The sequence below is a fragment of the Fructobacillus cardui genome, from assembly GCF_963580785.1.
Lineage (GTDB): Bacteria > Bacillota > Bacilli > Lactobacillales > Lactobacillaceae > Fructobacillus > Fructobacillus cardui.
Genome location: NZ_CAUZLS010000002.1, coordinates 112,416 through 170,086, shown reverse-complemented (window position 1 = coordinate 170,086; position 57,671 = coordinate 112,416). Strand labels below are relative to the sequence as shown.

The window sequence follows — 57,671 nt, the reverse complement described above, 5'->3', positions numbered from 1 at the left end:
GGTTCCACCAGCAACAAATCGATACCTTCCAAACTAATTTGGAAGCGACCCTCGTCCTGGCGGATACCGGTGTTCGCGGTCAAACCGTTCGAGCCGTTAACATTGTTAAGGACCAGCTCAAGAAAAATTATGAACCAACTTGGGGGGCCATTAACCACCTCGGCCAGCTAGCCTTCTTAGTGAAGGAAGCCCTAGCCAATAACGATCCCAAAACGCTGGGCCAGCTCTTTACTGATGCCCACAAGGATCTGCAAATCCTTCAAGTTTCGCACCCAAAGCTAGACACCCTTGTTAATGCCGCTTTACAAGCAGACGCACTGGGCGCCAAGTTAACCGGGTCTGGCATTGGCGGTGCGATGTTTGCCCTGGCAGAAAATGACGACCAGGCGCAAAAAATTGCTGCCGCCCTCAAACAGTCCGGAGCCAAGGAAACTTGGATTCAGCCGCTCTCAGCAGCACATTAAAAATCAGCTTAGATTTTCCACCTGGCCCAACTTTGTTTTTTAAAAACAAAATACTGCAGGTGGTCCTCAAACTGATTAATCACCCAAAAATTTAAAATACTTTCACCGAGGAAAGCACTGTGACTGATAAAACAACAACTGCCAAAGCGCATACTAATATTGCCTTCATCAAATACTGGGGTAAAAAAGATAAGACGCTCAACCTCCCAACCACTTCGTCATTGTCTCTGACGCTAAATGAATTTTATACCGAGACCATGGTAACGGCAGGTACGGAAGATACCCTGTTGATTAACAACATGATGCAGGACCCAACGCGAATCCATAATTTCCTCGATTTTTTACGTGAAGAAATTGAAGACTTTGGTCCCCTCACAGTTGTTTCCAAAAATACGGTTCCGACCGCTGCAGGTCTCGCCTCTTCGGCTTCATCCTTTGCTGCCTTGACGGCCGCCGTTGCCCGTCATCAAAACTGGGATTTGTCCTTAACGGATCTATCTCGCCTAGCACGCCGGGGTTCTGGATCAGCAACTCGGTCATTTTTCCCTGGTTTTGCCGTTTGGCACGAAGGAACCGATAATCAATCCTCTTTTGCCGAAGCATTGCCAGCCACTGATTTGCCAATCGCCCTCGTGGTTTGCGAAATCACTGGAACCGTTAAAAAAGTTTCGTCTTCTGATGGGATGATGCGGGCGATGACCTCACCCAAGTACTCAGAATGGGTTGAAAAATCACATGCCCAATTTACGGCTATGCAAGAAGCCATCGCCAACCAAAACCTACAAAAAATTGGCGAACTAGCCGAAGAAAACGCCTTGGCCATGCATGAATTAAACATTACGGCCACTGACCGGCGCTTTACTTACTTTAACCAAATGACTCTCGATGTTTTGGCCTTTGTTAAGGAACTCCGTGCCGAAGGCTTCCTGGCCTACGCCACGATTGATGCCGGTCCAAACGTTAAGATTATTACTAGCCAAGACCAGGCTGAAACCATCAAAGATAAGCTTCAAGAAAAGTTCCGCAAGTTGTGCCTCCAAATCGCAACACCAGGTCCCGGTATTAGCTTTGAAGACTAAAGGACATCTGCAATGAAAACAACCACCGTCAAAGTCCCCGGCAAACTCTTTTTAGCCGGCGAATATGCTGTCACAAAACCCGGGCAACCGGCTCTTTTGGCTGCTGTTGACCGTGGTTTGACCATTCGTGTTGCAGCAACCAACCGCCTCATGCCAGGATCTTTGGTCGTTAAATCAGACACCATGCCAGAACCACTTGTTTTAACCTGGTCGGCCTTGGCCGAGTTAAACCAAGAAACAAGCGACTCCTTCTTAGGGCCCTGGTCCTTTGTCAAGGCGGCTTTGGTACTCTTCTACCAAGAACACCTAGACCTTAATCTAACGCAACACCCCGGCTTATCGTTGACGATTTCCTCGCAAATGGCGGTTGACCACAATAAGCTCGGCTTAGGATCATCGGCTGCCGTTTCGGTTGCCATCATCAAGGGTTTGGTCACATACTTTAATCAAAAAGACTACCTGCCAGCTATTTTCCGCCAAGCGGCCTTCGCCCACTACTTTATTCAGGGTTCTGGTTCCCTTGGTGATTTAGCCTCGGCTACTTTTACCGGTGTGATTTTTTATCAAGCACCCGACTGGCTAAACCAAGTAGATTCCAAAACGCTCACTCTGTCTGATTTTTCAAAGCTCGACTGGTCGAACCTCGCCATCAAACCCCTTCCTTGGCCAAAAAATTGGCAAATTGGTATCGTCGCCACTTTCCAACCTGCCTCAACAAAAAAGGCGCTCGCCAAGGGCTTTTGGCAAACTGATTTTGCCCGTCAATCAAAAGAAGCTGTGACAAAGGCGGCCTTAGCGATTGAAAACCATGATTACCATGGCTTGATGCAAGGACTCAAGAACAACCAGGACCTTTTGAAAAAGGCCCTGCCAACCGGTTACCTGACCCCCGCCCTCAGTCAATTTTTGACGCTCTTAGGGCAAAGAGGCCTCGCCGGTAAGGTTTCTGGTGCCGGCTATGGTGATAACGGCTTTGTTGTCTTTGAAAACCAAACCCAAGGGCACGGCTTTCATCAAGCTAGCCAAGGAACAGCCCTCCACCTTCTCTTACCAGGACTCTGGCAAGATTCCGTGTTACTGTGAAAGAATTTTAAGATGGCCACTACTCATTCAAACCGTAAAAACGAACACCTTTCGCTGGCAACCAAGTTTTGGCGTGACAAGGAAAACCCAGTGATTGGGCCGGGCTTTGATGCTGTCCGTTGGGTCCCGGGACCACTGAAAGACATGGCGGTTGCTGACGTCCAAACGACCACCCACATCCTTGGCGCAGACTTTGCCTGGCCCTTTTACATTGAGGCCATGACTGGCGGCTCCGTTGCTAGTACCAAGGTCAACGCTGATTTGGCCACCGTTGCTCAAAAGACAGGCTTAGCGATGGCGGTTGGTTCACAATCCGTTGCCTTAAAAGATAGCAGTCAGGTCGAATCCTACCGTGTTGTGCGGCAAAATCACCCTGAGGGATTTTTAATTGCCAACCTCGGCGCTGACCATCCCATCCAAAATGTTCAAGCAGCGATCGACATGATTGATGCCAATGCCATCGAACTTCATGTCAATTTAGGCCAAGAACTGGCCATGGCGGAAGGCGATCGGCGCTTTTACTGGCTCGATAACTTAGCCACCGTCATTGCTAAATCGCCCGTACCGGTCATCATCAAGGAAGTTGGTTTTGGCATGGGCCCCGATTTGCTCAAGCAACTGTCAGCACTCAAACCAGCAGCCATTAACGTTGGTGGTGGTAATGGAACGAGCTTTGCCCAAATTGAGCAGCGCCGTGACCGGCAAAATAAGAACCCCTTGGACTTAAGTCCCTTTGGGCTCAGCACGGTTGAATCGCTCTTAGCAGGACAAAAGGCCGCTATTGATTCACCGTTAATTGCCACAGGCGGGATTCAATCCATCAACAATGTTGTGACTGCCTTAATTTTGGGAGCGAAAACAACCTCGTCCGCTGGTCACTTCCTGCAAGTCTTAATGACAAAGAGCCCCTCAGCCCTGCAACAAGAAATCGAGAACTGGCAACAGGCCCTGCCTGAATTAATGACCCTTTTGGGCGCTACGACCGTTTTCGACCTTAGCCAAGTTCCAAGGCTGTACCGGGCAGACCTCCAAAATTTTTCTGACCAGCTTTAACAACGCTGGTCCTCTTAATTTCAATCAACAAACAAAAGAAGTTAGCCGAAAAATACTTTTCGACTAACTTCTTTTTAATTTAATCAATTGTTATGAAAAGTCTGCGTGATTAATCTTAGCTGCCAAATCAGCTAAGCTGATTTTTTCGATTTTGGGTTGGCCGATAGCGGTTAGGTAAACGACATTCAAATAACCATGACGGTTTTTCTTGTCGTTTTTAATTTTGTCCATTAAACCATCATCAGTTAATATGGACGATGTCACGGGTAAGTCGACAGCTTCTAAGCGGTTTCGTAGCTTATCCAATACCTCATGGGTTTCGTCTTGATCAGCAAAGATTGTGCTAATCGCAATCAGCCCTAAGCTAACCGCCTCCCCATGGCGAAGGTCACCGTTTGCCAGTGACTCAACCCCATGACCGATTGTATGACCAAAATTCAATAGTTGCCGTTGGCCGCCCTCACGTTCATCCTGGCTAGTCACTTCAACCTTAAAGTTAAGCGCAAAATGAATTAACTTAGCCGCTTCTTGCAAAATGGTTGCCGGCGAATTAATTTGTAAAATCAGGGACCAAAAGTCGCCCCCAACTAAGGCTCCAGCCTTGACTATCTCACCATAACCCTCGACCAAGTCTCGCTGTGGTAACGTTTTTAGCATTTGCGGATCAATCAGAACCAAGTCTGGCTGGTAAAAAGTTCCCAGTAAATTTTTCACTTGAGCCACGTCGACTGCCGTCTTACCACCCACCGAACTATCTACCTGGGCGAGCAAGGAGGTCGGGACCTGAATAAAATCAATGCCCCGCATATAAACCGAGGCCAACAGACCGGTCAAATCGCCAACTACGCCTCCGCCGAGGGCTAACAGACTATCGGTCCGATTAAAGGACGCTGCTGCCAACTGTTGGGCCAATTTTTCTAACTGGGCTAATGACTTTGAATGTTCCCCATGAGGAACCACGGCAGTAACCACCGTAAAGCTGGCTTCCGTCAATGAATGTGTAACTTGGTCGAGGTACAGGGGACCAACATTGTCGTCCGTGATAATGGCGACTTTGCGCGGTGACCAGACTTGACGGACACGGTCGCCAAGTGTCTTTAGCAAGCCATTTTCAATTACGACATCGTAAGACTGATTTGGCATTTTTACCGGAATCATACTCATGGCTTTACCCCCGAATAATACTGTGAATGGCACGGGACTGGTTTGCCAGTTCTTCTAATTGCTTTGGCAACAATGCCTGAGGGCCATCGGAAAAAGCCTGATTTGGATGATCGTGAATTTCAATAATCAAGCCAGCTGCACCCGCTGCCACCCCGGCCAAGGCCTCAGGACCGACTAAGCTCTCGTAGCCAGCCGCATGGCTTGGGTCAACCATGACTGGGTATGGCGATAACGCCCGCAAGACGGGAACTGCGCCAACATCGAGCGTGTTGCGGGTGTATTTATTATCAAAAGTCCGGATGCCACGCTCAACCAAAATAATTTGCTGGTTGCCACCTGCTGCAATATATTCTGCAGCGTTTAAAATATCATCAATCGTGGCGGACATGCCGCGCTTCAACATCACGGGAATCTGTGTCTGACCGACCGCCTTTAGCAGTGAAAAGTTCTGCATATTACGTGCACCAATTTGGAAAATATCGGTATACTGGCCCACTAAGTCAACATGGCTTTCATCCATTACTTCAGTGACCACGTCCAAATCGAAAGCATCCGCTGCTTCGCGAAGGTATTTCAGCCCCTCTTCGCCAAGCCCCTGGAAAGAGTATGGTGACGTCCGTGGTTTAAAAGCGCCACCACGCAAAACAGTTGCCCCAGTCTTCTTAGCCGCCTCTGCCATTAAAAAGACGTGTTCCTTCGATTCAACTGAACAAGGTCCAGCCATTAACGTTAGACTCTGATGGTCAATTTGACTATGGGTTGTCTTGACGACAATGTCCTCGGGATGTAACGCCCGACTACTTTGGACAGCCTTTGGATGGTCGAGAATAATGTCTGTGACTGCTGCCCGTTCAGCCTCTGTTAAATCAGCGGTCGTTAAGCCCGTCAAAGCAATTCGTCTCCCATGAATAAAGACATCCGTTTTTTCAGCAAAACGCTCCTTTAAAGATTGAATCTTTGGGTCGGTACTTGATGCAAATTCGATAATCATCCTATTCTCCTTTAACCATACAAAAAGCCAATAAAAAAACTCTCGTGCTGGTCCCTTACCACCACGAGAGTTTGTACCGAATCCTGGTCTCGGTCCGCCATGGTAAGTAACCGTGTGCGTGACCGAGGAACATGTTGAAGCTATTGGCCACACAAAATGGAGTATCTGCTCCATTCTGTGCGAATCAAGCAGACGCTTTACCAATAGCTATAAAATCGAACCGTCGTCCGTGCTTTCAACATGTTTTTGTCCTCCGTAAATTAATTTATGCCTTTATTAAAGCACGGTATCAAATAAAAATCAAATCAATCCCTCATCTTTTTATCATTTTATACACATAAATTAGTAAATGTTCTTTTTCTGAGCATTAGCCCTGGTTGCTCACCGTGAAGACGATATGATTGACGGCCACTTGATTCATGAGTTGAACCCATGTATCGCATCACTTATTCAACTCGAGCAAAAAAGCTCCACCATTCACGGCGGAGCTACTCGATTATTGTTTTTGTGTCACTAAATCCAGCAAGCGCAAGACATCCGCTTGGTTCACCAGGCGATGTTCGGCCACGTTATAAAACATTGGTTGATAACGCGCAATTTGCTGTAAATCGTGTTGGTTCGTCGTGCTGTGCTGAACGTCACAGGCATCCTCAATTCCGGCTAACGCTGGAAAATCAGTCGCACTCATAATCGATCCCATCACGGTATCGGCTGATTCGTATTGCAAGGCCTCCAGATACTTTAAAACTTCCATTGAACCTCCTTCAGCCGTTATGCTTATTGAACGGGCTTATTCATATATTCTTCGACGTCATCCCAGTGAGAAACTTCGTCCTTCACTCCAGTGGTCTCGCTACCCTTGTGCCAGGCAAAGCTTGGGTACCAGATACTGTGCTTTTCTTGGTTAAGTGCCTTAATTTCAGCCACTTCATCGGGTGACAAAACAAAGTCATCAATTTGACTGTTGGCAATAATGCGCTCTTCGTGGGCTGACTTTGGAATCGTGATAGCCCCCATTTGGTAATCAAAACGCAAAATCACTTGAGCAACTGATTTATCATGGGCTTGCGCAATCTTTTCAACGGCTGGGTTTGAGAGTGCTTCGCCACCGCCCAATGGTCCCCAGGCTTCCATTGCCATCCCAATCCCGTTCATATAAGTGAAGAGTGATTCTTCTTGAACCAATGGATTAAATTCCATTTGGTTTACTTGTGGCATCACGGTACCAGCTTCCAGCAATTCCTGGATTTTTTCTTCGTTAAAGTTTGAAATTCCAATAGCACGAACTTTGCCTTCACGGTACAATTTTTCAACAGCGTGCCAAGTGTCGACATACTTGCCATCAACTGGCCAGTGAATCAACAATAAGTCCAAGTAAGTCAAACGCAATTGCTTCAATTGCTCCTCAAAGGCTTTCAAAGTTGTTTCATAACCTTGGTCACCGTTAAAAACCTTAGTCGTAATAAACAAGTCCTTCCGGTTCAAGCGGTTATCCTTCAAGGCCTGTTGAATTCCATAACCAACACCGGGCTGATTACCATACTGCTTAGCTGTATCAATCAATCGATAACCATTTTTAATGGCTACCTGGACGGAATCGGCGGCCTCCTTATTGGAAGACTTCCAAACGCCGAGACCGAAAACCGGCATTTCAACGCCGTTAGCGAGCTTCGTTGTTTCTTGCAAAATTGACTTTTCCATTGAACAAATCCCCTCTTTTTTACTTTTGTGACTACCTCTAGTGTAAATCAAAAGCCCCTCCAGTTTCAAACCAAAGTCAGTAATCATTACTTTATTATGCTCATATAGAATATTTTCAACCCAGTTTGGCTGTTATAATCAATGAAAAAGAAGCAGTTGCTTCAACAACTGCTTCTCTAGCAAGCCTGTAAACCGGTCGCTATCAATATTTGATTCATTTTATTTTTAATTTTCCCATGCTATAATAAAGGTATAAAAAGAAGCTGTTGCTTCAACAACCGCTTCCCTAGCAAACCCGTAAAACGGTAGCTACCTAATTTATTATTTGAAAAATAACTGTCAGGCTGCCTAAGCGAAGACAGTTATTTTTTATTGCTAATTTTTTCGATTAGCTCAATCACAATACTAATCAACTTTAGAATAAACAGTCCAAAGGCCAATAGTATCATGATGATGTCCGTAACGGGCATCTGGCCACTCCTTTCCAAGAATGTGCGTCTACAGTTATTTCACCATAAGCACCACCCCCTTTATCAGAGTAGCCACCATCTTCACTAGTTTGCTATACAAAATTATATCATAAACACTAATTTAAAGGCATTTATAGATTTTTTATTAAAAAATGTTCATTATTTTAATGGCCGAGTGTCCAACCACCATCAAGAGTCACAACCGTTCCATTCACGTAACTAGCTTGTGGGCTAGTTAAATATAAGGTCAAATCAGCGACTTCCTGTGGATTGGCCCAGCGTTGTGCCGGCGTCTGTTTGGCGACCTCTTGTGCCATCTTTCCCTCACCCGCAAAATCAGCTGCATTCATCGGCGTTTTAATCGCACCTGGGGCAATCGCGTTCGCCCTTATGCCATCTTTGGCATAATCAAAGGCCACCTGCTTCGTTAGACCAATCAGAGCATGTTTAGCCATAGTATAAGCCGCACCGCCACCACCAGCCTGCAGACCGGCAATGGATGCCATGTAAACCAGAGTACCATGTCCTTGTCGGATCATCTTTGGTAAGACGGCTTGTGTCAGGGCAATGGCCGGTTGCAGGTTGATTGACAAGACGCGATTAATGCTTGCTTGGTCCTGATTTAGTAGTGGCTGAAAGCCATCCAAAACCCCAGCAGTGTTCAAGAAGATATCAAAGGCTTCTGTTGCTGACCTGAACTGCTCTACCAGTGCATCAAGTTCCTCTTTTCGGCCCAAATCAGCCTGAATTTTAGTTAACCGAGCGTCCTCATAGTCAATTTCTTGCACATCAACCGCCACAACTTCGGCACCAGCAGCTAAATAGGTCTTCATTTGGCAAAAACCGATGCCAGAAGCGGCACCGGTTAATAATACTTTTTGATTGTGATAGTTTTGTTCAATCATTATTTTTTTAAATTAACGACCTTTGACAAGGCATAGATAACGATTCCACCAACGACCAAGGAAACCAACTCACCTGGCACTAATGAAACATAGTAAGAAAGCCAGTTAGCCAGCAATGAGGAAGATGAGTAGTCGGGAGCAAAGGCCCCGTGCGCGTGAATAGCAAAGGCAAAAGTAAATTCTGCTGCCAAAATCGCCATTCCAATCGTCAAAACAACCACCGTTGAGATGATAATCTTGATTAGTGGCTTTTCCACCTTACGAGTTAGCAGGTAAGTCAAACCAGTCATGATTACTGTACCCAATGTTCCAAAAACCCAGTCAATCCAGCCCAGGGGTGAAACCATATTGGCAATCAAGACCCCTAAGCCAAGGGCGACAACATAGCGCTTATTCCAAGCAGCTAGATGGTTCAGCCCTTCGGATAGACGCAATTGGACAGGACCAAAGCCAATGGGGGCCACTAACATCGTAATTGCCGCATAAAGGGCAGCCACGACGGCTGTTAACGTCAGGCCCAACGCCTTGGAAGTTGTTTTTTGGTTAAAATCGTTCATATTGTACTCCTAGTTTTGTTTAAGCGGGATGGTTGATGAACCGCTAATTGTTTAATTAGTGCCAACTTGCCAGCCGGTTAGCTGGTGCTTGACATGAAAAAGATTCGGTAAAATACCGAATCTAATAAAAAGTATTCTAACTGATTTATGGTAACTAAAAGCTTAGTTTTCGTCCATGAAATCCTTTAAGTGCTTTGACCGTGATGGGTGGCGCAACTTACGCAACGCCTTAGCTTCAATTTGACGAATTCGTTCACGGGTAACCCCGAAGACACGGCCAACTTCTTCCAAAGTACGTGTCCGACCGTCTTCCAAACCGAAACGCAAACGCAAAACATTTTCCTCACGGTCAGTTAACGTATCCAAGACAGACTCCAATTGATCACGAAGCATTTCATAAGCAGCAGAATCCGCTGGTGAAACGGCTTCGTTATCTTCGATGAAGTCACCCAAGTGCGAGTCGTCCTCTTCACCAATTGGCGTTTCCAATGAAACCGGTTCTTGAGCAATCTTCAAGATTTCGCGAATCTTGTCAGCAGTCAAGTCCATTTCGGCCCCAATTTCTTCAGGAAGTGGTTCACGACCCAAATCTTGTAGCAATTGACGTTGAATTCGAATTAACTTGTTAATGGTTTCAACCATGTGAACAGGCACACGGATTGTCCGGGCCTGATCGGCAATGGCACGTGTAATGGCCTGACGAATCCACCAGGTTGCATAAGTTGAAAACTTAAATCCCTTAGTGTAATCAAACTTGTCAACGGCCTTCATCAAGCCCATGTTACCTTCTTGGATCAAGTCCAAGAATTGCATACCACGACCGACATAACGCTTAGCGATTGAGACAACCAAACGCAAGTTCGCTTCTGCTAATTCTTGCTTTGCTTCTTCATCCCCAGCTTCGATTCGCTTAGACAATTCAATTTCTTCATCACCCTGCAAAAGGTTAACACGACCGATTTCCTTCAAATACATCCGGACAGGGTCGTTAATCTTAATGCCGGAAGTATCCTCAGCGTTATTCAATTCATCCTTCGATGGCTTGTTTTGCTTTGCCTGGAGAACTTCTGGTGCGGGTTCACCCTTTTCGTCAACAATGGCGATACCGGCATCTTCAACCTTTTCCATCAAACGTTCGATGTTTTCAGTATCCAGGTGGAAAGGTTCCGCAATCTTTTCAGACAATTCACGGTATTGAATTTGCTTAGCCGGCTTGTATTCCTTCAACAATTCACGAACAGCCTTATCATAGGCAGCCGACTTGATTGGGCCAGACTTCTTAGCCGGCTTTTTAACAGGTTGCTTGGCAATTTCAGCCGCCTCTTCGGGCGTCTTACCTTCAGCTAAGGCCAACAGTTCCGCTTTACGAGCCCGACCATGGTAAGCAATGTGTTGCTCATCAAGGTAAGCTTTAATTTCGGAAATTTTACTTGAACTTGAAATTTTTGCCATTATATCTCCTATTGCTGGGAATACTTTCTTCTTAGGTTAATTAACTCGGTCCCGAGTTGAATCAGGGCCATTTCATCATGCTGATTTTTAGCCAAGGCAATCTTCTTATTTAGAGCCTCAACTTGGCTTTCATAAGGAGCCTCTTTCATAATTACACGAATGTAGTCATTAACCGCATCCCGCTGAACTTCTAGTGTACCAAATTCTCGGTCGATTGCCATCATTTTTTGGTTTAAATCAGGCTTTTGAACAAAGTCCAAAAAGCCAGCTAAATCAAAACTTTGCTGTCCCTGTTTGGTATATGCTTCATAAAGCATCATTAACAGTTGGTATTCTGGATGGACAAAGGCAAAGTCGGGCAATCCCTTAACCATATTCATGGCTGCAGGTGACTTAATCATTGCCATTAAGAGCCCCTGCTCAGCTCGCTCAGTCCGTGTTAAACCGGCATTTAAATGTCCGGCTAACTCATCGGCAGAAGCCGTTGGACTAGTAGGTTCACCAAGAGCAGCTAATGATTCAAAGCCATCCGAATAATCCGGTTGCCATGAGTCATCCGACCAGCCATTCTGGTCGGTCTGGACCTTTCGCCACTGCTTCTTTGATGGCGCCTTTTGAACCACCTGTGCCGGTCGATTAGCAAGAAACTCCTGAAACTCTCGCTGGAGAGCCGTAAAGTCAGACCCATATTCTTCACTAAACTGCCGCAAAAAATAATCCTGCTCAACCGGACTTGCCACAGCCAAAATCGGCCATGCTTCCTTTAAAAAGTCGAGGTACTGGGCCTGATTTTCCAGATTTTTACCGTTTTTAGCCGCTTGAATCAAAAATTCAGTCGGTGTCAAAACGCCGTGGTCAAGGTCTTGCTTTAAAACCTCTAACCCCTGTTCACGCCGGACCTCATCAGGATCACGACCATCTGGTAAGGAAACAACCCCAATTTCAACTTGGGGGGCAACCTGACGAATTAACGGTATCGAACGCTTAGCTGCTTTTTGCCCAGCCGCATCGCCATCATAGACCAAGAGGATTTTATCTGTGATTTTACTTAAATCAGTCACATGATGTTCAGTCAAGGCCGTCCCCATTGTGGCAACGGCACCGGTCGCTCCTGCTATAGCGGCCGAAATCACATCCATAAAACCTTCAAAAATCATGGCCGGTTGACCAGCCCGAATAGCCGGTTTTGCCTGATCAAAGTTATACAGCAAGTTTCCCTTATTAAAGAAAGGCGACTCTGGTGAGTTCATATATTTAGCTGGATTGTTTGGATCAAGCGAGCGACCAGAAAAGCCCCGAACCTGACCCCTGACATCTTTAATTGGCCAGACAATTCGGTTGTTAAAGCGGTCACGGCTAATTTCACCATCCTGGTCAATAAATAATTGACTTTCTAGGAGGAGCTTGTCAGCCAAATTGTGCTCCCTGGCATAAGCCAATAACACATTGTTCGATGGAACAAACCCCAAGCCATAACGTTTGATGGTCTCGTCATCGAGCTTACGGTCATCATGCAGGTAGGCCAAAGCTTGTTCACCCGCTGTTGTATTCAACAAAATATGCGTATACAACCGCTCAGCATTTTGATATAAATCAAAAATCGCGGCAAATTGTTCCTGTCGCGCCGAAGGCCGCCCCTGGTACTTATCTAAACCAGATAAGTTGAGATTCTTAGCCAGGGATAGGACAGCTTCCGGATAGGTATAACCTTCTTTTTCCATTAAAAACGAAAAAACGGTCCCCGAGCGCCCACAGGAGAAACAATGAAAAACCTGCTTTTTATCATCAACAAAGAGTGAAGGACGGCGATCCTCATGAAATGGGCAAGACCCGTTCCATTCGCGACCGCGCTTCACTAACTGGGTATAATTTTGAATCACATCGACGATGTTGGTTTGCGACCGAACTTCATCGACTACACTTTGTGGAATCCGTTCTGCCATAAGCCTCCTTCAAACTGGTAACTACGCCAGTCCGCACTTCTACCCAATACAATGTTGTCTACTATTATAGGAAGATTTTGAGTATTTGTCAAAGTTTTTTGTTCACAAAAAGACCGGTTTAGCTACCGGCCTTCCTATCTATGACACATGGTTTACTTTATCACTTCAGCGTTTAATTTTCTTCATTAAATCAGTGCTTACGATTAAAAATTTTCATACTTGCAAAACCAGCACCAATTAAGGCTAATAAATCTAAGAAAACTAATCGGAAAGTCTGCTGTTTGCCGGTTGCGGGCAAAACTGACTGAGGCCTTGTTGTTGTAGATGAGCCCGATTGCGAAGTTTGCGCAGTAGTCGTTGATGCGCTTGTTTGCTGACTTGGCTGCACTGTTTGTGAGATCGCATTCGACAAATCATTAACCTGATTTTTTTGAGTTGTCACAGCAGAAATCGCTATGCTAGCGCCAGTAGTGACTGATTCAGACGAAACTGCCGCAATTATTGTTCCAGAATTTGATTGATTATTATCCAATTGAGTTGCAGTCATTGACGCCGCTGTGGCTGTTGATGCATTATTGAGCGACGTTGTATTCCCAGCATTCGGTTTGTTGACCGATCCAGTAATTTCCCCTTGCTGAACATCATCAGCGCTTGCACGGTTGGCTATCATAACTGGTACCATAAACGTTATCGTGCCAAAGACTACCGTTTCGATCAGTAACAACCGCCAACTATTTTTACTAAAAAGCCCTCTAGTATCTAAACCCGAAGACATTTTCAACGAGATAAATTGATCAAACAACAACATAATAGAAAGAAATATGGTCGTTTCAATCAGGCTAATTTCTGAACTCATTACCTTTTCCCTATTTTATGGCAATCGAGACTGATTTATCTTAGCTAAGTATTCCCTCCTTTTGTTATACAATCTAGTCTGATCACAACAAAAAAACCGTCTGCACATTACGTGAAGACGGTTAACAAAGCGTTTTTGCAAATTAATGCAAAACCGTAATCAAGAGGCCACCTAAGATCAAGATGATAGCACCACCGATTCGGTTACCCATTTGAGCAAAGGCAATCAAGCCCATCCGGTCAGAAGCTGACAACACAGCAACGTTTCCAGTTCCACCCATTGAGTTGTTAATCATACCGGCTGAAATCGCTGATTCAACTGGGTACAAGCCGAAGAGCTTACCCAAAAGACCACCTGCAATTCCAATCGTCACGACTGAAACTAAAGCACAAACAACCAACTGCCATGACAAAGTGGCAAGTAACTTGTTCATATCGACCAAAGCTAATCCGATACCAGCCAACAAAGCTTGTGTTGTTGTAGAAACGATCAGATTTCCAAACATCACGGCTGAATCTTCGTAGAACTTAGGAACTAAGTTCAAAGCCTTGGCTACAATAACTGCTAAGATCAAAAATGCGAAAGCGTTGATACTTGGTACCAAAGCGTGCAACAAAGTACCAACCATGTAGAATGACAAAGCCACCATCATTCCGACTAACATCTGTGAGTAGTTGAGGGCTGGGGCATCATCTTTCTTGTCGGTGGCCATGTCATCTGCTGATTTCAACAATTGACCTTGACCATTCATCTTTGACTTGGCAGTAAACTTAACCAACAATGATGAACCAATAATGGCCATCAAGTTTGCCAAAACAACAGCTGGGAACAATTGGTTCAAGATTGTACCGGCTGAAACATGAAGGGCTGACCCATAAATGTTTGACAATGGCACAATACCGGCTCCAATTCCACCGGCCATCATTGGGAAGGCAACGTACAATGCAGTGTGATTGAAGCCAAGGCCGAGCAACTGCCCAACAAAGCTAACCACAAAGAATGAAATAATCATTGCCCCAAAAGCTACTGGTAAGAAACGCACAGCTGATTTCAACAATAACTTACGGTCCATCTTCAAAATGGCTGATGTAATCAAAGCCACGATGTAGAACTCCAAGAAGTTGACATCAGAAACAAAGGTATGAATACTTGTTACGGCTTCCTTAGGCACAATCCCTGTACCGGCTAAAATCGAACCGGCAACAACGGCGAAGGCTGACCCTCCACCAAGGTATGAGCGCATGATTGGCAGGTTGTTTCCAACGTAGAAGAAAACGCCACCAAGCATAACTAAGGCAAACATCGCACCAGCGATGTTATTTGGCAACAAACGTAGGCTCAAGACAGCCACCAATAAAATGGCCATCAGGATAAAGGCAACACCGCCCATACCCGCTACTTGAAACTTGCTTTCGATTTTTGAAAAGATTCCGGTGCCTTGCGACGCCTGTGATTCTTTAGACATTATAATCTCCTTTAGCAAAGCAACTTTTTAATAATACCACTCTTTAATTCAGATTTAAATAAAAAATGCAAGTTTTTTTGACAAAAAAAGCAAACACAGTGTTTGCTTAGATTTATTGTAAATTATCAGGCGAAAACTGTGACAAAGAAGCCAGCAATCACCAGAACGATGGCACCACCGATTCGGTTTCCCATCTGCGCAAAAGCAATTAAGTTCATCCGGTTAGCGGCCGAGAGGACTGCTACGTTTCCGGTTCCACCCATCGAATTATTAACCAAACCAGCAGTGACAGCCGACTCGACTGGGTAGAGGCCAAAAACTTTGCCCAAATAACCTGCCACCAAGGCAATCGTCACGACCGAAACAATTACACAGATAGCTAACTGCCAAGTCACTGTCTCTAGTAAGGCCGACAAATCAAGCAAAGCCAAACCAACCCCAGCTAATAGAGCCTTAGTCATCGTTTGCACAATCAATTGACCAAAAAGGACGGCGGACTGTTCATAGTAAGTCGGTACCAAGTTACTGGCCTTAGCAGCAATTGCCACCAAAATCAGAAAGGCAAAAGCATTAACGCTTGGCAACAAGTGATGAAGCATCAAGCCAATCAAGTAGAAAGCCATGGCGACCATCATCCCTACTAATAACCGCTCAAATTCAATTTTAACGGGCTGTGCCTTAGTTGCCTTCATCTCACCAGTTGTCTTCAATAAATCCCCATGGCCGTTCCAGGCGGATTGCTCAGTATTTTTAACCAAGAGTCCCGCACCGATAATCGCGAGTAGATTGGATAACACAAGGGCTGGGAACAGCTGCGACAAGATTGGCCCTGCCGGCACCCCAAGAGCAGAACCATAGATAGTTGATAGTGGCACAATGCCGGCGCCTACGCCACCAGCCATAACTGGAAAGGAGATGTAGAGTGACGTATGCACGAAGCCCAATCCTAACAACTGCCCCACCAAGCCAACAACGAAAAAATTAGCAACCATGGTCAAGAAAGCAACTGGTAAAAACCGTACCGCTGATTTTAATAACAATTGTCGGTCCATCTTTAAGATGGCCGAAATAATCAACGACACAATATAAAATTCCAAAAATTAGAGGTTGAAATAAAATTGCGCACCGTGCCAATCGCACCACTTGGTACCAGGCCTAGTCCAGCAATAATGGCTGCGCCCACTGTAGCAAAAACCGATCCACCGCCCAAATAAGACTTAAAAATTGGCAAATGGCTACCAAGATAATACAGTGCCCCACCGAAAATAACGAGTGTAAACAACGCTCCACCCATGTTATCGGGTAAGATATCCATCCAGAGGACCACAAACAACAAAAGGGTCATCAAAAGGAAGGCCGTTCCCCCTAAACCAACAATTTTCAGCTTGGCTTCGAAATTCGAAAAGAAGCTGATAGCACCTGACGGTTGTCTATCTTTCTTCATCTACATTCTCCTGCATCAATTATATTTGTTATCGTATCTATGGTCATCTTATCACAAATTTTATAAAATTAATCGATAAATTCAAAAAATACTCGATTAAATTCTTCTGGAATTTCTAAATGAGGCAAATGACCAGCATTTTGTATAACTTTTAAAGAAGAACCTTGGTTCAATAAATTTTCAAACTCATGGTAATAGCCGATTCTGCATAATGGTGAAGCGCCGCCGGCAACAAACAGCGTTTTCAACGTACAATCTGCTAGATTCTGGCGCCAATCCTCCAGTAAGTGATTTTGCATCAACGGATAAACTAAATCAAAATCGAATGGATTTTTGACCTTATCTTCCTTTAGCAATTCTTTGAATTCCGGCGCGACCGGTACGGCAGTCAAACGTTGCTTAATAAAGGTTTTTGACACAGTGCCAAACGTCGACCAAGTGAGGTTGCGGATGCCAGCCGTCCAGTTCCCTTCGTTTAAGAGCTTGGGGCTTTCGTCAACGATAACCAATTGTTTCAATTTCTCTTGGCTAAATAACGACAAGTAAGCCCAAATAACCGACCCGCCCATCGAATGGCCAACAAGGGTAATTTCGTCAATTTTCAGTAATTCAAAGAGTTCATGTAAATCAGCCGCCAGGCGGGAAACCCGCAAGTTCTTAGTTGTCCGTTCCGACTGTCCGTGTGCACGCCAATCCATCGTCACGACCCGGTAACCGCGTGCCTCTAGTCCTGGAATTTGGTAAAACCATTCAGCTTGGATGCCAGAAAATCCCGACAGTAGAACCGCCACGGGACCCTCCCCCGCTCGATCTGTATAGTTAATTCGAACACCATCACTCGTTGTAAAAAAAGCCATCCCCATGTCCCTCTTCTTTTTTGATTATGATAACAAACCTGATAAGCGACCGATAAAAATAGTCAAAATCAGGTAATCCGCCGCCCCACCAATACTCAAATTTTGCTCAATCATGGTTTGATTCAACGTCGTTAAGTATTTTTGACCAGTTACTGTCTCAGCGCCGCCAAGGTCGAAAAATTCATCCACCCAGTCTTGCATTTGCTGAACAATTGCCGGCGTTTTCGCGCGTTTAATTAGCGTTGAATCTTGAATCGCCCCAGCTAGTGCCATCAAGGTATCCAAAAGGCGGTTTGTCACGGATCCTGGCCGGTCACGGAATGTTGGCAGGCCAACCTGCGCTAATGCTGGTAGACCAGCGGCAACCTCACCCCGAACACCTGTCAACTGGTAGGTCCGGTACTGGTAATGGCCAGCAGTTTCTTCTTGCTGGTCAATGCAAGTTGGACTCACCAAGTCATCATCTAAGACATTCGCACTGATTTTTTGGACGAAATTTAAGACCTCTCGAAGAGTTGTCGACCGTTTATCCTGAGTTGCCAGGCCATAGGCGGCAATTAGAATTCCTAACGTAAAAATGGCGCCCTTGTGCGTATTCACCCCATCTGTCGCCAGATACATAGCCTGCTCCGCCTTGATTCCCTCTGGGCGCAAGGCTGCTAGCAAGCCCGTTGCATCCGCTTGACTAAAGCCTTGTCCCAATTCAAAAGCTTTCTCAAAGTATGGTCTTAGTGCTACGGCTGAATCAAGAAAGGTCATTACCGTCATATCGCGGTGGGCACCTGCCGAAATTGGGTCAACCAAGCCCGGCTTTGGCGCTAAAGCCACTTCCTGCAAGCAAGCGGCAACGGCCGCATCCACAACGAAATCTCGCGACCAAGCTGGCAGGGTTAAATCAGTCACGAAATAATCTCTGTACAACTGGTTACTGGCCGCCTGAACAGCAGAAAGCAAATGGCGTCCCTCCTTAGCGCAGATCTTCGCATCCTCATCACAAACCAGGCAGCGACGAGGAGGCAAACCTAGGTCTCGACGTGACAGCTGATAGCCCGTCGCCGAATCAGCCATCACATCACAATCAAACAAACGCCCCAAAGCAAAGTCTTCCTCGAAGCGCAACAACTCCTGCTTCCACTTTTTCAGCTGACCGTCCAGAACCAAAAAGGCCTCAGGTCCGGTGATCCGTTGTTTATCAACATGAACCTTTTTGATAGCGGTACTGTCACTAACAGCAGCCTGCTTAATCACTTGCCAGCCAGCCATAAAAACCTGCCGAATCTTTAGGCTATTTTTAATTGGACCCGCAATATTCAACTTCACCGCCACCACGACCTGGTCAGGAAAATCAGCTTCCAATTGTTGCTGGACAGCTGACCGCCACTCGCGATTAGTTAAAACTTGGTCTAAGGTCACCGCCTGACCACCGGCAAACAATTCAAGCATCTTCTTTCCTTCCAAACTGATTTCTATTGTCTATTCTAACAAAATCCACAATCAACCACCGCGATAGAAAAGAGGGCCGGTTTCCCTGCCCTCCAATCTTGCTGTTAATCTTGTACTTCTTTAATGACGTCAATTAAAGTGCCGTCGCGATATTCGGCCAAGGCGACCACCCGGTCTTTAAAGGCCAGCGGCTTAGGTCGACCGACCCAGTTCTCCGCGCGCTTTTGCAAGTCTTCAATCGAATAGATTGGCAGACCCGGCACCTTTGCCAGGGCCTCCTTTAGATCCTGCCGCTTTGGATTAATGGCAACGCCGATTTCGGTTACCAAAACATCAATGGAATCACCCGGTGTAATCACCGTTGTAACTGCTGGAACCACCGTGGCAATCCGGCCACGAACCAAAGGAGCCGAAATAATCGTCAACTTGGCCGTTGCCGCATCCTGGTGACCACCAATTGCACCACGAATCACGCCATCGGAACCAGACATCACATTCACGTTAAAATCAATATCGATTTCCAAGGCCGAAAGGATAGCAACATCCAACTTATCAACCATGGCCCCCTTGTTAGCCGGGTCAGCATACCATGAGGCATCGATTTCTTGCTGATTTGGGCTCTCTCGCATTGAAAAAGCCGCCCCCTTGTCAAAGTCCTGGACGTCCATAATTTTGGCAACCAGGCCCTCTTTCAAGAGGTCCACCGTTGGCTTTGTAATACCACCCAGGGCAAAGGATGCCTTAATCTGCTTTTCAATCATTGACTGGCGCAGGAAGCGGGTCACGGCTAGCGCCGCCCCACCAGAACCAGTCTGGAAAGAAAAGCCATCTTGAAAGTATGGTGAGTGCGCAATCACTTCGTTGACCATCTTAGCAATTTGCAATTCCTTCGGATCCTTGGTAAAGCGGGTCGCTCCAGAGCCAATCTTATCCGGGTCACCGACTTTGTCCACCTTAACCACATAGTCAACCTCAGTTTGCTGAATGGAAGCGGGGATATTTGGATAAGGCTTTAAATCGTCCGTAATCAGGACTAATTTATCAGCATAGCGGGCATCCATCAGGGCATAGCCCAAAGACCCAAAGGCCGTTTCACCATCCATCCCATTGGCGTTACCCATCTCATCGGCGTTTGGCACACCTAAAAAGGCAACGTCGATTTGAATTTCACCGGACTCAATTGCCCGCGCCCGATTTCCGTGTGATCGGAAGATTACCGGATTCTTGAGAGCGCCGTGAGAAATCGCATCACCGAGCGTCCCCCGCATCCCAGAAGAGGTAATATTGGTGACAACTCCCTTCTCAATCGCTTCAACCACGATATCATTCATCACGTTTGTCAATGATGAAGGAGCTAACGAAAGGTTTTGATAGCCGGCATCAATGATTTCCCGCATCACCATGTTGAAAACAAAATCACCTTCCCGAAAATGGTGATGGAATGAAATCGTCATGCCATCACGGACAGTATCACGGACAACCTGTTGAATGGAGTCAACAACCTTACTAGGACCGGTTTGTGCCAGCACCTTTGGTGCTACCCTTTGAATTGTTGGATGACCAAAGTCGACTGATTGAAAACCGCCATCATGGTACTGGCTTAAAATTTCATCTGGAATTTCGCGCTGTACTTTATTCTTCAATGTTATTTCCCTCCTGATCAACAAGGTGGTTTGCCTTCGCCAAAGCCATCACTCGTTCTGCTCGTAGCACAACCGGTCGGTCAACCATCTGACCGTTAATGGCAATCACACCTGACCCCTTTTGTTGGGCAGCCTGAATGGCCATAATCACGTTTTGCGCGTTGATAATTTCCTTTTGGCTTGGTTGATAAACTTGGTTAACCAAAGGAATTTGTCTTGGATTAATCACTGATTTTCCATCGAAACCAAGCTGATGAATCAGTTTGGTTTCCCGAATAAATCCTTCCTCATCATCCAGGTTCGTAAAGACAGTATCAAAGGCAGCAATGCCCGCTGCTCGAGCAGCATGCAAAATGACATTGCGCGCATACAACAATTCTTGACCATCCGGATAGCGGTGCGTCTTCATATCGGTTGTGTAATCTTCAGCAGACAAAGCAATGCCAATCATTCGATCAGAAGCAGCCGCAATTTCGTTGGCATTGACAACACCCTTGGCCGATTCAATGGCGGCCATCAGATGAGTGGAACCGACTTCTCGGCCAAATTCTTGTTCTGCTGAAGCAACCAAGTTTTCAAGTTCTTGAACCATCTCAGCCGATTCCGTTTTTGGCAAGCGAATCACATCAATGCCAGCCTTCACCATCGCTTTAATATCATTTTGGTAAAAGGGGGTATCCAATCCGTTAATTCGAACGACTAGTTCCGCATCCCCGTAATCAAAGCGGGACAAAGCCTCATAAACAAGGTATCGGGCGGCATCTTTTTCGGCCAGTGAAACCGCATCCTCTAAATCAAACATAATTGAATCAGCCCCGAAAATGCCGGCATCCTTGATTAACCCCGGATTATTACCAGGAACAAACATCATGGTTCGTCGTAACCGTTCACTTGCAACCATTAGAGCACCTCCCACCGTGGCTGATCAACTTGGTCCAAAGCCCGTTGGCAAACCGTGATGGCCCGCGACTTAATCACGGGATCCAAGGCTCCCTGGTCAACCACCTTAATGACGGCATTATGAATATCATAGGCAGCAAAGACGTCTTCAATCGTTGCTTGAATTTGTTCCCCAAACTGCTTGGCTACATCCGAAACCAAGTCAAATTCGAGGCCATTTGTGCCTTGACTGACCATAATTTGAACATCCGAAGATTCGAGGGTCCCCGCCAAAGCGGTTTTCTTAATTTCCATCGATTTTTTGTCCTTTCTTGATTCTTGCTTGTAAGTCGGTGAGATATTTTTCGATAAAAGAAAGACTCGTTGCTGGCAGTATGTCAGTTACATCCTGAATTTGCCCTGTCTGAATGGCCTTGCGAACCGTTCGAGCGCTAATGACCTGCTGATTTTCTGCCGATTCCTTCATTCTTGGTATCAGCTCAACTTGAACTTCTGGTGGCAGCACTTCTTGTAACGCCTGATTATATTGATTGGTTGTCTGTGACAGTGGTTCTGTGCCAACATAGCGACTTGTGATGCCCAATGGTTTGGCAATTTGTTCCTTAAACAAAGTAGCATCGAGCCGCGTTTGGTAAGAAACCCGTTGACTGTCATCCTTCAGAAAATAAGCCGGGAAAGACAGACTGGAGACCATATAAGGGCCACCGGTTGCCACCACGACATTTACTAAGTCACTCGTCCCTTCTTGAACCAAACGCAAGCGCTCTTCAGTCGTGAACAACGATTGGTCTTCCTCAACCACAAATACATAAACAAAGTCATTTTTCTGCGCTGCCGTCTCCACCAAGTATCGGTGTCCCTTGGTGAACGGATTAGCATTTAAAACAACCGCTGCTACCTGTTTTGCTGAAGCTGGTTTTTGGGGCAATGCCGCCAAAAAACTAGCCACATTTGGCAAGCCTTTTTCTAAAATCAGACCCGCATTCGTTTTCGCCAAAGTAGTAAAACCAACATGGATAAAGCTCTGTTCGTATTGCAACTTGGTAAAAACAAATAAATGAAAAATGCCGTCTTGTGACAGCGTCGTTTCGAGTGTTGACACCAGGCGATTAAACCTAGCCCCCTTAGAAGTGCCAGCAGCCGCAACAGCTAAATATTTCAGCGTTTGACCGGCAATTGACCCCGTCCCAACCATTTGGTCTTGATCATCATAGATGGCAAAGGTTTTATCAATGGCAGCCAACTCTTGGTCTGAAAAGTTAGCAAGACCCTGACTGGTTAAAAACCGTTGCCAATCCTTTTTCGTAGCTGGGTTAGTCAAATAAATTTCTTGAATGGTTTCCACTATCGACGCCCCACCTTCTTACTTTAACTTGCTACTTTAGTGTTCTTGTTTGGCAAAAGCCAACACTGCATTTTCAACTGCCGCCACCACACCATCATCAAAGACAGCTGGCACAACTTTTTCTGCACTTGGATGCTCAACTAAGTTTGCCAGGGCTGTTGCGACATGGAGCTGCAGTTCAATCGAAACTGATTTTAAATCAGTAGCCAAAAGGCCCTTAAACAGACCTGGGAAGGCCAAAATATTGTTCACCTGGTTAGCCCACTGAGACGACCCAGTCGCAACCACGGCAGCACCGCCCGCTTTGGCTTCGTCAGGCAAAATTTCAGGTACCGGATTAGCTAAGGCCAAAACAATCGCCTTATCAGCCATTCGACGAACTTGGTCCACTGACAAAAGGTGTTCATCTGACAGACCAATAAAGACGTCTTGCTGGTCGATAACATCATCCAGGCTTTTCCCTTGACTTTGATCAACTTTCTTTGCTAAATCACGTTGGAAACGATTATAGTCCGCATCATCCGCTCGAATGACGCCGTGAATGTCGACAAGCGTTTGCTTTTTAATGCCCGCCGCTAATAAGAGCTTTGCAGTGGCTACTCCGGCAGCACCGACACCATTGATGACGATTTTCAAATCCATCAAAGGCTTGCCAACGACCTTCGCGGCGTTAATCAAAGCCGCTAACACAACAATAGCTGTGCCGGTTTGATCATCATGGTAAACCGGAATATCAAGGGCTTCCTGCAGTTGCTGCTCGATTTCAAAAACACGTGGCGCAGCAATATCTTCCAGATGAATGCCTGCAAAGGATGGCGCAATCGTCTTTACCGTTGCCACAAACTCTTCGACCGGCGCTTGGTTCAAAGCCATCGGCAAGGCATCAACACCGGCAAACTCCTTATAAATCAGCGCCTTTCCCTCAACAATTGGTAAGCCAGCCCCAGGGCCGATATTCCCCAAACCCAAGACGGCCGAACCGTCGGTAATGACCGGCACTAATTTACCCGAAATGGTGTACTTCTTTTGATCTTCCGGGTGACGTTCGATTTGTTTGGCTAAGGCTGCCACTCCTGGTGTGTACGCCTTGGCTAAATCAGCTGCGTCCTTAATTGCAAAGGTCCCCTGAATCGTCAGGGCTCCTTGGTGGTGCTCATGAAGTGCAAAGACCTCATTCATATCTACCATATTGGCCTCCTATGTTTTTGAAGACTTGAATTAAATCCTAAATTCATTTTAAATTGTGCATTGGCGAATGTAAAGGAAAATATTTAATATTTTTACAAATAAAATGTATAATTAACTATTTTTCAATATTTAAAGTTTTTTACCATCTTTAAATTTGTCTTACTTTTAAAATATTTTACACTATGATTGTAAATATCTTGAATTTTGTAGTAGAATCAATTTAATGATTTCTTGTTTAGGCCAAAAATTGCGGCTTAAATTAAAGAAAATCAATAATAGAAGGAAAAGGATGACAATATGTCCACAACGGATCCAAATTTACTGGCGCAAATTTCTGAAGACTACTACCTAAACAAGTTGTCCTTTGGTGAAATTTCGACCAAGTACGACGTTTCCCGGTACCTTATTAATAAGTACCTGACAGAAGCCGTGAAAACCGGCGTTGTGAAAATTGAAATTGCCACCTCTGCTAACCGTAATTCACAGTTAGAGCAAGTTTTTAAGGAAAAATTTCCAAACACAAATTGCTACATTATCCAAGATGACACCACGACAAGTGCCACTGAAGATTTGATTTCAAACTACGCGGCCAATCTGGTAGTTAAGCACTTAGAAAATGGTCCTCATATCGTTGGAATGACTTGGGGTGACACGATGTACTCACTGATTGATGCCATCATGTCCAATCCCTTAGACCAGATTAAGTTTACCCAATTCGTTGGGGAAAACATGAAGTACAACTCTACAGCCGGTTCCGTTCGCATTGTTGAACGCGCTGCCAAGAAGGTTGCTGGTGAATTCTTAACGCTCCCCGCTCCCCTCTACTTAGCCGATGATGCCGTCCGTAATGGCTTGTATGAAGCAGTTTCAATCAAGCAAACCATCGACTTAGCCAAGCAAATGGATACAGTTTTGACTGGTATGGGCACAATTGCCTCGCTTGAATCCATCGCCATTTGGAACCAAAACATCAACCGCCTCTTCCCTAACGTCAAATTAGGCGAAGTTGCAGGTATGATTTACGGTCGGCCATATGACATTAACGGAAACATCTTAAACGTTGGTTCCGACAAGGTCGTTGGTTTGGATATGAATTCAATCCTCGCCACACCAAAACGAATTGGTGTCGTCCGCTCTAAGGCGAAGTCAAAAGCAGCCCTCGGCGCCCTTCGCGGTGGCTTTGTCACCGACTTGGTAATGTCAGAATCATTGGCATACCGAATTATCAACGAAGAAGCTGAATAAATTTTTAAAAAGTCTACCCCTTGATTTGGGTCCCGAAATTTAGACAAACAAATTTCGGGATTCATATCACTTCCGGCAGGCTTTTTTGTTGCACAATTATTCCGATGCACAAAAAAGGAGTGAAAACGAAATCGTTTTCACTCCTAATTTTTATGACTTTGTTTTTGTTCCAAACAGCTTTTGGCAAATTAGGCCAATCACAATACCAAAAAAGGCAAAACCAATCCAGCCAAAGCCGACACTGGCGCCAAAAATATGGGTCTGGTACCAACCGACATGAGTAGTTGTTCCAACAGTATAAGAGACCAATCCACCAAGGTCCTTGGCAAAAGGTGCGTTTGACAAGCCATCAAAGACAGCTGCAATCAACGTTAAGCCCAACGCCCAGCCATAGAGAAAGCGTCCCTGACCTAGCCATGGTGACAACAAACTCAGTAGAATCAGCACAATTGCAATGGGGTACAAGAACATCAGGATTGGGGCAGCCCAAACAATAATCTTGTCGAGTCCCAGTGTTGCGACAATAAAGGCCAAAAGTGAGGCAAAAGCCAACCAACCTTTATAGGAAACCTTGGGCCAAACACGGTTTAAATCGCGGGCAAAAGATGCCGTCAGTCCCATAGCCGTAGTAAAGACGGCCAGTGTACCCATGACAGCGATAAAGATTTGACCAAAACGGCCGAAATAATACAGCATCACATTGGTCAAAGCAACGGCACCGTTACTTGAGATTGGCATATGGGCCAAGGAAGTCGTGCCCAGCAAAATCAAGCCAACATAGACCACAGCCAAAACAACCATCGACAAGGTTCCAGTCTTCACAATGACAGTCGCGATTTCACCAGGCTTTCTGTAGCCTAATTTTTGAATGGAATGCACGATTGTCACCCCAAAAATCAATCCCGCCATCGCATCGACTGTATTGTAGCCTTCAATAAAGGCCGGCGCAATCGCATTTCCCTGATAGGCTGTTGTCACCGCTTGGTGAGTGGAACCCATTGGTGAGATGATGGCTAAAATAAAGATGAAAGCCAGCATGGCCAAGAAAATTGGGTTTAGGTAGCGGCCAATAATATCCAATAACTTCGTTGATTGAGTTGACGACCAATAAACGAGGATAAAGTAAATCATGGAAAAGACAATCAAACCAATTTGTTGCTGACCCTTTGGTAGCCAATTGGCAAAGGAAAACGAATAAGCAACCGTTGCCGTTCGAGGAGCCACAATGATTGGTCCCAAGCATAGCTGCAAGGCAACCAAGAAAATTGTGGCCGGCCTGTGCCCTAATGGTCGAATCAAATCAAAGACTGATTCGGACCGGGTAACCGCTAAAGCAACCAAGGCCAACAACGGCAAGATAACCGCACTCAGCAAAAAGCCAACCGTAGCAGGGCCCCATTGCGCACCTGCAATTTGTCCCAAGTGAACCGGAAAAATCAGGTTTCCGGATCCAAAGAACATTCCAAAAATCAATGAAAACAGGAGCAGAGCCTGTTTCCAACTAAGTTTTTTTTCCATTAATGTTAAACTCCATTCATGGCCATCTAGCCAACCAGCATTTTTTAGATAGCAAAATACCTATCAATTTTACCGAAAAAAGTCTCTACTGGCTAGTTAAAATGCCGTTTCAAGCAACTTAATGGCACTAAAAAAGGCCGTCGGAATCAGTTAAACCTAATGAATTTCATCACGATCATTAGGTTCACTCAGAAAGCCAACGCCCATTTTTTGCTGATAAACTTTTAATTCCTTTGGCACTTTTTTAATATTTTATGCTTCGTTTCGTATATAATTATTCAATTTTTTAGGCGAGAATCCTAACCAATCACCCACCGAAGACTCCACAATTGGTGTGCGCTTCTTTCCCTCATTTTTAAAATGGGTATAGAGGTCTGGGTTTTGATCGAGCGACACCTCTTCAAAGGCAATCCCCTTCGTCTTTAAATAGAGCTTGGTTGCTGCACATTCAGCACATGTTTTTCGAGTATAAATTTTTAGCATAGCTCCTCCAGTTGATCATGATTTAAAATTGGTATTATTTGTATTTTAGCAGTCATAAATTAATTAAATCATAAAAATCAAGTAAGATTTCAGATAAATCAGCAATCGAGTCTGTATCATACAACAGCATTAAAAAAAGACCAAAAATTGGTCTTTCTTTTTTACAAGATTATTGGTTAATAATTTGGTCAATTTGTGCCAATTCATCGGCAGAAAAGTCCAAGTTTTTTGTAAATTCAAGGTTATCCATCAAATGGTCAACGGATGATGTTCCAATGACAACGGAAGCAACCCGCTTGTCTTGAAGTAACCAAGCCAATGACATTTGACTCAGTGTCTGTTGGCGACCTTGGGCTAATTCATTCAGTGCGCGTAACTTAGCTGCCAAAGCATCGCGACCGTTTTCAAACAAGAAACCGTTGGTCTTGTGGATTGGGAAGTCTTCCGGTACCCCGTTTAGGTAGCGATCGGTTAACAAGCCTTCGGCCAATGGTCCGTATGCAAAGAGTCCGGCATGGTGTTGGTCCAAGATGTCCAACAAGCCAGAATTCTTCTGCTCCTGATTTAACATATTGTAAGAAACTTGGTTACCGATAAACGGCGTCTTCAATTCCTGGAAGATTTCAGCAATGGCTTGCGTTTGTTCAGCCGTATAATTTGACACCCCAACATAGAGGGCCTTTCCCTGGCGAACCAAGGTATCTAAGGCAAGAGCAGTTTCTTCCAAGTTCGTATTTGGATCGAAACGGTGAGCATAAAAGATGTCAACGTAATCCAAGTTCATCTTTTGCAGTGAAGTATCCAAGGCGTTAATCAAAGTCTTGCGACCAGAAAATTCGCCCATCGGACCAGGCCACATATGGTAACCGGCCTTCGTTGTAATCACCAACTCGTTTCGGTAAGGCTTCAAATCAGACTTGTATACCTGACCAAAAGTCTCTTCAGCGGTTCCATTGTTTGGACCGTAATTAAAGGCATTGTCAAAAGAGAAAATTCCTTCATCAAAGGCCTTCAAAATGACTTTACGAGAGTTTTCCAGTGGCTTGGTATCGCCAAGGTTGCGCCAAAGGCCAAAGGAAACGGCGGGTACAATCAAGCCCGAATCAGCAACTCGACGATAGGGCAACTTTTCATAACGATCTTCTGCTGCTTGGTAAACCATGTCTATTCCTCCAATACTGCTACTAACTGTTCTGCAATTTTCTGATGGGCCAACACGTCAGGGTGATAGGGTCGTGTCTGAATCCCCCACTGGTCCGCCCGAACAACGGTAAAGTTACTAAAGCGAGCAACTTCAGCCAAAACAATATCCACAAAGGCACCATTCCAAGGGGTTAATAAATAAAAATCAGCACCATGGAACCGTTTTACCAATTCTAACAAATAGACGCGTAAACCAAAAGCGAATTCTTGGTCACTGGCCCCATAGTTGGCATCGTTTAGTCCGTAAGCCACAATTACTCGACCCGTTACCACTCGCCGGCGGCTAATCCCCTCGCCAACTTGCCAGAGGGCATCAATGGCCTTTGGCTCCTGGAATGGCGCACGAGCGGTCAGTCCCGTTCCGCCATAGGCAATTCGATTCAACGGGCGGTCAAAGTGATTCGCTACTAAGGCTGGAAAGGATAAAGCTGGTTGGTGGCGATCATGATTTGGGCCAGCCATTGCCTCACCAGCAACAATCGAATCGCCAACAAAGGTCAGATAAGGCTTTGTTGCCTCACCATCCTTTGGCAAGACAGCTAAGAGGTCTTCTTGCCCCGACCAATTGAGGTCTGTCAACATGAGCCCTGTCCGCCAAAAATCAATCTGCCCCGTCTCCCACTGATTCAAAGTGAACTGGTAGTGGTGACCGGCTTGCAGATGAACGCTAACATGGTTAGCAATGACCAACAATTCTTCTGATTTTTCACCGTCAATCGTCACCGTCCAAACCAGGTTTGGATAATGCTTGGCAAAAGTCAGTGTCAGCGTTCCTTCGTCCTGCGTTTTTAGGGACAAATAGGCACCATACTGTGAGGTCAATACCCCACCTTCTTCGAGCACCGACCATTCTGGTGAAGCAAATCGTAATAAATCAGCCACCATCATTCGAGCTCCTCACGTTGGTCTGGACTCAACATGACCTTAGCCATCGACTTGTGGGCAATCACTTGACCAATCGCTTCGGCGAAGAGGTTAGCTACCGTAATCACTGTCAATTTGTCAAAGTGCTTTTCAGCTGGAATTGGTACCGTATCGGTAACAATCACACGGTCAAGGACCGAGTCTTGGAGCTTCTTTGGCGCATCCCCCGACAAGACCGCGTGAGTTGCTAAGGCATCAATTGTCTTGGCACCTGCTTTTTGAACGGCAACAGCTGCCTTGACCGTCGCTTCACCGGTATCAATCATATCCGACAAGATAATGGCGTGCTTACCGGCAACGTTTCCAGTCACTGCCGTCTTCACTCGAGAATCCCGGTCTTGGTCAACGATGGCCCATTGGGCATGCAAAACTTCAGCCAATCGTTGTACTAATTTCAAAGTCGATGAACCAGAGGCAACCACGACAACATCCGGTCCGACTAAGCCCTGATCCTCGTAAAATTTCGCTTGCACAGGCATGGCAATCAGGTGGTCAACAGGAATATCAAAAAATCCCTGCACCTGACTCGTATGCAAGTCCATCGTCATGACGCGCTTAACGCCCTGGCTTTCCAACATATTGGCAATCAAGCGGGCAACAATCGGTTCCCGTGACCGCGTCTTGCGGTCCGATCGAGCATAGCCAAGATAAGGAATAATCACGTTAATCGACTTGGCTGACGTCCGTTTTGCGGCATCGATAAAAATCATCAACTTAATAAAGTTGTCACTGACCGGTTCGCTGATAGGTTGGACAACGTAAACGTCAATCCCCCGGACAGAATCAACGATTCGTTCATAAATCTCGTTGTCGGCAAAAGTCTGAATCTCAACCGGTGCAACGGGTGTGTGTAATTGTTTCGCAATCGCCTCAGTTAAATCTAGGTTCGTACCCAAATCAAAGAGACGGTATTTCGGATTGGCGGTCATAAATACTCCAAAAAAATTCAAGTTTGTTATTTTATTGACTGGGACCACTGCAAAAAAGCAATCTGGTCTAAGACTTAATCTGCTACTATTATACAAAAATTTACCGCGATTCGGGCATAAAATCAGCCGGCTTTAAATCAGCCATGCCAATCATTGGATCGGCCATGGCTTGTGCCAAAGTTACCGTTGTCAGCCCACTTTCACCAGCCACTTGGTCGGCAGCCAGTGGCGTCTGCACTGCTGGTTTTTGCTGCGACGAAGATATTAGTGACCGCTGGTCGGATTCAGCAGAAAGTGCATCAGCTGTTTGAGGCTGCTGAGTGGCTTCCTGCCTGACTGCAGTTGTTTGTGATTGCTGGGTGCCCAGCCGGTCAGCACGGCTAGCCGATTGGCTATCAAGATTAGTTGTTTGTCCATCACAGTCAACCGTCTGTCCTTGATGCTCGGCTAACTGTCCGACACGGCTGTCTGCTTGCTTAGCGCGAGTAGCTCGTCGTCCATTCTGCTGGTCGACTAATAGCTCTTGTAAAAAGGTCTGTCGAACCGGGACCGGATGTGTCGCTGCATACTCATACGCACTGTAGTCACCCACCATGACCAAGGATTCCTTGGCTCGGGTAATGGCAGTGTAAACCAAATTCTGATTGAGCATGATTTTAAATTGGCCTGTTAGGACCAAAATGACCAACTTGAACTCATTTCCTTGGGCCTTATGAATCGTTGTGGCATAAGCGAGGGTCAGCTGATTTAAAGTCTTACTTGTATACCAAACCTCTTGGCCATCAAAGTCAACGACCAACGAATCCGCAGCCACACCGGGTTCCTTCTTATAGTGGATGGCAATGACCTGACCCATATCCCCATTGTAAATATCTCGTTCAGAATCATTCTCAAGTTGAAGAACCTTATCACCCAAGCGGAAAATAGTCTCCCCCTGTTGCAAGGTTTTTTGCCCAGATTTGACCGGGTTAAAGAGGTCCTGAGCAATTTGATTCAAAGCCAAGACACCAGCTGGCGTCTTATACATCGGTGCCAAAACTTGAACCTGATTGGCCGTAAAGCCCTTCTTGACCGCCGCCTGCAAAACCTGGCTCACGGCCCGTGGTACTTGGTCAGCTGTGCTTAAGAAGGTTGAGCGATCCGACTGATTTTCCTGGAAGTCCCTTGGTAAGATTCCCGCGTTAATCGACTGCGCCAAAGCTGAAATACTGGAACCCTTCCCCTGGCGGTAAATTCGTTCCAAGGCGACGTGGGGCACGACCTGACTTTGAATCAAATCATACAAGACGTTGCCGGGACCAACAGATGGCAATTGATCGGCATCCCCGACTAAGACGATATGCATGCCCTTGGGCAAGGCAGCAAAAAGACTTTCCGCCAAGGAAATATCGAGCATCGAGGCCTCATCAATAATTAACAGGCCACCGGAAATCGGGTTATCGGCATCAAATTCGGCGTCATCACCATCCGTAATACCGAGCAAACGGTGAATGGTAGTCGCTTCGTAACCAGTAATTTCAGTCATCCGCTTGGCTGCCCGACCAGTCGGTGAAGCCAGCCGAACACGATTTTGCTTGACCCACTCTTTGTCGCGTCCTTGACTTTGGGCCTGGTGACGAACCAGCGCTTCCCAGGTTGCAACCAGCGTTTTCGTGACTGTTGTTTTACCAGTCCCCGGACCACCGGTCAAAACAAAGACCTGGTTCGTCAAGGCTGATTCAACTGCCGCCCGCTGAACCTCATCTAAGTCCAAATTTTCTGGGACCACAAAGGTTGTATCCACCAAATCCGGAGTCGTTTGGACGGCTGATTTGGCCGTTAATAAGCTTTTGACCTTTGAACTGACAAGGACTTCCGCCCCTTTTAAATCAGTTGGGCTATAGTTGCCATCCTCATAGACCAACCGTTCTTGGCTCACCAAAGCACCCAGGGCCTGGTCAATGGCTATTTGCATGCTTGAACTATTGCTCTGCAAGGTCGACTGAGCGGCTGCTAGTGCCTGGTCAACCGTGAGATAGGTATGGCCGGCCGAATAACAGGCATTTAAAATTCCAGCGTAGACGCCAGCTTGAATCCGGTCAGGATGGTCGTCAGGGAAACCGGCCTGCTTGGCGATGGCGTCCACCTTTTTAAAGGGCAAACCATCAAATTCATATACCAGGCGATAGGGAGTCTTCTGCAGAACTTCCTGTGCCGCCTCCCCATAGTGGTCAAAGAGTCGTCCCGCAACATCTGCGGAAAGGCCAATTTGGTGGCCAAGCAAAAAAAGCTTTTCCAGACCCAAATTTTCCTGGAGTTTTTCGGCCAAATCAGCAGCAACCTTTGGCTTGACCAACCCAGTCAAAACACTTGGGTCGGCCAAAATCAAATCAATCGCGTCCTGGCCAAGGTGGTCAACAATTTTTTCCGCCGTCTTCTTCCCCACGCCCGGGAAATCACCAGACGCAAAAAAGGCCACAAGCCCCTTTTCATCCGCTGGCATCTGATTTTCATAGCGGGCAGCTTGGAACTGTTGGCCGTATTTGGGATGCGTCACTAGTTGCCCATAAAAGGCATAAGTCGAACCGGGTTTAACCGAGGCAAAGGTCCCGGTAACAATGATTCCCTCTTCATCCCAGTCCTCTAAATCCGTTTTATTAACTGTGACAGAAAGAATCTTAAAGTACGAATCATTTGCCGAAAAAATCACGTTTTGCAGCGTGCCCGTTATTTGATTATCCTCTCGAACTGTCCTTGCCATCGTACCTTCACCATCTTATGTATCCGCTCTTATCAGAGCGGTGCCAGTTTTAATTGGCCAAAATTCAAAGCGGTTCACCAACTTAAATCGTCGTACCGGCATCCTGATCTTTGTTCAAATAACTGGTTTCATTCCATTTTACCAAGTCAAAATCTCGGCCATTCTTTGTTTCAATAATTGTCGTTGATGTATTCGACAAGCCGCCCAATGACCTGATTTGGTCACGAGGAATGCCCAGTAGACTCGTCATCCCAAAGGTTAAAATCAACCCATGGGCAACCACCAAAACGGCGTCATCCGGATAATTAGCAACAATTTCTTGAATCATCTTTTGAAAACGAGCGACCGCCTTCGTGTAGCCTTCACCATTAAAGCCCTGGCCTTCAAAACGCTCCAAGTGATTCTTATAAACATCATAAGCTTCCGGATAGTTTTTTTGCACGTCAGCCATTGCCTGGCCTTCCCATTCACCCAAGCCAACCTCAACGATGTTCGAATGCAAAGAAAGCCGAGGCTCATTTGGTAAATCAGCCTGGATACGTTCGGCAGTCACCTTGGCTCTTGGTAGCGGTGAGGCGTAAACTCGGTCAATGTGCTTATCTTTTAAGAAACCAGCAACCTTCTTCATATCCTCATACGAACCAGGCAAAAGTGGAGAATCCCCCTGTGCCCCCTGAAAGCGCCGTTCCAAATTCCATTCAGTTTGTCCGTGACGGACGAAATAAAAAGTTGTCATGATTGCTTTTTTAATACCTGCCGGTCTTCTAATTCTTGTAAGTAGTAGCGATAAATCTTCACCAATTCGTCCTTATCAGCGCGAGCAAAGATGTCAACTGGGGCAACATCTCCAGCTGAAACCACAACCATCTTAAAGCCAGTTAAATCCTTGCTGACCGTGACCTTCAACTTAATTGATTGATTGACTGGTAAGTCTGGCTGCAATGGTCGTTTTAGAACAAATGCACCGGCATTGTTCGTCAAAAAACCAAGGTCCAATAAGGCAAATTTTTTAATTTGCGGATCAATTTCATACGTACCATCGTTTGGGATGGTCACAGACTTTGCAAAAGCCATCATTTTCTCCTTTACAAGCTTCTATTAGTTTAGCTAATTTCTAAGACGAGTTCGAGTCTGGGTAGGCACATCATACTAGCAGCCAATATTGACATTCTTGCAACCTCCACCCTGCCGCCTCAAAATCAGTAGCGCAATCCCTTTGGGAAAAAGTTCTTCAACTGACCATTCACAAACTTAGCCCAGCCAAGCCCATTCCCATTGGCGGTCATCAACACAAAGCCCTTTTGCAGGTCAACTTTTGTATTAATCACATCACCGTGGATATAAGTGGCCAAATCCTCATGGGCATCCAGGTCATACACCTGCTTACCTGCCTGACTTGGATTAACCGCCAAAGCCAGAGCATGGTCTGGCTCAAACCGATTTTTCTTGAGGGTACCGAGGCACAAGCCTGCTCGCAAAACCTTTGTCTTGCCCAAATCAGGACACTCCACCGGCAACAAGAATACTCGGTCGCCGAACGTTCTTAACCGACTTTCATCAAGGTCAAAGCCTGGCAATGATTCCTGAAAGAAATGTTCCATCAAGGTCACATCGGCTTGAGACATCTTGCTTGGCTTTTGTGCCTTTGGTACCTTAACAGGACTTTCATCCTCCGCCAGCTCCGCCTTCTTCAACCGAGCGACAAAGTGCCCCTCTCCAGGTAAATCCTGCGGCCATAAACGGGCAGTCTTTGCTAAATCAGGGTTGTTGTCAGCCCATTCGGGTCGTCCTGCCTGAATGCCAGTCCCTGCTGGCCGGTCAATGGCTTCGATGGTAAACTCCGGATAATGTTTGACCAACCAAGCAATGGTCTGCTCATCTTCCTCTGGTGCAAAGGTACAAGTTGAATAAATCAGCTCTCCGCCAGGTCGAACGAGCTTGACCGCTGATTCCAAAATTTCATGGGAGCGAATGGCGCATTCCGTCGGATAATAAGCTGACCAGTACTGGATAGCATCGTGATCCTTACGAAACATCCCCTCACCCGAACAAGGAGCATCAAGGAGCACCTTATCGAAGTATGCCGGTAATATCTTAGCGAGGTCGCTGGCATCCATCGAGGAAACTATAGCATTTTTAACGCCAAAACGTTCAATGTTTTCGGACAGAATTTTGGCGCGGGCAAAGAAAATTTCATTCGTCCATAACAATCCCTGACCGTTAAGCTGACTAGCAATATGAGTTGATTTACCACCTGGGGCAGCTGCCAAATCTAAAATTGTTTCACCTGGTTTGGCGTTTACCACCTCGCCAACAAATTGAGCCGATGGCTCCTGTGAATAAACTAAACCAGTTAAATGATCAATCCCCTTGCCGGCCACTTGGCCAAAGTACCCCCATTGACCATAAGGGACTTTTTTATTCAGCGATAAGTCTCTTGGTGCCTGCTGGGCCTTCAATGGGTTAATCCGAAAACCCTTTTGTCCAGGTTCTTGGAGTGCCTGCAAAAAAGGCCCACTGGCACTCCCGAGCAGGTCTTGGTATTTATCAATAAAGGCTTGCGGTAAGTCCATTGGGCTCTCTTTCTTTTTACATGTGATGTGCACGGATTAACCAAAGTAATTACAAATACTTGGCATCCTCTACTTCATCTTGGCTAGTCAAAATCTTTGGACCATCCTTGGTAATTGCCAAAGTATGCTCATATTGAGCTGACCATGAACCGTCCAAAGTGCGAACCGTCCAACCATCTTCAGGCGTATCATCGGTTTCGACTTCCCAGCCACCCAAGTTAATCATTGGTTCAATGGTAATAACCATTCCTTCCTTGAGACGCAGACCATGGCCTGGCTTACCATAATGAGGAACCTGTGGATCTTCATGCATCGTTGGACCAACACCGTGGCCAATGTATTGGCGAACATCGCCATAGCCATTCTGATTTTCAGTGTAATCCTGAATTGCCCAACCGATATCACCAATCCGGTTACCAATCACTGCCTGATCAATGCCCAAATACAGTGACTTCTTTGCAACTTCCATCAATTTTTTCACTTCGGGTGAAACGTTGCCAACGGCGTATGTCCATGCTGAGTCCGAAACAGCCCCATCTAAGCCAACAACCGTATCAACCTTCACCAAATCACCGTCTTTTAATTTCAAACCCTTGCGAGGAAGACCATGGGCGACTTCGCTATTGACCGAAATCGTCGTTGCATACTTAAAGCCTTCAAAACCAATTTGCAATGGCACCCCACCATGGTCTTCAATGTAAGCCTTACACTTTAACTCAATATCCCAAGTATCTACACCCGGCTTAATAAAGTCGCGCAGCATCAAGTGCATTCCGGCAATAATTGCACCGGATTTTTTCATGGCCGCAATTTCTCGCGGTGACTTCAAACTAATCATCAGTTACCCCTTTTTCCAATGTCAAACTATTATCATTATATCATTTTCCGAGGCCTTTTGAGTCCTTGTCGCTTTTGACATTTTTTTGTAATATTGGTTGACATTCCTTAGTCACTTGTCGATAATGGAGCTAAGAATAACAAATAAAGGAGATACCGTTATGAAGAACTTTTTATTGGGCGCTTCCCTCTTTGGTAATGCCGCCCTCGCTTATCTTTTGTTGAAGGATGACGATCGGATGGCTAATTTGAAAAAGAAGGCCAACGAATTCACCGAAGCCGGCAAACAAAAGGGTGAAGAACTCGTTTCCCTTGGCAAGCAAAAGGCCAACGAACTTTCGGAAGCTGGCAAGCAAAAAGCCAGCGAACTTTCAGAAGCCGGTAAAGAAAAATCAGAACAAGCAAAGACTGCTGCTGATAATTCTTTGGATGAACAATTGACCAAGTTAAAGGAACGTGCCGGTATCGACCAAGCAAATTAAGCAGTAAAAAAGGAGCCCGAAACGGCTCCCTTTTTTTATGCTTACCAGAACTTCAACCAGTGATAAATCTTTTGCCACCAGTGCCCAAGATGATAAGTTTGTTGATTAACTAGCTGAAGCGTTTGTTCCTTTGCACTCACCTCCGGCAAGAATTTGGCCTTCAAGGTTGGCTGAGCCGTCAGGACTGTCGCTCCCTTTTTGGTAACAGTCGATTGCAGACGACTTGGCCTTTGGTAGCCAACTGCAGTTTGCCCCTTCGTTAACCAAAAAGTCCTGCTTTGCCCAATGACTAGGTTCTGGTGACCACCAGCCAAATTTTTATTCTTGAACTGATTTTTTGTCACCGCCTGCCCCTTTTGATAGGTAACAGGTGTGTAGTGGTCAAGCACTTGGTTGACCACATCAATCGTATTTTGGTAGCGTTGCACCTGGTCTGTGTAACGACCAGCGCCAGAAACCACCGTAATAAATTCATGACCGCTTTGATCTTTAATTAAGCCAGTTAGGGCACCACCTGATGCCGGCGTTGATCCAGTCTTCAACCCTTCAAAGATCAAGTTTTTGGAATTCGAAAGCTTTGCCTTGATTTCCTGGTCAAACTTGGCCCCTTCCGTTAGCTTAATCTTGGTTTCGTTTGCCGACGGATGGTAAACCAAGCCCCGCTTTTCATAGTAAGAGCGGATATTCGGATCTTCTCGAATTATTTGATAGGCTAAAATGGCCAGCTGTTTCACAGAAGCAATGTTTTCTGCATCTGGATCAGTATTTTTAACCTGATAGTCAAAGGCATCCTTGTTAACCTGACCCGCAGCGTTATACCACTTTGATCCAGTTAACTTCAAATCCTTCGCCCAGCCTTCAAGAGCCTGTTGTTGCGTCTGATTTTGTTCTTTGGCAAAATCAGCCAACGCCAGAGCCGCATCATTAGCACTTGAGGTAAACATCGCCGCAAAAAGTTCCTTTACGGCTATCTTCTGGCCTGCAGAAATTTCTAGGTGAGAGAAAGTTGCGGTGTCCTTTTGAGACCAGTCAGACTGCTGAGTAATCGTCACCAGACTGTCCCAGGTAAAACGCTTCTTTTTTATTCCTTGCAAAATCCCATAAGCGGTTAACATCTTGCTTTGGGAGGCAATGCCAATTTGCTTGTCAGCTCCCTTTTCACCAAGAACTTGTCCCGTTTTTGCATCAATCACAATCGCATTTCTGGCAGCAACCTGCAGCGTCATCGGTAAGGCTGTCTGTGCTTGGCCAACGGGTTGTGTTTGCACATTATTTTTGAGCGCAGCAACCGTCAGAAAAAGCGATAGTATTAGTACCAACATGGCACCCATTATCGCCATCTTTTTTTGCGTTGTAAAATCAACTCTAGCTTTCCTTTGAAAAAGAGCTAATCGGGAAGACGGTCGGACAAAGGCATCGTCTTCATCATGTTTTTGCTTTCGTTTCCACATCATTTAATTAACTTTTTAGTGCGTACCAAAGAGACGGTCCCCTGCGTCCCCAAGACCGGGAACAATATAGCCATCATCATTCAGGCCTTCATCAATCGAAGCCGTGTAGATATCGACATCAGGGTGAGCAGAAGTAACCGCTTGAATGCCTTCTGGTGATGAAACAAGGGTAATCAACTTAATCTGTTCAGCGCCTCGTTTCTTCAAAGCAGAAATCGCATCCTTAGCTGATCCACCAGTTGCTAACATCGGATCAACCAAAAGCACTTCTCGTTGGTCAATATCTTCAGGCAATTTAATGAAGTACTCCACTGGTTCCAGTGTTTTTTCATCGCGGTACATCCCAATATGACCAACCTTAGCAGCTGGAATCAATTGCAAGATACCATCAACCATTCCCAAACCAGCACGCAAAATTGGCACAACAGCTAATTTTTTACCAGCTAATTGTTTCTTAGTTGTTTCTTGAATTGGCGTTTTCACCCGAACTTCTTCCAGTGGCAAATCGCGACTGGCCTCATAGGTCAACAACATTGCCAATTCATCGACTAATGCTCGAAAGTCTTTTGTTCCCACCTTCTCATCACGAATGATTGTCAACTTATGTTGGATCAATGGATGGTTTACTTCAACGACTTGTCCCATGATTGTAACTCGCTTTCCAAATAACTGTGAATTTAACTCACAACCATTATAGCAAAAACCAGATGCTCACTTAAATCTTTTTAAAAATAAGTCCTTAACCCACGTCCTGTTCTGATTTAAATTGAAAGCCCCTCTCTTTTTTTGTATAATAATAGAGTTCGCGCTTATAGTTTAACGGGATAAAACGGGGACCTCCTAAGTCTTTGCTCCCAGTTCGAGTCTGGGTAGGCGCATTCATTCAAAAACCAAACAAAAGAACTTAACCCTCCTTTGGATTAAGTTCTTTTTTGCTTAGTAACAGTCATTGGTGCATTAAAAAAGCAGCCATATAAATGGCTGCACAAAAATCAGAATTATTCGGGGCGCAAGTTTGGCAACTTAGCCAAAAGAACTCGACCAATCAAGAGTACTAACAGGCCGTTTGCAATCATTTCAAAACCGGCATTAAAACCAAGAATACCCACTAACCAGGTAAACAGATGGGCATGTGGAATCCCCATTCCACTAACCGGGAAGAGTTTAAAGGCCGCTGTTGTACTCAAAATGACTAAAGCGGTATTCAATAAAGCACCGAAAGCGCCAAGGAGGAAGAATCCCCACCAAGGCAACCGCGTCTTTTTCAGCACTAGGCCAGCTAAGTATCCGGCCAAAAGCCCAACCATTAGTCGTGGCACCAAAGCCGTCACTGGGTTCGAAAAAATCAGTGAACCAATGGTTCCAGGGTGCATCAAATTTCGAACCCAAGAAGTCAGCCCCCAAAAGAGGCCGACCACTAACCCTGAGCGCGGGCCAAGTAAAATTCCCGCCAAAACGGCGGTCATCGGTACAATCGTTACTGAGGCACCAATAATGAATGCTCCTAGTGGTAAGGATCCTAAGAATGGCACGAAACTTTGTAATAGTACGATGGCAACAAAGACTGTTGTCGCCACAAAACGCTTCGTTTTCATTGTTGACATAGCTGATTTTCTCCTCGCTTTGGACGTCCAAGAAATTATACAGACTGCCTGAAAAGATGTCAACAAATTGGTCTAGTCATGATGTGCAACTTAGAAACTGATCAATAAGCGATTTAATCGTGGTGCATAGATGTCACCAAAGCGAACAAAGTGAAGCAAAACATAATAAAACTCGTACCACTTGAACCGGTCCTCATAGCCATCCTCTAGCGGATAAGCAGCTTCATAAGAGCTATAAAAGTCCTCATTGAAACCGGGAAAGACTTTCGACACGGCTAAATCATATTCACGGTCACCGTAGAAAGAATTTGGATCGATGAATACTGGTTGGTCATTAGTATCAAACATAAAGTTCCCGGCCCACAAGTCACCATGTAACAGCGATGGTTCTACCTGGCGCACATGGTCATCTGCCAAAATCGTTTTCTTGAGATTTTCAAAGTGATCACCACGCTGATTTAACCATAAAGCTTTCTTCTTCGCTAAGGCCATCAAAGGTTCTAAGCGTTGATGGACAAAGAACTCTCCCCATGAGCTTGACCAAGTATTATTTTTTGGGAAATAATCATTATCCGCATTGACCTCAAAACCAAAGGCTTTTCCTTTCGCGTGGTGAAGTTTAGCCAACGCTTCTCCCAAAGCCGATTGATTGTTCGAACCGGTTTCAATCCAATTCATTAACAGATAAGCGCTTCCTTGATTTTCGCCTTGCTTGACAACCCTAGGGACCTTAACCCATTCACTCAAAGCCTTCAAAGAAGCCACTTCGTGGTCAAAATAATGACGGTCTTGATTAGGTTGAACCTTCAAAAAGTACCGTTTTTCACCCGAATAAAGTGAGTAGGTTGCGTTTATATCCCCACCATTAACGGGCTTCACGTCATGGGGATTTTGCAAATTTAATCGGGTGATGAAATCCATGCTGATTTTACTAACTGCTGCTGCCATCGTATCCTCCTAAATCAAATAAAAAAACAGTTTTCCATTAAAGGAAAACTGTTTTTTGAGAAAAAAGGGGCCTGTAAAGTCTGATAAGTAACTGGTAAAAATGTCTGCCACACAACTTCGACCATCAGGTTCCTCCTTTGTTGTTCGTGACTTAACTGTACCACATTTATTACAGTAGCAACAATTAATTTCACAAATTTGGCCTCAATGGTCTGGTTGGAAATCAACCAAATTTATAGTAAATCGGCACCAGCAGCACGATCAACAATCGTTTGACCATCCTCAATTGTTAATTGGCCATCCTCATAAACCGTTTTCAACAAATCCTCTCCTGGTTCATCGACACTAACCGTGTGAATTCGACCTTTTTCATCAGCCACCACCTTTTGCAAACCAGCCTTCGAGGCCTTTGATGGATCCGTTTTTGGCTGCTTTTGAATAACCAAATTCTGGCCATCGGTGGTATGAGCATAGGCCGCCTTGATAGCAAAGCGTTCAGTATCACGAGTAAAGCCTTCTTGGAGCAAGCCACCACCAGAACCAACTACCAAGTTGTCGGTTGACCAACCATGCTTAATCAAAGCCTCGTATAGTGCAATAATCGTTTCGGCCTTCATGCCATCGCCCTGAATCAGACCAACATTGTGCTTCAGGACCTTATAACCCTTATCGTTGGCTTCTGTGCCAAAGATTTCGGCCAAAAGGTCCAAAACGGCCAAGTCGATTGTTTCGGGGTCACCCGAATCGGGACGCAGAACCACTCGACCAGCTCGGTTCTTAATCCGCTCCACCATTTGTTCAGAGCCAATGACGTTTCGAACAAAATTAAAGGTATCGTAGGAATCAATCACAATGGAAACCAATGCGTCATCCGGAGTTCGATCCAATTGGGCATTGACGTAATTCAGCTCCCCTTCGCCAGGACCGTACGCAGTTGCCACCGAGTGCTCCGTTGCCCAAATTGATAAAGCCCGACCAGTTACACCGTACACGTGTTCAAAATAGTTTGAAGCCAAGAGGTTATCTGAACCACGGAAGTGCAGTAAATGAGCGGCACCACCTTGAGCACCGGCCTCTACGCCCGTTGCACCGCGGAAACCAAAGTCATTGACCATCAAAGGCAATGAACTCGTTGTTCCCGTTTTTTCAACCAGCGGTAACAAACGCTTTTTGATATACATCGAATTGGTCGCAATCGTCGTTGGATACCAAACATGCATCAATAGTGATTCCAAAGCATTTAGCGAAGTGGCAAACCAATCACGAGTTGACTCCAATGTGAACAAGGCATTGCCCGCGGGAACCTCCATTCCTTCTGGCAGGGCCTTAATTTTAACCGGAAAATAGCCCAAATCGCGGACCTTTTCCCAAACTTCACGGTTAAAGTATTCCTTAGTCCCAAAAGTTTCTTCTGAAACCCGCTCCGCTTCGTCAATCATTTCATCTGTCACTGGCGTTTGAAAATAGTCATGAAGAATCATCGAGAGCCCAAACCAGGATACAGTTGGGTACTTGCCACCAATCCGAGCTTCCCCATAGGAATACAACTTATCGATGTTTTGTGGATACTGCAAATGGTGAGTCAGCTTGTAGGCGTCAGTTGCTAAAATCAAATTAGTGGTCATGCTTCAATCTCCTTTAATGGCGTGTTGGCGAGTTCATTCGTAATATCTTGAAAATTAGCCTGCGACCGATATCGTAAAATCCGCCAATCATAATGAACATTGTCATGGATTTCATCAATATAGGGGGTAAATTCACCCTCAAGGGCCAAAATGAGGTAACCGGCAAAGGCCTTGGTAAAATCAGCTGAATTTTCAACGACTTTAACCAGGGTCTGGTCTGCCGTGAAGAAGCCCACAGCTAGCTTTTCACCAGCCCAATTGCCCTCCAAGGCCCATTGCAGTGAAATCCAGTCTGAAAGGCTAATGCCCAGATTTAACAGGTAATCCGTTGTCAGCCGAATATGAATCGGATGTTTTGACAGATTGGCCTGATTGGATCTACCCAATTGATCCAAGCAATGTGAAAAGTAAAGGCAGAGCCGTTCCAAATCAGCTATCGCTAACTCCTTTTGCCCATCAGCAAAGGCCTGTAAATCACTGATTTGCAGCCCAGTCGCTGCTCCAACTTGCTCGATGCTTTGTTGACTTAGTTGTTGTAAAATTCGAAAATTATTCATGTTCTTATTATAGCAAGTTTTGACCAAAGAAAAAGCAGGCCGACGAGTGTCGCACCTGCTTGAGAACTAATTTTTTTACTGTTGCTGTTGCTTTTTCTTTTTCATTAATGACCGAGCTACGCCGATAACTGAAGGTAACAACGTAACCAAAACAATCCCCATAATAATCAATGAGAAGTGTTCGCGCACAAATGGAATATTTCCAAACAAAGCGCCGGCACCGGTGGCAATGAAGGTCCATGAAAGTGCAGCAATCATGGTATATTCAAGGAACTTACGGAAACCGTACTTTGATAAACCGGCCACAGAAGGAACGAACGTTCGCACAATTGGAATATAGCGGCCTAAGATAATGGCCATTGCGCCACGCTTGGCAAAGAACTGTTCTGCCTCTTCAATGTACTTGGGCTTAATCATAATTGAAAACGGCCGATGATTTAACAACTCGCGCCCGCCAGTCCGAAGAATCCAATAGTTCATGGAATCCCCAACAACGGAGGCAATAAAGAAGACAACCATAAAGACCCAATGATTCAAACCGGCTTCTTGGCCGGCTGGTGTCATCGAAATGGCACCAGCAGCAAATAGCAATGAATCACCTGGTAGAAACGGCAAAACCACTGCCCCAGTTTCAATCAAAACAATCACAAATAAAATCAAATAGGTCCAGATACCAAAATGGGAAACCAAGTTTGCCAAATGGGCATCAATGTGCAAGGTAAAATCAATTATGCTACTCATTCTTTTCTCCGTTTTGTAAGGCCCAGCATCACGCTGTACTAGCCAGTGACATTCAACAAGCATAAGCCTGTTGGGTGGTGGTTGTTGACAGGTTCTACTTTCTTACTAGGATACGCTTTTAATCTAATCACGATACCAATCAAATCTAAGTTGCTTCTGATTTATTTTCAGAATTCAAAGGTAAAATTAGTCTCGTTTCGAATCAAAAAGCGTTAGGCCTTTTTAAAGGCCTGGACAGTCGTAAAGACAATTAACCAAATGGTAGCACCGATAGCGGGTACCATTGCGCTTTGATTAAAGAACAACGTCAGGTAAATCAAGACAAAGCCGATAATGGCGATTGGCACAAAGAACTTTGGCGCAATCATCAAAAAACCGTCCTTCAAGTAGTCGTTTGACTTACGATACTGCCAGTATGTTACCAGCGTCAACACATAAATCATGATAAACAAATCGGTTGAGGCGGAAGTAACGAAAGTAAAGGCATCCGAAATTTGTGGCAAAACGGCAATGATGGCTGAACAAGCCACCAAAGCTGCGGTAATCAAAACAGCGTTAGCAGGCAACTTGTGCTTTGACATCTTGGTAAAGGGCTTCAAGACATTGCTCTTTGATTCCACAGCCAATGAATAGAAGTTTCGTGAGGCTGAGAAAATGACAGAGTTCAAAGCAGAAGCAGCAGAGGTCAAAACAACGAAGTTAACCAGGGCTGCGGCCCAGTTAACACCAGCTAACTTAAAGACTGCCACAAAGGGACTTTGGTTAGCAGGAATCTGTTGCCATGGGTAGATGACCATGATGGTTGCCAGGGCACCCAAGTAGAAGAACAAAATTCGGAAAGGAATTTGGTTAATTGCCTTCGGCAAAACCTTGCGAGCATCCTTTGTTTCGGCTGCTGTCATTCCGATAAATTCCATTCCAACGAAGGCAAACATGACCATCTGGAAACTGTTAATAAAGTTACCGACACCATTTGGCATCAGTGAGAAGTGACTAACCAAGTTGTTAACCGAAACCGTTCCTTGGCTTGTCTTAAAGCCGGTTAACAGCATGATAATTCCGGTAGCAATCAGTGACAAAATCGCCACAATTTTAATCATCGCAAACCAGAATTCAGCTTCACCATACAATGCTACCGCAATCAAATTAACTGAAGTTAAAATCACGAGGATCACAATTTGAATTAGCCAGGCTGGCCATGATGGAAACCAGAACTGAACGTACTTTCCGATCGCTGTTAATTCGGCCATTCCCATGAAGGCAACAGTCAACCAATAAGACCAGGAAGCAAAAGTTCCGGTTTTCTTGCCCAAGTACTTTGACATGAAGGCAATAAACGTGTGCTGCGTTGGGTCAGCATAAAGCATTTCGCCAATCGCACGCATCACAACAAACATTAATAAGCCAATAACGGCATACGTCAGCAAAATTGCTGGTCCAGCAAAGTGAATTGAATCCCCGGCACCCATGAAAAGTCCGGTTCCAATCGTTCCACCAATAGCAATCAGCTGAACGTGACGGTTACTGAGCCCCTTATCTCCCTCAAGAGCTCCGTTATTTTTTGAAGACATGATTTATCTCTTTTAATCCTTTAATTTCGCGTTCAAAAACGTTCTTACAAACAACAAATCGATTCACCAAGAAGTGGACCGATTGTTGGTTACTACATTATTCTGCTACTCGAGAGTAATTGGCAACATCTTTTAAGACTAAGTCTTTAAAGGCATCAGCCGACATCTTCTCGGTTTCTTGTTGGCCATAGCGGCGAACCGTAACCGTTTGGTTATCCTGCTCATCATCACCCAAGACCAACGTATATGGTACCTTCTTGGTTTGTGCTTCACGAATCAAGTAGCCCATCTTGGCTTCCTTGGTTTCGACGTTAGCACGCAAGCCGGCTTCCTGCAATTTTTGCTTAATCTTGTTAGCATAGGCACCGTGAGCACCGTTGTTAACAGGAATAATTTGAACTTGCAAAGGTGCCAACCATGTTGGGAAAGCGCCCTTATACATTTCGATCAAGTAGGCCGTAAAACGTTCCATCGTCCCAACAATACCACGGTGAAGCATCACTGGGCGGTGATTATCTTGACCATCTTCACCAACATAAGTCAAATCAAAGCGTTCTGGCAACAAGAAGTCCAATTGGATGGTCGACAATGTTTCTTCACCACCCAAGGCCGTCTTTGTTTGAATGTCCAACTTAGGACCGTAGAAGGCCGCTTCACCAGGTGCTTCGAAGTAATCCAAGCCCATGTCGTCCATAGCCCGCTTCAACTGTGCCTGTGACTTTTCCCACATTTCATCGTCGTCAAAGTACTTAGCAGTGTTTTCAGGGTCACGGTATGACAAACGGAAACGGTAATCCGTGATGTTAAAGTCTTCGTAGACAGCCATCGTCATCTTCAAGATTGACTTGAATTCTTCTTCCAACTGGTCTGGTGCTACGAAAGTGTGCCCATCGTTCAAAGTCATTTCACGGACGCGTGACAAACCAGTCAAGGCCCCTGACTTTTCATAACGGTGCATCATGCCCAATTCTGCAATCCGCAATGGCAAGTCACGGTATGAGCGTGGCTTGTGTTGGTAAACTGAAATGTGTGAAGGACAGTTCATTGGACGCAATTCCAAGAATTCGCCATCCCCCATGTCCATTGGTGGGAACATGTCTTCACGGTAGTGATCCCAATGACCTGAAGTCTTATACAAGTTCAAGTTTGACAAAACTGGTGTGTAAACATGCAAGTAATCGTTGGCCAATTCCTTATCAACGATGTAACGTTCTACCTGGCGACGGATCGTTGCCCCATTTGGCAACCAAACTGGCAAGCCTGAACCAACCTTTTGGCTCGTGAAGAACAAGTCTAAGTCACGACCGATGTTACGGTGGTCACGTTCCTTGGCTTCGGCCCGACGTTGCAAATCAGCTTCCAAGTCTTCGGCATTCCAGAAGGCCGTTCCATAAACACGTTGCAAAACGGCGTTGTCTGATTGACCACGCCAGTATGAACCGGCAACAGAAACCAACTTAAAGTGCTTAATCCAACCAGTTGATGGTACCAAACCACCACGGTCTAATTCAATGTGTTCACCTTGAACGGCCACTGAAATTGGCTCGTCTTCAGGCAAATCATTAATCAATTCCACCTTGTATGGGTCGTCCTTGAAAGTTTCCAAGGCTTCGGCACGACTGATTTCGTGTGACAAGATTGGCAAGTCTTCCTTAACAATCTTCTTCATCATCGCTTCGATTTCTGGGAAATCTTCCACAGAAACTTGGTTCCCGGCACCGTTATCAGTGTCATAATAGAAGCCGTTTTCAATAAATGGACCAACTCCGAAGTGTGCATGAGCAAACTTTGGCAAGCGACGCATTGCTTGGGCAAGCAAGTGCGAGGTCGAGTGACGCAGGATATCCAATGATTCCTCGTCCGCAGTGGTGATTAATTGAAAATCGCCACCCTCGGTCAATGGATCATTCATCCCAACATAGTGTCCATTCAGCTTTGCTGAAACAGACTTTTTTGCCAATGACTTTGCAATTGAACTTGCAACTTCAATGGGCTTGATGCCAGCCTCGTAAGACTTCTGAGCGCCATCAGGGAAATTTAATGTAATTTCTGCCATTATGATTGCCTTCTTTCTTTTTTCAATTGCTGATTTGGAAAATTAGGGACAAAAAAAGTCCCTTTGTGCGTTTGCACAAAGGGACGTGTCACCGTGGTACCACCCAATTTCCAGATAAAATCAATACCTGGGTCTTTGAGACAGCTAACGGTGTCACCCGGGCTAACTTTCAATTCCTACTCGTTAGCCATTCAGAGGTAGTCAAAAAATTAGGGCCCTGCTTACTTCCACCAACCGTAAGCTCTCTATCAGGACTTGCTAACCCAAGTTATCCTCATCAGCAATTTCTATGATTAAATATAACACGACCAAAAAAAAATATCAATTATTTCGCGTCAGCCAAAACCTGGGCCAGTGCTTGGCGAGCTTTGTCATCGTGGTCTAAAATGCCGTTATCATAAACGTTTTGCAAGGCTGCAACTTGGTCTTTATTCAATGCCATATCAAACGTCCTCCTCGTATTTGTGACTATTATAAGACAAGGATTTTAAAATTACCAGTCTTTTAAATCAGCTTTGTTATTCTTTTGTTCAAACAGAGCCCCAGTAAATTTTGTATAATGATACTAAATCTCATACCCAAAGGAGGCAGACAATGTCTGCAGCAAATCTCACAGCCCAAGTCGTTTTTGCCACAATCACCGGTAACAACGAAGCCGTTGCCGATATTTTAGTTGAAGAATTAGAGAACCAAGGGGTTTCCGTTAAAAAAAGCGAAATCTCCCAAACTGAGCCAGAAGAATTACAAGACTTTGATCTTGGTTTTGTTGTCCCCTACACTTACGATGAGGGTTCACTCCCCGATGAAGGTCTCGACTATTTTGACGACCTCGCTGACGTGGCCTTACCTGATTTCACCTATGCTTTAGCCGGCTCTGGTGACACTTTCTACGGTGACCTTTATTGCTTAGCGCTTGACTCCTTTGACGAACAATTTCAAAAGACCGGTGCCAAGCGTGCCGGTGAACTCACCCGAATTAACCTCTATCCTGGTGACCAGGATCGCGAGAAATTAGCGGCCCTAGTTCAGACCGCATTAGCCCAGGTGCAAAAATAAGTAATGACCAGCGCTCAAAGAGTTAGCAACGATTTAAAATTAACGAACACTACACTACTCTACTATTAGGTCAAGAAAAAAGACAAGCCTTAGCTGGCTTGCCTTTTTAATTGGCTTTGAAAGTCAAATTAGTCTTCAGCAGTTGTATAAACAGCCAAAACGTCTTCGTTTTCTTCCAATTCGTCGACCAAACTATCCAACTTTTCGCGATCTTCATCAGAAATCGCCATTGGGTTTTGAGCAATCATTGAAACTTCAGCATCAGCGAATTCGTAACCAGCTTCTGTCAAAGCAGCTTCAACAGCCTGAAAATCGCTTGGTTCTGTGTAAATTTCAAATGCTTCATCAGAAGTCTGCACATCTTCAGCGCCTGCTTCCAATGCTGCTTCCAAAATCGTGTCTTCATCCAAATCAGGGTTTTCTGACCGGTCAATGACCAAGTAACCCTTGCGGTCGAATTGGAAAGCAACTGAACCAGAAGTTCCCAATGAGCCACCGAAGTGCTTGAATGAGTTACGAACAGAAGAAACCGTACGGTTAATGTTATCAGTTGAAGCTTCAACCAAAACGGCCACTCCAGCTGTTCCATAACCTTCGTAAGTTACTTCTTCGAACTTGGCGCCACCGGCACCTGAGGCCTTGTCCAAAGCTCGTTGGATGTTATCCTTGGGCATGTTAGCTGCCTTGGCCTTGTCAACAACCAAACGCAATGAAGCGTTCATTTCTGGATCAGCACCGCCAGCCTTTGCTGCAACATATAAGTCGTGCGCAAGCTTTTGGAAAATTTTTCCACGCTTAGCATCTTGGGCGTTTTTACGACCTTGAATGTTATGCCATTTACTATGTCCTGACATTGTGTCTTCTCCTTAAAAAATTAAAATACAATTTATTGTAACAAAAATTGCATTAATTAACCAGGGAAAATTCGATTAGTAGTCGTTTCCGCCAAGGACTTCTAGGTAAGTCATCGCAGCAGATGAAATCAGGGCCGCCAAGATATCGTCCAAATAAACGTTAACAGTGTCGGTTCGATCATTGATTTCACCAATCAAACCAGGCTTTTCATCATCCAAACGTCCATAATGAACCGTTGCCGCAGCTGAGAATTGTTGGGTAATCCCAATTGCTAAAATTTCATCCACATTGTGGCCATTGGCATCGCGCTTCAACCGAGCCTTCAATGGCTCTGAGTCGGGCATCAAAACAGCTTGTTCATCCAAGAAGATGGCCGTCAAAATGATGTCGGCGACTTCATCCTTGTGCAACACGCGGTTAATCGCCTTGTCGAGGGCTTCCCCATCGACTTCATCATGAAACTTTTCAATCAAAAAGGCTTCTGTTCCTTCAAAGACGTCCTGCAACGTCACGCCACGGGCAATCAATTTATCGATGGCTGCTTGTTGGAGTGCTTCTGTCATTTTTTAATTCTCCCCTTCAATCCTGGTTCTGATACAATTCAACGTTCAAAACGTTTTCAATGGCTGCTAGGTTATCGACAATATTGTCCTCTTGTCCTAATGGTAACTGATTTAGCGCCAAAAGGGTATAGGCATAGTCGCCAACTGCTCGGTTTGATAATTCTTCAATGTTTAAGTCCAGTTCCCCAACGACCTTCGTAATTTGTCCAATCATATTTGGCACGTTATTGTGCAACACGCCCAACCGGTACTTGGTCGTAAATGGTTCGTTGATATCTGGGTAATTGACGGAATTCACGATATTTCCACTGGTCAAATAGTCGTCTAATTGCTTGGCCGCCATCAAAGCAGAAGTATCCTCCGCTTCAACCGTTGATCCACCAATGTGTGGCGTGATGATCACCTTGTCGTTATCAAACAAAACTTCACTACTAAAATCAGTAATAAACATCCGCAGCTTATCGGCATTCAATGCCTTCACTGCGGCTTCATCATCGACAATGCCACCACGGGAGAAATTAATCAAAGCCACATTTGGTTTCATTTCTGCCAGCTTGTCGGCATCGATAAAGTGGTGGTTTTCTTTCGTATAAGGAATGTGGACCGTGACAAAATCAGACTGTTGTAAGACTTCATCGACACTTTTGGCATGCGTAATGTGCCGGTCAACACGCCAGGCAGTATTAGCATTCAGACCTGGATCGTAACCAATCACCTTCATGCCAAAAGCCAAGGCGATGTTAGCAACCTTAGAACCAACGTTTCCAAGGCCAATCACACCAAGCGTCTTTTCATACAACTCCGTACCACGGTAGCCACCCTTATTTGCCTCCGTACGCAGCGAAACATCGCCACCGCGAACTTGGTTAGAAAAGTTAATCGCACCCACGATTGGTCGGGCCGCCATAATCAATGCGGCAACCGTCAATTCCTTAACCGCATTGGCATTGCCACCGGGAGTATTAAAGACCGGAATTCCTCGCTTGGACAAATCAGCCACCGGAATATTATTAAAGCCGGCCCCGGCACGAACAACGGCTTTCACTGACGTAGGAATTGGCTCCTTGTGTAAGTCTTGTGAGCGTAACAAAATACCATCGGGGTCCTGATCACCGTTAATCTCGTAACCACGGTCCTTCAAATAGTCCAAACCGGTGTGACTAATCGCGTTATACGTTTTAATGTTCATGATTTGTGTTCCTTCTCCGCCTTCTCCAAAAATGTAATCAACGCCTCGACTGCAGCTATTGGCTGTGCATTATAAAGGGATGCCCGGAAGCCACCGACCGAACGGTGACCTGCCAGGTTGTGCAGCCCTTCTTGATCAGCCTGCAAACTGATTTTCTTGTCCAAGTCGCTGTCTCCAGTCGTGAAGACCACATTCGTTAACGACCGTCCTTCACCGGAAACAGGCACTTGGTAAAAATCAGACTGATCTAAATAATCATAAAGGCGCTTGGCCTTCTTTTGGTTATTTAGGTAAAGTTGCTTGACACCACCCTGTTCGAAAACCCAATCCAGAACAAGACTGAGGGCATAAATACTGAAGACAGGTGGCGTATTGTACATCGAATCCTTGTCGATGTATGACTGGTAACGCATCATCGGGCCAACGCCTTCAATTTTTTGCTCGGCGAGCCAATCCTTTTTCACGATGGCTAGCGTGACGCCGGCAGGTCCCAGGTTCTTTTGGGCCCCAGCAAAGATGGCTGAAAAATCAGACACATTATAGGGTTCGGCTAAGATATTGGAAGACATATCCGCCACCAAGTGTCCCGTTGTCTTGGGCAAATTATCCTGGTGGTAGGTGCTGCCTTCAATCGTATTGTTAGTGGTAATGTGGAGGTAGTCATAATCTACTGCATCAAAATCAGCTGGTAACTCTGGCAAATAGCGGTAACGGTCTTGCTTTGAACTCGCAACAATGGTTGCCTCTTTGCCGACTGCCTGAGCCGCTTTGGCTGCCTTATTGGCAAAGTTACCGGAATCTAAGACCGCAATCTTATTCTTCTGATTTGCCAAGTTAAGGGGCAACATCTCAAATTGCAAGGATCCCCCACCTTGAATAAAGAGAACAGCGTAATCATCTGGAATGTCCATCAACTGACGCAGACGGTCTTCTGCATGGTGAATAATTTCATCAAACTTGGCACTACGATGAGAAATCTCTAAGATACTGTAGTGTGAATTTTCTTCCTTTTCCAAGTCCTCTCGAATCTGCTTAATCACCGAGCTCGGCAGGACCCCAGGCCCAGCCGAAAAATTATAGCTACTCAACGTTTTTTCCTCCTTCTTCACCAACAAAAAAAGCACAAGGTGCCCTCTAGCGCCCCGTGCCCAATACGGTCAAAATAAAAAAACTGAAAGACACACAGTAAACTTAAAAGTTCAGACGCCAGCGGCTGATTGTAGTCCATCAATCGTTGGTAAGTCCCAATACCTGCGGGCCTACTTCTACTCGATTAGTATCCATTTTAAGAAAATTTTAATTAAAGTCAAGACTTGTAATTAGGGCTTATCCAAGGTATAATTTTACTTGTTTGTTGCCGATGTGGCGGAACTGGCAGACGCGTACCGTTCAGGTCGGTATGGTGATTTCACCGTGCAGGTTCGATTCCTGTCATCGGCATTCTAAGCATAATTTAACAAACGTATAAAAAGTCCGATATCATCGTTTAAATGCGATCTATCGGGCTTTTTCGTTGCGCTTAAAACTAATTTTTTCAGACGTGTTTTTGACGTTTTTATCAATACTTTGGTCATTTTGTGACACTTTTGCGGCAATCGAGTTCGTGTGGCAGTTTTGCGTCAGATTGGTATAGTTATTTGACTTCAAAATAGTATGCCACCTAAATAAAAAATTTCTTAATTAAAACTCCGACTGACATTTCTATTTTGAAATTCTGAAAGATTTTTGCAAATAGCAACATCAATACCTACTTCTATCATTAAATATTGGCTTTTTTAAATAGGCAATCACCGACTAACTACTATTTTAAATTTTTCCCTCATTTCCCCTTATCTTCTCCTTATCCACTGAAACCCAACCGACAAACAAGGGCGAAAAAATCACAAAACCGTGATTTCTATTTAAAAAGAAAAACACTTTGCCGCCAGAATTGCTTTTCTGTCGGGAAACTTCTATACTCATAACTGTTATTCTTGTTAGTTTTTCTAACATTTTTCCACCTAATTATTAATTTTGTTATTTTACAAAAAAATAAAAATATTTCAAAGGAGTTCTTCTTTTTTATGATAACAGATCATTATTTACAAGCCTTCCTTTTCCTTCTCCCGATGGGAATCTTAGCTGGAATCGTCAGTACCACTGCCGGGCTGGCATCCCTTGTTTCTTATCCCGCACTCTTAGCAGTCGGTATTCCACCAGTTTTCGCTGATGTCACGAACACCGCTGCCCTCGTGATGACTGGTTTCGGTTCGATGTTTTCTTCCAAAAAGGAATTAACCAGCCATAAAAAAGAATTGATTAAAATTTTTCCATTAACAATTCTTGGATCGATTGTCGGTGCCTGGTTGCTTTTATCACAACCAGCTTCCTATTTTTCTAAGATTGTTCCCTTCTTTGTCTTGCTTGCTGGCTTACTCCTTTTCTCACAAATCAATAAGTCAAAGTCAAACCCACTCAATCTGACTCGCGATGAATCAATGGAAAACGATGCCCATTCACCAGTCTATAAGACGGTGATTTCCATCGCCATCTTGTTGGTTGGAATGTACTGTGGTTACTTCGGTGCAGCCGGTGGTGTGATGCTTTTGGCCATCCTTTCCGCCACAACCACGATGAACTTCTCCTCCTACAATGCGGTCAAGAACGTTTCTCTTGGTGCATCAAACTTGATTGCCACCCTGATTTACGCCTTTTCTTCTCACATTTACTGGGAAATGGCCATTCCAATGGGAATCGGCCTCTTCATCGGTGGCTATATTGGTCCAAAAATCGTCCGCATTATCCCAGATAAGACATTAAAAATCATTGTCAGTATTTTAGCAGTTTTGTTGGCCGTCGACCTCTTCGTGAAGGCTTACTTCTAAAAATTAAATCAACAGCCTCCAAAAGAGCTAACCAACTATTGGTCAGCTCTTTTTTCTGTCATCAAAATCCACCAGCTCCATTGGTGAAATCAGCTATTAGACCTATAATGAATTTAGGTTGTATGATATAATATCAGTGTTGTATCTTTTAAAAATACAATCAGGATAATCAATCACTCAGGTCAAAATGACCAACAAACGTTCAGCATCGGAAGGAGTTTTCATGAAAGTATTAATTATTGGCGCAACAGGGATGGCGGGTTCAGCAACCGTTAAGGCAGCATTGGCTGCTGGCGATGAGGTTACTGCCAACGGTCGGTCAACCGAAAAGCTTGCTGATTTGAAAAAGGAGTTTCCAGCCATTAGCACATTGCAAAAAGACGCCTTTGACTTAACAAAGGACGACCTTGCAGCATTTGACGTTGTTGTCGATTCTTTCTCGGCTCCAACCAAGGCTTTCTTGCAGATTGATTTGGCTGCCCACCTTGTTCACCTCGTCCGTGAACAAGAAAAGCCACGCCTGGCCTTTATTCTGGGCGCCGCTTCACTTCATACCGGAGCTGACCGCCACCTCTTGCTTGACGATTTAAAGAAAATTCCAGGATCAGAGGCATGGGTCAGCGGTCCAGCCAACCAGGTTCTTGAACTCGACTTTTTGAAAAATGTTGATAATGTTTCTTGGTTTGGTATTTCACCATCCATGGAGTTCATTGCTGGCCCTGCCGATCCAGAGCCATTAATCGGGCAAGATGATCTTTTGACCAACAATGAAGGAAAATCAGTCGTGACAAGTGATACACTTGCCAACGTCTTAGTGGCCGAATACCACGAACCAAAGCACCCTAACCAACGCTTTACCGTTGCGAACCACTAATCAATAATTTACTAACAAAAAGGCCCCGAAATTTTAAAATTTCGGGGCCTTTTCAGCCTACAAAACATGTTAGTGGCTATCGTATCGATTAAGTTCGATTTCTAGTGAAAAAGCCTAAAAGCTGTTTTTGACGTTTGGCTTCAGACTTTGCAATTCGTTGTTCTCGTGTTTCCTCTACTTTTCTCGTTACAGAATCTGTTTCATTTTCTGCTACCTGACTTGATTCAGCTGCTAATTGCTCTTCTTGCGGTATTTCCTCGGCATCTAAAGCACTCTTTTGTTCATGACTCATCTCATCATGTTCTAACCTTAATCGCTCTTCTGCATCCGTTTCTGACTCCAAAGGCTCTCCTTCATCAGGTTGATCTGCCTTCACTGACTCTTTTACATCCTTTGGTTCTGACCCCACAGGCTCTTTTGAATCATTTTGTTCTGCTTGCTCAGTTTCACCTTGATCCTCCTGGACCGTTTTTTCCTGAGTCGAATCGATTAATGGCAAACCATCTGGTGACTCTGATGGCTGGTCAACTACCTGGCTTTGATTCACCAAAATTCCTAACTGGGATAATGCAGATTCTTGACTACCTTCTGTCAATGGCGCTAAATCTCTAGGCACCAAAACCGGCCCTAATGGTGGCAAAGGTTGGTCAGGCGCAACCCCTTGATTGGTACCAGTTGCTAACAGACTCTTTTCAGCAGCGATGCTCTCTTCATTTTGCTGAATATCTGAATCACTATCTTGCTTCTCGTTAATTAACGAATCACTATTGACCTTACTACTCTGAATTTGACTTTTTTGATTCTGCCCGTCTTTTTTAAGCTGCTTTTCAGCCTCACGCTCTGCTCGAATCCGTTCAAGCTTTTCCTGCCGACTTTCTGGCCATTCAGGATAAGATAATTGTTGCAGCAGTTCTATCCGAGGGCGGATAACCTGAATGGGACTAGCATTGTCCGCCAAAGAGTAATGAACCAATAAGCTATCATCGGCACTCATTAATCCCTCAATTTTTTCTGGTAAAGAAGACAAAAAAGCAGCTAAATCAGTTGAATAACGGTCGATTCCTGATGGCAAAATAAGCTGGTCAGGATTGGCAACAATTGCCTTCGCCCCCTTCACGGCCTGGCGGTATTGCAATGCCACCATGGAAGAAACCAAACCATAACCAACAAATTCAACGTCCTTAGCACGGACTTCTTTTTTGGCTTGTCTGATTACTTTCAAGACTTCTTCATCATAAAAATTTTGGCAATGAAGCAAATCCGTGGCAAGGTATAAGACCGCCTGTGGTGATTTTTTCACTGCTTGAATTGGATAACTTGTTTGGTGAAATTCCGGTTCCGCCAAGATTACTCGAAGGGTTTTACTAGCCAGCTGATTTGGCATATCCAAATACGCCCCGAGGTATTCGGTTATCTGTTGGTCCTGGTCCATGAGCCAGCCATCAACTTTTTCAGCCATCGTGACCTCATAGAAAGTAAAGTCACCCGTTCCAGCTGACATCAAATCTAACCGATAATGGTCATAAACTCTTGGCACCTTTAAATCCAAAAAATTACTGTTTTGATACTGACTGCTAATAATTTGATCTTTTTCATCAAAAAATGTCCAACTCAAATATGCGTGCATTCGCTTGGAATTTTGGACTCGACGAGTTGTCCGATAAGTACTACCTGGCTTCAATCGGGGTAAATCAGAAACAGACTTATCTCGATAGTAATTTGCTGCATCCGTCCATGAAGCAATAACCTGACCAGAAGGTAAAAAATGATTCGTATAATGAACCTCATTTTCCTTAATGAAGTCAACAATTGCACCCTGTAACTCATGGAGGACTGTCTGTGGTTGCCAATAGATTTGATATTGCATTAACGCCAGCCCTCCTGTTTAATTGCTTTGGCCTGTCGGCTAATTTCTTTTTTCAAAAATTCGACCATGGCATCTACCTGGTCCTCATGATGGCCAGGCATTTGCTGGCGATTAACAGTGACATTGTTATGGCGGAAGTAATCCAATAACTTTGGTAATGATTCACCATCATATTCGTCTTGAGTCATCGTAAAGAGTGAAACCTCGCCATTGCGCCAAGTCAATTGATTCAACGAATGCCACAATTTTTGATCTAAACGTTTGGTATCAGATTGATCAAGCCGGCCGGTTAACAAATAGCGAACATCTAAAATCCAATCATGGTTAACGCCACTATGAGCAAAGTCCCCCCGGGCGGTGAAGGTCCCCAAATTGATAATTGGCTTAGCCAACACTAGGTGGTCAGCAGCAACCTTACCAGCATAATACATCGCAGCGTAAGAACCCATTGAGTATCCGGTCAAAATCAGTTCATCGGCCGTTACTCGGGCCGTTTCTTGAGCACTCCTGATTTTTTCCGTAACTAAATCCTCGTATTCTTCATTACCGACCATAAAGGCTCCGCCTTGTGTTCTGGAATCCGTAAAGAGCAAGTATGGGTAGCCTAAATCAGACAAAGGTCCCATCATCTCAAATCCCTCAACATACAGACGAGTGCCGACAAAGAGAACAACAAGGGGACCCTTTTTAGTACCTGGGTTAAAGTAAGAAAGGACTTCTTGCCCATCCTCCGTCATATCACGCCTTCCACCTGGTAAAAAATATCCTAGCCCGTGGCGAGACCGCCGTTGGTGCACATTATGCAGGTCCAAGGACCCTTTACCCTTCGCAAGCACAAGAATTTGATAGTCCTGATACGAGGCCGGCGCTTTAATCGCCGTCAACCGCTGCATTGCAGGCCCTTGAATCATCT

At 45.1% G+C, this 57,671-nt stretch carries 53 protein-coding genes, 2 tRNA genes, 1 pseudogene and 1 other annotated feature (2 of these 57 cut by a window edge); of the genes and pseudogenes, 11 read left to right on the top strand and 45 right to left on the bottom strand.

Annotated features, from left to right (window positions below):
• The 4 genes from mvk to fni all read left to right on the top strand — a co-directional run.
• Nucleotides 1-464: the 3' end of a mevalonate kinase gene (gene mvk, locus AABI20_RS02995; protein WP_047974964.1), read on the top strand. It extends 478 nt beyond the left edge of the window; the window shows 464 of its 942 coding nt (coding positions 479-942); the start codon falls outside the window, past its left edge; it ends in the stop codon at nucleotides 462-464.
• A 119-nt stretch (nucleotides 465-583) separates the two neighbouring features.
• Nucleotides 584-1,543: a diphosphomevalonate decarboxylase gene (mvaD, locus tag AABI20_RS02990; protein WP_047974965.1), complete on the top strand. Its 960-nt coding sequence runs from the start codon at nucleotides 584-586 to the stop codon at nucleotides 1,541-1,543.
• Nucleotides 1,544-1,555: 12 nt separating this feature from the next.
• Nucleotides 1,556-2,626, top strand: coding sequence for a GHMP family kinase ATP-binding protein (locus AABI20_RS02985; protein WP_338346731.1), 1,071 nt, complete (start codon nucleotides 1,556-1,558; stop codon nucleotides 2,624-2,626).
• A gap of 12 nt (nucleotides 2,627-2,638) precedes the next feature.
• Nucleotides 2,639-3,679 (top strand): type 2 isopentenyl-diphosphate Delta-isomerase, encoded by a 1,041-nt coding sequence (gene fni / locus AABI20_RS02980; protein WP_338346730.1) that lies wholly within the window; start codon nucleotides 2,639-2,641, stop codon nucleotides 3,677-3,679.
• A gap of 90 nt (nucleotides 3,680-3,769) precedes the next feature.
• Here fni and aroB read toward each other — a convergent pair whose 3' ends face one another.
• The 19 genes and pseudogenes from aroB to AABI20_RS02885 form a co-directional block, all read right to left on the bottom strand.
• Entirely contained in the window at nucleotides 3,770-4,843 is a 1,074-nt protein-coding gene (gene aroB, locus AABI20_RS02975; protein WP_288846344.1) for a 3-dehydroquinate synthase, read from the bottom strand.
• Between the two features lie 4 nt (nucleotides 4,844-4,847).
• Entirely contained in the window at nucleotides 4,848-5,834 is a 987-nt protein-coding gene (gene aroF / locus AABI20_RS02970) for a 3-deoxy-7-phosphoheptulonate synthase (protein WP_338346728.1), read from the bottom strand.
• Nucleotides 5,835-6,330: 496 nt separating this feature from the next.
• On the bottom strand, nucleotides 6,331-6,588 hold the full coding sequence (locus AABI20_RS02965; protein WP_047974969.1) for a hypothetical protein: 258 nt from the start codon (nucleotides 6,586-6,588) through the stop codon (nucleotides 6,331-6,333).
• 23 nt (nucleotides 6,589-6,611) lie between these two features.
• Nucleotides 6,612-7,535 (bottom strand): aldo/keto reductase, encoded by a 924-nt coding sequence (locus AABI20_RS02960; protein ID WP_047974970.1) that lies wholly within the window; start codon nucleotides 7,533-7,535, stop codon nucleotides 6,612-6,614.
• 362 nt (nucleotides 7,536-7,897) lie between these two features.
• The gene (locus AABI20_RS02955; RefSeq protein WP_369795906.1) at nucleotides 7,898-8,005 is read right to left on the bottom strand and encodes a putative holin-like toxin; all 108 of its coding nucleotides are present in this window, start codon (nucleotides 8,003-8,005) and stop codon (nucleotides 7,898-7,900) included.
• 164 nt (nucleotides 8,006-8,169) lie between these two features.
• Complete coding sequence (locus tag AABI20_RS02950; RefSeq protein ID WP_047974971.1) at nucleotides 8,170-8,910, bottom strand: 3-oxoacyl-ACP reductase; 741 nt, start codon at nucleotides 8,908-8,910, stop codon at nucleotides 8,170-8,172.
• Entirely contained in the window at nucleotides 8,910-9,467 is a 558-nt protein-coding gene (locus AABI20_RS02945) for a QueT transporter family protein (RefSeq protein WP_047974972.1), read from the bottom strand. Before AABI20_RS02945 ends, AABI20_RS02950 begins: the two co-directional genes overlap by 1 nt.
• A 162-nt stretch (nucleotides 9,468-9,629) precedes the next feature.
• Nucleotides 9,630-10,919, bottom strand: coding sequence for an RNA polymerase sigma factor RpoD (rpoD, locus tag AABI20_RS02940; protein ID WP_338346727.1), 1,290 nt, complete (start codon nucleotides 10,917-10,919; stop codon nucleotides 9,630-9,632).
• An 8-nt stretch (nucleotides 10,920-10,927) separates the two neighbouring features.
• Nucleotides 10,928-12,862 (bottom strand): DNA primase, encoded by a 1,935-nt coding sequence (gene dnaG / locus AABI20_RS02935; protein WP_338346726.1) that lies wholly within the window; start codon nucleotides 12,860-12,862, stop codon nucleotides 10,928-10,930.
• Between the two features lie 190 nt (nucleotides 12,863-13,052).
• Entirely contained in the window at nucleotides 13,053-13,718 is a 666-nt protein-coding gene (locus AABI20_RS02930) for a hypothetical protein (protein WP_338346725.1), read from the bottom strand.
• 142 nt (nucleotides 13,719-13,860) lie between these two features.
• Nucleotides 13,861-15,183: a 2-hydroxycarboxylate transporter family protein gene (locus tag AABI20_RS02925; protein ID WP_338346724.1), complete on the bottom strand. Its 1,323-nt coding sequence runs from the start codon at nucleotides 15,181-15,183 to the stop codon at nucleotides 13,861-13,863.
• 125 nt (nucleotides 15,184-15,308) lie between these two features.
• Nucleotides 15,309-16,498: pseudogene (locus AABI20_RS02920) on the bottom strand (2-hydroxycarboxylate transporter family protein).
• Between the two features lie 197 nt (nucleotides 16,499-16,695).
• A complete protein-coding gene (locus AABI20_RS02915) occupies nucleotides 16,696-17,484 on the bottom strand; it encodes an alpha/beta fold hydrolase (protein ID WP_338346723.1) in 789 nt (262 codons plus the stop codon).
• Nucleotides 17,485-17,508: 24 nt separating this feature from the next.
• Entirely contained in the window at nucleotides 17,509-18,927 is a 1,419-nt protein-coding gene (gene citG, locus AABI20_RS02910) for a triphosphoribosyl-dephospho-CoA synthase CitG (RefSeq protein WP_338346721.1), read from the bottom strand.
• Nucleotides 18,928-19,031: 104 nt separating this feature from the next.
• On the bottom strand, nucleotides 19,032-20,570 hold the full coding sequence (gene citF / locus AABI20_RS02905) for a citrate lyase subunit alpha (protein WP_338346720.1): 1,539 nt from the start codon (nucleotides 20,568-20,570) through the stop codon (nucleotides 19,032-19,034).
• Entirely contained in the window at nucleotides 20,560-21,471 is a 912-nt protein-coding gene (gene citE / locus AABI20_RS02900) for a citrate (pro-3S)-lyase subunit beta (RefSeq protein WP_288846356.1), read from the bottom strand. The genes citF and citE overlap by 11 nt, the downstream gene beginning before the upstream one ends.
• Complete coding sequence (gene citD / locus AABI20_RS02895; RefSeq protein WP_047974981.1) at nucleotides 21,471-21,764, bottom strand: citrate lyase acyl carrier protein; 294 nt, start codon at nucleotides 21,762-21,764, stop codon at nucleotides 21,471-21,473. Before citD ends, citE begins: the two co-directional genes overlap by 1 nt.
• On the bottom strand, nucleotides 21,754-22,818 hold the full coding sequence (citC, locus tag AABI20_RS02890; protein ID WP_047974982.1) for a [citrate (pro-3S)-lyase] ligase: 1,065 nt from the start codon (nucleotides 22,816-22,818) through the stop codon (nucleotides 21,754-21,756). Before citC ends, citD begins: the two co-directional genes overlap by 11 nt.
• Before the next feature lie 33 nt (nucleotides 22,819-22,851).
• Nucleotides 22,852-24,003 carry an NAD(P)-dependent malic enzyme gene (locus tag AABI20_RS02885; RefSeq protein ID WP_338345376.1) on the bottom strand — a complete coding sequence of 384 codons (1,152 nt, stop codon included), beginning with the start codon at nucleotides 24,001-24,003 and terminating at the stop codon, nucleotides 22,852-22,854.
• A gap of 297 nt (nucleotides 24,004-24,300) precedes the next feature.
• On the opposite strand from AABI20_RS02885, the gene AABI20_RS02880 reads away from it, so the two are divergent.
• The gene (locus AABI20_RS02880; protein WP_047974984.1) at nucleotides 24,301-25,248 is read left to right on the top strand and encodes a sugar-binding transcriptional regulator; all 948 of its coding nucleotides are present in this window, start codon (nucleotides 24,301-24,303) and stop codon (nucleotides 25,246-25,248) included.
• Nucleotides 25,249-25,398: 150 nt separating this feature from the next.
• Here the strand turns inward: AABI20_RS02880 and brnQ are convergent, their stop codons facing one another.
• The 10 genes from brnQ to map form a co-directional block, all read right to left on the bottom strand.
• Nucleotides 25,399-26,766: a branched-chain amino acid transport system II carrier protein gene (gene brnQ, locus AABI20_RS02875; protein WP_288846360.1), complete on the bottom strand. Its 1,368-nt coding sequence runs from the start codon at nucleotides 26,764-26,766 to the stop codon at nucleotides 25,399-25,401.
• 252 nt (nucleotides 26,767-27,018) lie between these two features.
• Nucleotides 27,019-27,249, bottom strand: a complete 231-nt coding sequence (locus tag AABI20_RS02870) for a glutaredoxin domain-containing protein (protein WP_288846361.1) — start codon at nucleotides 27,247-27,249, stop codon at nucleotides 27,019-27,021.
• A 169-nt stretch (nucleotides 27,250-27,418) separates the two neighbouring features.
• Nucleotides 27,419-28,411 (bottom strand): aldo/keto reductase, encoded by a 993-nt coding sequence (locus tag AABI20_RS02865; protein WP_047974392.1) that lies wholly within the window; start codon nucleotides 28,409-28,411, stop codon nucleotides 27,419-27,421.
• Nucleotides 28,412-28,413: 2 nt separating this feature from the next.
• Nucleotides 28,414-29,340, bottom strand: a complete 927-nt coding sequence (locus AABI20_RS02860) for an SGNH/GDSL hydrolase family protein (protein WP_047974391.1) — start codon at nucleotides 29,338-29,340, stop codon at nucleotides 28,414-28,416.
• On the bottom strand, nucleotides 29,337-30,305 hold the full coding sequence (locus tag AABI20_RS02855) for a ribose-phosphate diphosphokinase (protein WP_047974390.1): 969 nt from the start codon (nucleotides 30,303-30,305) through the stop codon (nucleotides 29,337-29,339). The genes AABI20_RS02860 and AABI20_RS02855 overlap by 4 nt, the downstream gene beginning before the upstream one ends.
• Before the next feature lie 100 nt (nucleotides 30,306-30,405).
• A complete protein-coding gene (gene recD2, locus AABI20_RS02850; protein WP_338346719.1) occupies nucleotides 30,406-33,045 on the bottom strand; it encodes an SF1B family DNA helicase RecD2 in 2,640 nt (879 codons plus the stop codon).
• A gap of 82 nt (nucleotides 33,046-33,127) precedes the next feature.
• Nucleotides 33,128-33,781 (bottom strand): histidine phosphatase family protein, encoded by a 654-nt coding sequence (locus tag AABI20_RS02845; protein WP_047974389.1) that lies wholly within the window; start codon nucleotides 33,779-33,781, stop codon nucleotides 33,128-33,130.
• Nucleotides 33,778-34,119, bottom strand: a complete 342-nt coding sequence (locus AABI20_RS02840) for a cysteine desulfurase (protein ID WP_047974388.1) — start codon at nucleotides 34,117-34,119, stop codon at nucleotides 33,778-33,780. Before AABI20_RS02840 ends, AABI20_RS02845 begins: the two co-directional genes overlap by 4 nt.
• 125 nt (nucleotides 34,120-34,244) lie before the next feature.
• Nucleotides 34,245-35,618, bottom strand: coding sequence for an RsmF rRNA methyltransferase first C-terminal domain-containing protein (locus tag AABI20_RS02835; protein WP_047974387.1), 1,374 nt, complete (start codon nucleotides 35,616-35,618; stop codon nucleotides 34,245-34,247).
• 49 nt (nucleotides 35,619-35,667) lie between these two features.
• Entirely contained in the window at nucleotides 35,668-36,456 is a 789-nt protein-coding gene (gene map, locus AABI20_RS02830) for a type I methionyl aminopeptidase (protein ID WP_047974386.1), read from the bottom strand.
• A gap of 160 nt (nucleotides 36,457-36,616) precedes the next feature.
• Between map and AABI20_RS02825 the strand changes: the two genes are divergently transcribed.
• Nucleotides 36,617-36,937, top strand: a complete 321-nt coding sequence (locus AABI20_RS02825) for a hypothetical protein (protein WP_338346718.1) — start codon at nucleotides 36,617-36,619, stop codon at nucleotides 36,935-36,937.
• 41 nt (nucleotides 36,938-36,978) lie between these two features.
• Here AABI20_RS02825 and AABI20_RS02820 read toward each other — a convergent pair whose 3' ends face one another.
• Nucleotides 36,979-38,391, bottom strand: coding sequence for a D-alanyl-D-alanine carboxypeptidase family protein (locus AABI20_RS02820; RefSeq protein WP_338346717.1), 1,413 nt, complete (start codon nucleotides 38,389-38,391; stop codon nucleotides 36,979-36,981).
• A 12-nt stretch (nucleotides 38,392-38,403) separates the two neighbouring features.
• On the bottom strand, nucleotides 38,404-39,033 hold the full coding sequence (gene upp / locus AABI20_RS02815) for a uracil phosphoribosyltransferase (protein ID WP_047974384.1): 630 nt from the start codon (nucleotides 39,031-39,033) through the stop codon (nucleotides 38,404-38,406).
• Between the two features lie 160 nt (nucleotides 39,034-39,193).
• Here upp and AABI20_RS02810 point away from each other — a divergent pair.
• Nucleotides 39,194-39,266 (top strand) — tRNA-Arg (locus tag AABI20_RS02810).
• 120 nt (nucleotides 39,267-39,386) lie between these two features.
• Here the strand turns inward: AABI20_RS02810 and AABI20_RS02805 are convergent.
• The 7 genes from AABI20_RS02805 to thrS form a co-directional block, all read right to left on the bottom strand.
• Entirely contained in the window at nucleotides 39,387-39,992 is a 606-nt protein-coding gene (locus AABI20_RS02805) for an ECF transporter S component (protein ID WP_047974383.1), read from the bottom strand.
• A 90-nt stretch (nucleotides 39,993-40,082) separates the two neighbouring features.
• On the bottom strand, nucleotides 40,083-40,940 hold the full coding sequence (locus tag AABI20_RS02800) for a fructosamine kinase family protein (protein ID WP_338346716.1): 858 nt from the start codon (nucleotides 40,938-40,940) through the stop codon (nucleotides 40,083-40,085).
• A gap of 233 nt (nucleotides 40,941-41,173) precedes the next feature.
• The gene (locus AABI20_RS02795; protein ID WP_047974382.1) at nucleotides 41,174-42,565 is read right to left on the bottom strand and encodes a nicotinate phosphoribosyltransferase; all 1,392 of its coding nucleotides are present in this window, start codon (nucleotides 42,563-42,565) and stop codon (nucleotides 41,174-41,176) included.
• Nucleotides 42,562-43,122 (bottom strand): XRE family transcriptional regulator, encoded by a 561-nt coding sequence (locus AABI20_RS02790; protein WP_338346715.1) that lies wholly within the window; start codon nucleotides 43,120-43,122, stop codon nucleotides 42,562-42,564. The genes AABI20_RS02795 and AABI20_RS02790 overlap by 4 nt, the downstream gene beginning before the upstream one ends.
• A 75-nt stretch (nucleotides 43,123-43,197) precedes the next feature.
• A complete protein-coding gene (locus AABI20_RS02785; protein ID WP_288846376.1) occupies nucleotides 43,198-43,863 on the bottom strand; it encodes a VTT domain-containing protein in 666 nt (221 codons plus the stop codon).
• A gap of 212 nt (nucleotides 43,864-44,075) precedes the next feature.
• Nucleotides 44,076-45,434 (bottom strand): amino acid permease, encoded by a 1,359-nt coding sequence (locus tag AABI20_RS02780; protein ID WP_288846377.1) that lies wholly within the window; start codon nucleotides 45,432-45,434, stop codon nucleotides 44,076-44,078.
• Nucleotides 45,435-45,531: 97 nt separating this feature from the next.
• On the bottom strand, nucleotides 45,532-47,490 hold the full coding sequence (gene thrS, locus AABI20_RS02775) for a threonine--tRNA ligase (protein ID WP_047974378.1): 1,959 nt from the start codon (nucleotides 47,488-47,490) through the stop codon (nucleotides 45,532-45,534).
• Between the two features lie 76 nt (nucleotides 47,491-47,566).
• Nucleotides 47,567-47,780: a binding site (T-box leader), on the bottom strand.
• Between the two features lie 304 nt (nucleotides 47,781-48,084).
• Between thrS and AABI20_RS02770 the strand changes: the two genes are divergently transcribed.
• Complete coding sequence (locus tag AABI20_RS02770; protein ID WP_338346712.1) at nucleotides 48,085-48,546, top strand: flavodoxin domain-containing protein; 462 nt, start codon at nucleotides 48,085-48,087, stop codon at nucleotides 48,544-48,546.
• 128 nt (nucleotides 48,547-48,674) lie between these two features.
• On the opposite strand, the gene AABI20_RS02765 is transcribed toward AABI20_RS02770, so the two are convergent.
• The 4 genes from AABI20_RS02765 to serC form a co-directional block, all read right to left on the bottom strand.
• Nucleotides 48,675-49,400 (bottom strand): YebC/PmpR family DNA-binding transcriptional regulator, encoded by a 726-nt coding sequence (locus tag AABI20_RS02765; RefSeq protein WP_059393201.1) that lies wholly within the window; start codon nucleotides 49,398-49,400, stop codon nucleotides 48,675-48,677.
• Nucleotides 49,401-49,475: 75 nt separating this feature from the next.
• The gene (locus AABI20_RS02760; RefSeq protein ID WP_288846380.1) at nucleotides 49,476-49,964 is read right to left on the bottom strand and encodes a phosphatidylglycerophosphatase A family protein; all 489 of its coding nucleotides are present in this window, start codon (nucleotides 49,962-49,964) and stop codon (nucleotides 49,476-49,478) included.
• 16 nt (nucleotides 49,965-49,980) lie between these two features.
• Nucleotides 49,981-51,156 carry a 3-phosphoglycerate dehydrogenase family protein gene (locus tag AABI20_RS02755; RefSeq protein WP_338346769.1) on the bottom strand — a complete coding sequence of 392 codons (1,176 nt, stop codon included), beginning with the start codon at nucleotides 51,154-51,156 and terminating at the stop codon, nucleotides 49,981-49,983.
• Nucleotides 51,150-52,241: a 3-phosphoserine/phosphohydroxythreonine transaminase gene (gene serC, locus AABI20_RS02750; RefSeq protein WP_338346711.1), complete on the bottom strand. Its 1,092-nt coding sequence runs from the start codon at nucleotides 52,239-52,241 to the stop codon at nucleotides 51,150-51,152. The genes AABI20_RS02755 and serC overlap by 7 nt, the downstream gene beginning before the upstream one ends.
• A gap of 268 nt (nucleotides 52,242-52,509) precedes the next feature.
• Here serC and AABI20_RS02745 point away from each other — a divergent pair.
• Nucleotides 52,510-52,593: transfer RNA gene (locus AABI20_RS02745), tRNA-Leu, on the top strand.
• 366 nt (nucleotides 52,594-52,959) lie between these two features.
• Here the strand turns inward: AABI20_RS02745 and AABI20_RS02740 are convergent.
• Nucleotides 52,960-53,145, bottom strand: coding sequence for a hypothetical protein (locus tag AABI20_RS02740; protein ID WP_248661258.1), 186 nt, complete (start codon nucleotides 53,143-53,145; stop codon nucleotides 52,960-52,962).
• 71 nt (nucleotides 53,146-53,216) lie between these two features.
• Between AABI20_RS02740 and AABI20_RS02735 the strand changes: the two genes are divergently transcribed.
• Nucleotides 53,217-54,017, top strand: coding sequence for a sulfite exporter TauE/SafE family protein (locus tag AABI20_RS02735; protein ID WP_047974373.1), 801 nt, complete (start codon nucleotides 53,217-53,219; stop codon nucleotides 54,015-54,017).
• Between the two features lie 223 nt (nucleotides 54,018-54,240).
• Nucleotides 54,241-54,891: an NAD(P)-dependent oxidoreductase gene (locus AABI20_RS02730; RefSeq protein WP_047974372.1), complete on the top strand. Its 651-nt coding sequence runs from the start codon at nucleotides 54,241-54,243 to the stop codon at nucleotides 54,889-54,891.
• 88 nt (nucleotides 54,892-54,979) lie between these two features.
• On the opposite strand, the gene asp3 is transcribed toward AABI20_RS02730, so the two are convergent.
• Both asp3 and asp2 read right to left on the bottom strand, forming a co-directional pair.
• Nucleotides 54,980-56,758, bottom strand: coding sequence for an accessory Sec system protein Asp3 (gene asp3, locus AABI20_RS02725; protein ID WP_338346709.1), 1,779 nt, complete (start codon nucleotides 56,756-56,758; stop codon nucleotides 54,980-54,982).
• Nucleotides 56,758-57,671, bottom strand: the 3' portion of a protein-coding gene (asp2, locus tag AABI20_RS02720; protein ID WP_047974371.1) for an accessory Sec system protein Asp2. It continues 625 nt past the right edge of the window; only the last 914 of its 1,539 coding nucleotides appear in the window; its start codon lies off the right edge, out of view — the gene reads right to left on this strand; the stop codon is at nucleotides 56,758-56,760. Before asp2 ends, asp3 begins: the two co-directional genes overlap by 1 nt.

What these genes read in the sequence shown, in the direction of transcription:
- AABI20_RS02985 (WP_338346731.1), top strand. Translation starts at nt 1,556, where the DNA reads ATGAAAACAACCACCGTCAAAGTCCCCGGCAAACTCTTTTTAGCCGGC.
- fni (WP_338346730.1), top strand. Translation starts at nt 2,639, where the DNA reads ATGGCCACTACTCATTCAAACCGTAAAAACGAACACCTTTCGCTGGCA.
- aroB (WP_288846344.1), bottom strand. Translation starts at nt 4,843, where the DNA reads ATGAGTATGATTCCGGTAAAAATGCCAAATCAGTCTTACGATGTCGTA.
- aroF (WP_338346728.1), bottom strand. Translation starts at nt 5,834, where the DNA reads ATGATTATCGAATTTGCATCAAGTACCGACCCAAAGATTCAATCTTTA.
- AABI20_RS02965 (WP_047974969.1), bottom strand. Translation starts at nt 6,588, where the DNA reads ATGGAAGTTTTAAAGTATCTGGAGGCCTTGCAATACGAATCAGCCGAT.
- AABI20_RS02960 (WP_047974970.1), bottom strand. Translation starts at nt 7,535, where the DNA reads ATGGAAAAGTCAATTTTGCAAGAAACAACGAAGCTCGCTAACGGCGTT.
- AABI20_RS02955 (WP_369795906.1), bottom strand. Translation starts at nt 8,005, where the DNA reads ATGCCCGTTACGGACATCATCATGATACTATTGGCCTTTGGACTGTTT.
- AABI20_RS02950 (WP_047974971.1), bottom strand. Translation starts at nt 8,910, where the DNA reads ATGATTGAACAAAACTATCACAATCAAAAAGTATTATTAACCGGTGCC.
- AABI20_RS02945 (WP_047974972.1), bottom strand. Translation starts at nt 9,467, where the DNA reads ATGAACGATTTTAACCAAAAAACAACTTCCAAGGCGTTGGGCCTGACG.
- rpoD (WP_338346727.1), bottom strand. Translation starts at nt 10,919, where the DNA reads ATGGCAAAAATTTCAAGTTCAAGTAAAATTTCCGAAATTAAAGCTTAC.
- dnaG (WP_338346726.1), bottom strand. Translation starts at nt 12,862, where the DNA reads ATGGCAGAACGGATTCCACAAAGTGTAGTCGATGAAGTTCGGTCGCAA.
- AABI20_RS02930 (WP_338346725.1), bottom strand. Translation starts at nt 13,718, where the DNA reads ATGAGTTCAGAAATTAGCCTGATTGAAACGACCATATTTCTTTCTATT.
- AABI20_RS02925 (WP_338346724.1), bottom strand. Translation starts at nt 15,183, where the DNA reads ATGTCTAAAGAATCACAGGCGTCGCAAGGCACCGGAATCTTTTCAAAA.
- AABI20_RS02915 (WP_338346723.1), bottom strand. Translation starts at nt 17,484, where the DNA reads ATGGCTTTTTTTACAACGAGTGATGGTGTTCGAATTAACTATACAGAT.
- citG (WP_338346721.1), bottom strand. Translation starts at nt 18,927, where the DNA reads ATGCTTGAATTGTTTGCCGGTGGTCAGGCGGTGACCTTAGACCAAGTT.
- citE (WP_288846356.1), bottom strand. Translation starts at nt 21,471, where the DNA reads ATGGTTGCAAGTGAACGGTTACGACGAACCATGATGTTTGTTCCTGGT.
- citD (WP_047974981.1), bottom strand. Translation starts at nt 21,764, where the DNA reads ATGGAAATTAAGAAAACCGCTTTGGCGGGGACCCTCGAATCTTCGGAT.
- AABI20_RS02885 (WP_338345376.1), bottom strand. Translation starts at nt 24,003, where the DNA reads ATGGTAGATATGAATGAGGTCTTTGCACTTCATGAGCACCACCAAGGA.
- AABI20_RS02880 (WP_047974984.1), top strand. Translation starts at nt 24,301, where the DNA reads ATGTCCACAACGGATCCAAATTTACTGGCGCAAATTTCTGAAGACTAC.
- brnQ (WP_288846360.1), bottom strand. Translation starts at nt 26,766, where the DNA reads ATGGAAAAAAAACTTAGTTGGAAACAGGCTCTGCTCCTGTTTTCATTG.
- AABI20_RS02870 (WP_288846361.1), bottom strand. Translation starts at nt 27,249, where the DNA reads ATGCTAAAAATTTATACTCGAAAAACATGTGCTGAATGTGCAGCAACC.
- AABI20_RS02865 (WP_047974392.1), bottom strand. Translation starts at nt 28,411, where the DNA reads ATGGTTTACCAAGCAGCAGAAGATCGTTATGAAAAGTTGCCCTATCGT.
- AABI20_RS02860 (WP_047974391.1), bottom strand. Translation starts at nt 29,340, where the DNA reads ATGATGGTGGCTGATTTATTACGATTTGCTTCACCAGAATGGTCGGTG.
- AABI20_RS02855 (WP_047974390.1), bottom strand. Translation starts at nt 30,305, where the DNA reads ATGACCGCCAATCCGAAATACCGTCTCTTTGATTTGGGTACGAACCTA.
- recD2 (WP_338346719.1), bottom strand. Translation starts at nt 33,045, where the DNA reads ATGGCAAGGACAGTTCGAGAGGATAATCAAATAACGGGCACGCTGCAA.
- AABI20_RS02845 (WP_047974389.1), bottom strand. Translation starts at nt 33,781, where the DNA reads ATGACAACTTTTTATTTCGTCCGTCACGGACAAACTGAATGGAATTTG.
- AABI20_RS02840 (WP_047974388.1), bottom strand. Translation starts at nt 34,119, where the DNA reads ATGGCTTTTGCAAAGTCTGTGACCATCCCAAACGATGGTACGTATGAA.
- AABI20_RS02835 (WP_047974387.1), bottom strand. Translation starts at nt 35,618, where the DNA reads ATGGACTTACCGCAAGCCTTTATTGATAAATACCAAGACCTGCTCGGG.
- map (WP_047974386.1), bottom strand. Translation starts at nt 36,456, where the DNA reads ATGATTAGTTTGAAGTCACCGCGAGAAATTGCGGCCATGAAAAAATCC.
- AABI20_RS02825 (WP_338346718.1), top strand. Translation starts at nt 36,617, where the DNA reads ATGAAGAACTTTTTATTGGGCGCTTCCCTCTTTGGTAATGCCGCCCTC.
- AABI20_RS02820 (WP_338346717.1), bottom strand. Translation starts at nt 38,391, where the DNA reads ATGATGTGGAAACGAAAGCAAAAACATGATGAAGACGATGCCTTTGTC.
- upp (WP_047974384.1), bottom strand. Translation starts at nt 39,033, where the DNA reads ATGGGACAAGTCGTTGAAGTAAACCATCCATTGATCCAACATAAGTTG.
- AABI20_RS02805 (WP_047974383.1), bottom strand. Translation starts at nt 39,992, where the DNA reads ATGTCAACAATGAAAACGAAGCGTTTTGTGGCGACAACAGTCTTTGTT.
- AABI20_RS02800 (WP_338346716.1), bottom strand. Translation starts at nt 40,940, where the DNA reads ATGGCAGCAGCAGTTAGTAAAATCAGCATGGATTTCATCACCCGATTA.
- AABI20_RS02795 (WP_047974382.1), bottom strand. Translation starts at nt 42,565, where the DNA reads ATGACCACTAATTTGATTTTAGCAACTGACGCCTACAAGCTGACTCAC.
- AABI20_RS02790 (WP_338346715.1), bottom strand. Translation starts at nt 43,122, where the DNA reads ATGAATAATTTTCGAATTTTACAACAACTAAGTCAACAAAGCATCGAG.
- AABI20_RS02785 (WP_288846376.1), bottom strand. Translation starts at nt 43,863, where the DNA reads ATGAGTAGCATAATTGATTTTACCTTGCACATTGATGCCCATTTGGCA.
- AABI20_RS02780 (WP_288846377.1), bottom strand. Translation starts at nt 45,434, where the DNA reads ATGTCTTCAAAAAATAACGGAGCTCTTGAGGGAGATAAGGGGCTCAGT.
- thrS (WP_047974378.1), bottom strand. Translation starts at nt 47,490, where the DNA reads ATGGCAGAAATTACATTAAATTTCCCTGATGGCGCTCAGAAGTCTTAC.
- AABI20_RS02770 (WP_338346712.1), top strand. Translation starts at nt 48,085, where the DNA reads ATGTCTGCAGCAAATCTCACAGCCCAAGTCGTTTTTGCCACAATCACC.
- AABI20_RS02765 (WP_059393201.1), bottom strand. Translation starts at nt 49,400, where the DNA reads ATGTCAGGACATAGTAAATGGCATAACATTCAAGGTCGTAAAAACGCC.
- AABI20_RS02760 (WP_288846380.1), bottom strand. Translation starts at nt 49,964, where the DNA reads ATGACAGAAGCACTCCAACAAGCAGCCATCGATAAATTGATTGCCCGT.
- AABI20_RS02740 (WP_248661258.1), bottom strand. Translation starts at nt 53,145, where the DNA reads ATGTTAGAAAAACTAACAAGAATAACAGTTATGAGTATAGAAGTTTCC.
- AABI20_RS02735 (WP_047974373.1), top strand. Translation starts at nt 53,217, where the DNA reads ATGATAACAGATCATTATTTACAAGCCTTCCTTTTCCTTCTCCCGATG.
- AABI20_RS02730 (WP_047974372.1), top strand. Translation starts at nt 54,241, where the DNA reads ATGAAAGTATTAATTATTGGCGCAACAGGGATGGCGGGTTCAGCAACC.
- asp3 (WP_338346709.1), bottom strand. Translation starts at nt 56,758, where the DNA reads ATGCAATATCAAATCTATTGGCAACCACAGACAGTCCTCCATGAGTTA.